The organism is Burkholderia aenigmatica, assembly GCF_048627025.1.
GTDB classification, from domain to species: Bacteria; Pseudomonadota; Gammaproteobacteria; order Burkholderiales; family Burkholderiaceae; genus Burkholderia; species Burkholderia aenigmatica.
Genome location: NZ_CP184472.1, coordinates 1 through 54,902, shown reverse-complemented (window position 1 = coordinate 54,902; position 54,902 = coordinate 1). Strand labels below are relative to the sequence as shown.

Below are 54,902 nucleotides of genomic sequence, written 5' to 3'. Positions count from 1 at the left end.
AGCCCCATCTCAACGACATAAATCCTCAGGTCCAAATGATGGAACTGATGATCAGGGACCGGCGCGCCGATCGGCGCTTCAGGATCCTGCGCCTTGTGATCGTCGTATTGATCCCGGTCCTCGTGTTCGTCAGCAAGATCGATCTGGCTGGGCTTTCGATCGCGTGGCCGTCCTCGACACCACAGCTTGGCGTGATCCGTATCACCGGCACGGTCGGCAAAGGAAACGATCGCGCTGACGTGATCGTGCCGCAGCTGACGCGGGCGTTCACCGACCCCAATGTGAAAACAATCGCGTTGATGATTGATTCGGGCGGCGGTTCGCCCATCGATGCCGAACGGATCAACACCACGATCGATACGCTCAAGCGAGCGCACCAGAAGCCCGTCATCGCCGTCATCAATTCACTCGGTGCGTCTGCCGCGTATCTGATTGCGATGCACGCAGACAAGGTGGTGGCCGGCCGATTCTCCCTTGTTGGCTCGATCGGCGCGGTGATTGAGTCATGGAACGTGTCGGGCGCACTCCGTCGCTTTGACGTCGAGCAGCATGCCTACTCCTCAGGGCCACTCAAATCGATGTTGAATCCGTTCATTCCTTCCACACCGGTTGCCGATCAGAAAGCCCAGGCGCTCGTGAACGTTCTCGCAAAGGAGTTCGTCGACGAATTGATCCAACGACGTGGGCCCAAGCTGTCCGCCGACGTACGGTACGACACGGGGGAAGTATGGAACGGGGAGGCAGCGAAGCGCATTGGCCTCATCGACTCGATTGGCACGATCGAAGACATCGTTACCGAGCTGAAAGTCCAATACCCGAACCTTCGCACGCACGATTATGCGATTGACGGACCCGCGATCCGCTTTGGCCTCACCGACGCGATCGACGGTCTGCTGTCGATCACCGCAGGGCTGACGGTTCGTTAAACCCGACAAAAAGGAGGGGACTTATGCCAATGAATGAGGTGGATAGAAAACTAGATCTTATTGTCAGGAGAGGCGCTTTCTCGCTTGGATTCCTTTTGATGATCGCGGCTTTGCTGGTTGTAACTTATGACGCATGGCTTATTGTGCATTGGTCGCTGGATCGTGCAACGGCCGCGGGCTTTCTGATGGCCGGCAGCGTACTTGCGGCGGTCGCCATCAAGCTGGTCAAATGGTCGAGGCCGTAGACGAGAGCCGAGGTGTTGCGTAGCTCGATGTCTCGCGCCTGTTGCGCAAAATCCTGCCATGAGCCTTGATCTACCGTCGATCAGATGCCAGAAAACGCAACACCTCGAAACCTACCACTCAGGTTGATGTCGATGAGACGCCGGAAAACGCAACACCTGGAAACATACCGGCCTTGGAACTATCAGGAAAACCATGAACACGATCACGCTCGTTGGCTGTGTTGTCGTAGCCGTTCCCTCCAGTATTCACATGCTGCGTCCGGCCAGCCGAGCCGAAAAGGCGATTCTAGTTCGCCTTGCCGAAGGCGACGCGCAGTCCGAGGCTATGGTTGGCCGAATTGTCGCGAAATCGTGGTTGACGTTGACCGCCTACGATGCCGCGAAGCAATCAATAATTCGGCGACAGCGACGCCGGACGGTGGATGCTGCGCTCGCCGAATCTGCTGCGCGAAGCGCAGTGAACCACACCAAGCGCTAGGCGTAACGGAAAACGTACTGATGTCAAAGCCATGGACATTACAACTTAGCCGCTACAACTGACTTCTTCGTTAATTGTATTTATGTCAAATATAGGGGCCTGAATGAATAAACGATACACGCCGAACCATCTCTTCGTCTCGCTCATAGTCACCGCTGTGCTGTCGGCCAGCGCCGGCTTCTGGTTCTGCCTGCGCACGGAAGTGAACGACTGGCGCTTTATCGCAGGCCATTGGGAGCACGTTGCGGGCGTGTGGAAGCAAAGAGCCGTCGAACGGAGTCCTCACCAATGAATCACAAATGGAGTACCAAATAATGATGAGTTTCCTTGAACGACTTCGATTTCTCATGTGTGGAGGATCAGCGCCCGCTTGGGTCAAAGAGATGGAATTTCGTCACGCCCCAACCTTTCCGAACACGGGCATTTCGATCGAAGACGCCCATTCAATTTTGGCACGGGCAATTGCTGACGGTCACGGACGACGGCCGCTTAATATCGAGGTTGAATTCATCGATGGCTTGTTGTGTGGCCCACTCAGAGTTCCCGTCGATGTAATTCGACCCAACAGCGAACCGTTGTCGCGCGGAGATGCGTACTTGTCCATCCGCCCTGCTTCGTCTTTGGTTTGTCTCGGCGAAGATTCCTTCAGTGTTTGGGCCGCGACCAATGACGCGAAGGGTGGGGTCGACTAACCCACCGCTTATGCGAGCTTTGGCGTGGTGACTTCCTCGTTTTTCCCGCATGCGGAGACGCCACCGAAACATTTTCCGTCGAACACCTCGACGATGGCGTCTCCACCTTCGTCCAGCAACACACGCAAGCGTCCGTTCGGACTCGTCTCGTTAAGTCGAGCCGTGTGCCGTGAACTCGGCCAGCAGATCTCATGCATGGCTTTTCCCTTTCCGCTTTTGGCTACCACTTAGGGTCGTCCCATTCGACGCCGTCAAATGCGTCCAAGGTCTCGGGCGAAACGAGGTTTGCCACACCGTCGCGAACCCAGATTGGATAGAACGCTGGGTACATCGGATCAAGGCTCGCGAGCAAACCCGAAAGACCGCTTTTGCGTTGCGCCCTTGTCCACGCACAGAACTGCGCGCTGCGACTGGAGATCTTCTCCTCGGCCCATTCGTGGCGGGGATCGATACGGCGCCACTGCTCTATGATTGCTTGAGCTCGAGGGCCAAAGTCCGCGCGCAAGGCGGCCTCCATGAGGTCCTCGAGCAAAAACGTCATTCCCTGTTGCCGTTTGGTACTGTCGAAGAACGCCAACGACACGCGAAGTATCGAACACTGAAGTAGCGCAACGGGCCAAAGAATCTCTACTCCGAACGTGGTTCCGACCTCTGGATAACCTTCCGGTGGAGGCAGAATGCGACGTTGCCCTTCGTACGCCCTCCTAACGTCATATGCCAGGGACAAGAACTCCCCCTCCTTATCCTTTACCAGCACTGAGTTCTCGTTTACCTCATGCACGACCTCATGCAACTCGCGCAGAGAACTATAGTCGCCACACAGCAGCAGTCCGGCGTGATTCTTCAGCAGAGCGTACTGGAGCATGGTCTTCTCCGGTTCTTTTCCCGTGGAATTTTCATCGCGAGCTCGGCGTTCTCTGATTCCGTTAGTACGCGTTGAGCGCGCCGTTCCACAACTTCATCATGCGCGCAGCGTCCGCGCGCGACTCGGGGCTGTCCGGTCCCATCATCGCGACCGTCAGCTCGCTACCATCTTCGGCTTCCAACATTACCCATGGTATCGTCGGGTCGGCCACCGCAACCTTCGGCAGGCGTGTCGTGATCATCACTCGCTTTCGTGTGAACCTGGTTTCGTCAATCTGCATGATCTGCATCGCGAGATTTTCCTAAGCGTTGCGGATCACTTCGCCAAGACGCCGCAGTTCGTCGTGCGACCTTAGACGCAGGTGCTTTCCCGACAGTACAACCCCGTCGAACTCGACTTGGCTCACTGCCTTTGCCGCGATCTGTCCATGCGCGACGATCCACTGCGGACGGATCCGCGAGACAAGAAAAGCGAGCAAGCTATCGCGAGTATCGCTCCCCTTCAAATCTGATTGCCTCTTGGTCGGCTTCGCATACACGTTGGCCTCAAGGCACTTCAACGGCGCACAGCTCTCAGCTAGAACAGTTATCGCTCGACGCGTGTTACTCACCTCCCTCTGACCACGGGACGATCTTGCTGACCGGTAGTCGATCTCCCAAGTGGCACGATCGAAACCGAATCCATCACGCCAATATCGCCAAAAGGGTGTCCCGGTGTCTGTGGCGGGATTGCAGCCCACAATGAACACTCGACAGTCCAGCGGAGAGCCATCGCAAACGAAAGGGCGGAAGCCCTCAATCTCGGGCATTCGCTCACGCAGCGCCGTCGCGAAAAGATCAACTTCAGACATCGACCTCCCCGTCCCTAGCTAGGTTTCCGAAATGACGTCGGCGTCGAGTTTCCTATGCCCCGTGAGCAGCGCAGTAGCCACCAGCCGCGCACTGCGCCTTCCATTCATCCGGCTGTAACCAGGTCGCGCCTACGATGGTATTTCGACACTGCTTGCCCTGCTTCGTGCGGGCGGAGCAATAAACTGAACCTTGTGATTCGAGCCATTCGACGTACTCGGGCTTCGTGAGCCCCATCACGTCCGCGAACAATGCTTGCTTGTCCGTGGTGAGCAGCCATACTTGGCCTGGCGTCAAGGCCACCGTCGAGCTGCCGCCAAGTGAAGGCACGCCGACGACTAACTGGCACCCGGCAGCCTGTGCAACTTGCAGCGCCGCAATGAGATCAGACTTGTCCATTGTTCCTTGAATTCCGTTCGACTATTCTGGAAGTAGCCGTGCAATTGTCTCAGCGTCAAATCCGCTGTACAGCAAAGCTCGACGCGCGCGTTCGCGGTCGACACACTGCCCCTTATAGGATCGCAGGAATCCAACCACGGCGCTCCACCACAAGTGTTCTTCCTGCAGCCGTAAAATCGAAAGCGCAGCGGCGACCTCGCAGTTCGCATCCCCCGCATCACGCCATTCGCTGCCTAACAACAAACGGCTATAGCTCTCGAACCGCTTGTTCAGATCGTTGAACCCAGGAAGTAGTCGCAAATCCTCCTGCGGGCCTTCCGGAGCGCCCATCGCGATCCAATACCGACGGCCAGTGTGCCAATATCCTACTCCGTCGATGCTGCATAGCAGGCCGTCCCTATACTTCTGCGGCATAGCTGGCTCGTCATTACGAGAGAAAAATTCGAGCTGAGAGCCTCGATTTCTTTGAAGGCTGGAATCAGTCGCTCGACAAAGACTGGTCGTAGCGGTGATTCCAGCACGGCTTCGCGAGCTTCCCGCAGCGAGGCTTTGGATCGTTCCAAGGCCAACTCGACTCGCTCGAACTCCCAAAGCATTTCTTGTTCGAAGTCATCCACCCCTGATGGATCGTCAGTCATCGTGCTGTCCTCTTTTCCGCGCTCAGAGGTCGATGAGCGCATTGCCGTTAACAGCGCAGACGATGAATCGCGCAATCAAGAGCGCATCCGTCATATCCGGCACTCCGAAATCTAAGGGCAACTCGATGTTCTCAGGACCAGGCATCTGGAAGGACTCACCTATGTGAAAATGGATGCAGAGGTGGTTACCTCCGCCATCCGCCCAATGCAGCCCAAGTGCTTCCGCACCGCAATGACGGTGCGGCATCAACGAAGCTTGTCGCGGCTCGACCGGCAGGCGGGCTACTATGTCTCTGCCAAGTAGATCGACCAGTTGCTGAACCGAAGCGCTCGCCACCGGTGACTTGTCCGGGCCAGCGTCGACTAAGGCGAAAATTTCAGTGTCCATACCGCTTTTCCTTTTCAACGTGCCGCGACGTGCGTCGGCATCTTGTTCACCCTGCGGCGCTAGGCGAGTTCGCCGATGCCGCACAACCCGCCCACTGTGCGTCCGTGTTTCAGAATCCACGCCTTCATAAGGTCTCTTCCGTTTTCCGGCTCAGTCATCCAGGCGTTTGTCACCGACTTTCAAGTGCGGGTCCGTGACACAGCGATTCATCAGCCGCTTCGAGCGCAACATCATTCGCTGGCACGAGGCGCGGCCACGCGTGGAACTGCACGAACGAACAGCACCACACCCCCGGGGTACCCTTTAGTTGCGGTGCATTGCTACATGAGCTCGAACGGAGAGAGAACGCCGGCGAGCCCTCCATGCCCATCGTCGACGAGCCATAGTGTTGCGCCGTCAGAGTTCACGCCTTGAAGGAGTTCCGCAACGTCATCGTCCGGCCCGACAAGCTGCGCATCGACGAGAAGAAGCTGACCGTCGCCCCGCTTGGCGGCATCTTCAATGGAGCATGCGAGAGCCTCCCTCCTCGGATGCCCGCCCCGTGGCAAAAACTTCGCCATGGACACTTCCGGGAGCAGTTTCCAGCGGCCATCGATGTTGACCGGAAGGTTCGTGAACGAATGCGTAAGCATCATTTGCCGCGCGTAAGCCACGGGTTGCCATGGCTTTACCGTGACCGCGTCGCGGACCATGAAATCTTGCACTCTCGTGCGCGCGTGTTCCTGCTCCCGCATCACCCCCTCCTCCAACCCAATGCTTAATTCGATTGCCGCGGCTGTTACATGACGCGCATAGACACCTGTATGCATCGCATCGTTTCTCGCCGCCTGCACGGCCCTGTACAGCGCATCAAAGCGCGAGAAAAGCGCCGGGAAGAGCTCGGGCATGTCGATTAGGATGATCGAGTCGTTGGCGATATCTCGGATCCTGTCGAAGTACTTCCCCATGTTCTCTTCCTTGTCGGAAAGGCGCAAGCCGATCGCCTCGACGACAAAGCAAATCTCGCTGAACGCTTCCGCGTCCGCTAGTGCGGCATACCGAGCCGCACGCAGGCGATCCCGATAGTGAAGTCGCTCGTCCCACGTAAGGGTCGGTCGCATCTCTTTTCCTCGATCACAACGGCTTCGCCAGAACAGCCTTCCGATACTGCGAACGCAGCAGCAGGTCGGGCACTGGCGCGAACACCTCTGCCATGAACTGCAACTCAACGCAGGATGCAATCCCGTGCTTCGGCGCAGCGCGATCAAACGCTGCACGCGCCGCTTCAAGCTGCGTCTTGTCCTGGGCCGCTACGGCGCGAATCGATGCCCGTTCGGCGCGGGTGAGAATCTCGTTCATGTTTTCGAATCGTTACGCTTCCGCTTCCACACGAGCCAAGATTGCCTTCGCTTTCGCGCGGGCCTCGTCAACTTCGTCGCCGTCCAGCATCTCTTCCAGAAGCTCGTTGACCGTGATTTCGTCTTCTAGCGACAACGCTGTGATGCGGCCGCCGTGGAAGTTCCCCGACACCGGAAGCGCAGCCGTTACCGCCCCGCGCTGCTCCGGATCATCCGGCAACTGAATCACGACCGTCAGGTAGTCTTTCGGCATCTCGTTTCTCCCGTTTTCTTACCCTTCGTATTCGTTGCTGTGTCGCCTGGTAACGCCGTTCGCATCCGTCAATGTCAGCTCGAACTTATTCATGTCGGGGCGAACCGAAAATGCCTTGCTCTGATCGTACGAGTGAAAGCTCAGCGCAACCGTGGCACCCGTGGCGTCGACGAGCTCGAAGTCGTAATCTAAGCTCCAACGATTGTTGCCTTGCCCGCCGACCATTCCATGCGCCTCGGCACCTCGGATCGCGATGCCGAACGAGCACTCACGGCATGCCTGGTCGATAAGCGCGCGTAGCTTGTTGAACGTCTCGCTCGCATTCATATCACTTTTTCCGGTGGTTTATTGTCTGCCCAGATGTTGAACGCGAAGCTCGTGGTATTCAGCACATCGCTGGTCCATTGCTTGCCACGCGGCCTCGATGCGCTCACGATGATCGTTCGAGACGCGGTCGAACGCAGCCTCGGCATCTTCCCAGCTATGTCCGTGCTTCATCAGCGAGTTAATCAGCGATTCATGGCTGCCGATTACATCCGCCCAAGCAAGCTGCTCAGCCGCGGCCCTTTCACGCGCCTCCTTCCAACGAGCGAGCGCTGCATCTAGATCAGCCTTTGTCACTGTCGTCATAACGTGCTCCGTAGATGATCGTTTTCCTAATCCTCAGCCCGCGATGAATTGCGCGCCCTTGTGATCGCCCGATCTGCTAACTCTTGATGCAAGTTGAGTTCAAGATCAGGGTTCGTGTCGATCGCTCGCGCGACCCACAATTCATAGCGGGCTGTCGCGTCACTCTCCGTCCATCCGTGCCTGACATGCTGGCGAATGAAGTCCGCTTTCGCGCGCTCGTCGGTTCGAGGTAACGAGCCGCCCGATGAAGAATAAACCGCTGGAATGAAGCGCATCGCCATGACTGCTTTCCTATCGAACAGTGCCGTTCTTGCAGTGACCGCACCACATCCCCTTGCTTGGGCTGCAGAACGCAGGGCAGCCGCAGTGCGGGCAACGGATCGAGAGTGCTCCAAGGTACATAGCGTTTTCCTAAAGTTCGTGATTCGCGAGCCACATCAAGGCGCCATCGCGCTCGCTGCCCGCGATAGTCGTCCACGTTCGGCCTCGTTCATCGACCGCTATGCAGCCGGGTCGCCAATGCTCAGGGTTGCGCAATTGGTTCACCCAGCCCTGAACCTCACCTTGGAAAAGCACTACGACGCCACCCTTACCAACAAGCGCTTCCTGCTCGCGATAGCGACGCGCATCATCGATCATTGTCTTCGCATCCATCGTCGTGTTTCCTATCGCATTTCTCGGTACACTGCGGGCCCGCGGATCAGGCCGACCGCCAGCGTTGTCGAGCGACCATAGTTACGTGGCTCGCGCCGCACCTCATAGCCGTCCTGATCGTATGGCACTTTCGCAATGTGCTCTGCTACCGTTGCTTCCTGGTCGCGTACCGCTGCTAGGTCACGCATCACCAGCTCGGCCGGCAGTTCACGAAGGCATTCAAGCAGAGTCGCCATGGCTTTTTCCGATTCAACGGCCTGCAGCGTTCCACGCATGCATCGCAGCCTCGACAACCTCGGCTTCTGGCGTATCTTGTCTGCCCATCACTCCTGGCCCATTGTGTCCGCAAGCATTGCACTGCATATGCACGACGCTACCTGCCTTCACCAGAGCGATTTTCTCTTTTCCTTCACGGCAATTAGGGCATGGAACACATGCCAGCATTTCTCTTGGCATCTCGTTCTCCCGTCTCAAATTCCGTATTTCTCGCACAACGCCGCGATGCGTGCCGTATGTGCCTGATGCGCAGACAACGCCTCCGGCGACACCTCTTCGAGCTTCACTTTGCCGTGCGAGATTGCTGCATCCCACTCGGTTGTGCGGCGGACCAACATCACCAACTCGCTCATCTCTCGACGGATCTGCTCGAACATCGTTTTCTCCTTTCAGTGGCCGTGCTTTTTAAGGAGTGCCTCAGCTTTATCGAAATCGCCGGTGCTCGGCTGGTACGAACCGATGCGATCTTCCAATGCTCCTGCGAGCGTCCAATCGGTTCCACTGTCGCCACGATCTTCGAGCTCGCGACGCAGGTTCATCAGTCGGTTCGCGAGTTCGTCGGCGAGTGCATTAGGGTTGTCGTTTTCCGTCATTTCGTTTTTCCTGCCCACAGTTATAGTCGACGCATTCACCACAAGAAAAAGAGGATTACACTCTTTGCTGCGCACTCTCTCGGTCATTCGGTACTGCGTGCGCTTCGGGAAGTTCGTTTTTCAGCGCCCCCTCTTTCTTGTGGCGGCTGGTTACGCCAGCCATGCGTTCGATGTTTTCCTAGATGAGCGGCAGTTGCGCCCGTGCGCTATCCGCCCGCTTGCCAAACTCACTTTGCCTCAAAAATCGGGCGTGATGTGCACTTGCAGCCCAATGAAACACCGGGCAATACGAATCTCCCATCAATCAACGCACCCTTCTGAGGATTAAACGTCTTGCCGTCAAGGTCCGCGTGGCACGGTGATCCGTCAATCTTCGTTGAACGCAACCACTCAGCCTTCGCGAACTTGAGGTTCCGTGCATTAACCTGATGTTCACGCGCGATTGCCACGCCAGCAAAGAAGAGCGTTAGAGCACCAGCAACCCTGTCCGGTGCATCATAGCGGCCAGCACACAGCTGAGCGATTGCCGGGCCATTTCTCGGGTCGGTCCTCAACTGGGCGCCGAAACCGATCGCCTTATCGAAGGCGATGACTTCGAGGTAATCCATTTCAATTTGCATCCCGGCAGCCTCTGATACCCCCCAATACTGTTGGAAGTCTGTCGCCGTGTACCGGATGAATCCAACCGGCGCAGAAGCCGGCGCCTCGCAGTGCTCTCCGGCACCCGTTGCCCTCGAGGTTGCAGAGACCGCTGGGTCACCAGCACTGGTGCCTTTTGGTGCCTTGAACAGCCGATTTAGAATGCCCATTTTTCCTCGTGGCTACTTTCGTGGCTACTTCAATCCGAGATCGATCATCGCTTCTGGCATGTTCCGCAATGCCGCTTCCATAGCGAGATCCGCCTTGGGCTCGCTATAAATAATTCGCCCACCTTCAGCCTGGATTTGGTGCATTTCGGCCATTCGCTCCGACCAGATAGGGTCGGTCGAAGTTACTTTGAAGAGCGCAGCGCTCATACCAACAAAGTCGGATGGATGCCAACTGCCGTCATCCATTCGCGACCAGTACTTCGGTCGGAAAGAAAGCCCGTTCGTGAGAGATTGATTGGTCTTGTCCATGTTTTCCGATGCCGTTACCGGCCGACGAACAGATCCGCGATAAGGTGAAGCATCAGCGCGGCCCCCCCGATGATAAGAAAGATCTTCACGCCTTTCGGCCCAAGAATTTGAGCCCAGACGCCCGTTGGCCCGTCCGCGAGAAGCGCTTCCATCCGTGCTTTTTTGCGCCATCGTTCCTGCGGCCCCCAATCCGCCTCTACCAACTGAGTCAAGCTATAGGCTGTTGCGAGGAACGCGAGTCCCAAAAGCGTGACAAGTACGACGCGGTGGTGCGTGAGAAAAAGCACAGCCCCAAGTGCGGAGCACAGTATTGTGGTGATTACGATAGGTCGCTTAGACCAAAGCTTATACATCGTTTTTCCTAGGCCTTCGATGTGAGAACGCGTCGACCAACGAAATAGCCCTCAAACCCCAGAACCAATATAGCCGCACCCAAGCGCACGAGCACGATTCCGTTCGAACCTGCAGGAAGTCCGTACACGTGACCGGCAAGTTCGCCCATCGCGTACCCAATCGCGGCAGGAACGCCGGCCATCAGGGCTACGAATACGCCATCAACGAATCGGGTTCGATTGTTGCGTTCTTTGAGAGTTACGCGCAGCGCGCCTACGACATTTTTCAAGATCATTTCAGAAGTCCTCTCGATTGTTTTCCTATCCGTTTAGCGTGCAACCCATCGCTTCAATGGTTGTGCGCTCCGCTTCGTTGATGTCTTCCTCCGCCCCCACGTTCCGCAGCAAGGTCAACGTGATTCGATCGCCTTTCAGAACGGCCATAGCCAGCGCCCGATGGACCTTTCGGAAAGCATCCGGGTTGCCCTTTCGATACGGTAGGCTGGCCAGCAGCCGTCGAACATTACGCGCGTAGTGATTGCGCGGCCTCCGGCTTCCGCGCAAGGCCTTACCGACGTATCTGCCCCGCAGCTCACCCGTTTGTGCATCGTGTATCTCCCACATGTAGAGCAGCGGCCGTGTCCCGTCCGTACCGTTCGCGTCCAAGTGGAATTCCATCTCGCGCCCTGTTTCCGTTGCTTACGACAGCGCGGCGCGGCCGATAAGCCTTACGCGAACAAAGCAAGCGAAGCCGACGATCCATAACAGCAGTCCAGCCGACAGCCACGACTTCGCTCCGTCGCTCAGCATGACCGAGAAAGACCAATACATAGCAAGGCTGAGAAAAGTCATCGTGAGCAGTATCATTCCGCCCGCGCGCTTCCAGCAAAACGTCACGGCCAATAACGCCGCGACGACGAGAATCGATAGTCCGATCGAATGCATGTGCTTTCCTATCGAACACTGCCGTTCTTGCAGTGACCGCACCACATCCCCTTGCTTGGGCTGCACAACGCAGGGCGGCCGCAGTGCGGGCAACGGATCGAGAGTGCTCCAAGGTACATAGCGTTTTCCTAGGCCGCCTGAATCACGAAATTGGTTGCTGCGTAGCGGATGTTGCAGCTCCATACTTCCTCGTCGTTTCGATAAAAGTAAGCCCAACCGCTCTTGACTGTCATCCTCGCTTGCGGAAACACGGCACTATGACCATTGAGCGCAGCTGAAATCTCATTTCGTTCGCGGCACGTTGCCCAGTAGTCACCATCGGGCAACAAGTCCGGATCTGGCCGCCTTGATTTCGTCACGATCTTTCCTATTCGGCGTAGTCGGCGACTGGAAACAGGCTATTGAGCGCATCGAGGAGTTCCAGATGTTGTCGGCCACACCAAGACTTCTCTGCCAGCTGATTGCGCCACGGCCAGGTTGCATGGTTCTCATGCAGGCGATCGAGCGTGAACCAGTAGTACCCCTCGAGCGTCACATGCATTGAGCCGTGCTCCTCCGCGACGTAGGCGTTCGACATGGCGTGGCCGTCAAGCGTGAATATGACGCGCCTGGTGCTGTGCGCGTCGTCACACTCGGACGGCGCGACCTCCACCTTCCATCGCTCAATCTGATGACACGCCTCTATACGAGCCAAAAACTGCGAGGCTTTGGTGGGAAATTGCTTCATTTTTTCCAATCACTGTGCGGGTTCTCGAAAAGTCTGCCTTTCAGTGCCCGAAAACTTTCTACAATGCCCCCCTTTTCCGCCTTTCTATAGTTCGTGGTTTGCGAGCCACATCAGCGCACCATCGCGCTCGCTGCCTGCGATAGTCGTCCACGTGCGGCCCTGTTCATCGACCGCTATGCAGCCGGGTCGCCAATGCTCAGGGTTGCGCAATTGGTTCACCCAGCCCTGGACCTCACCTTGGAAAAGCACAACGACGCCACCCTTACCAACAAGCGCTTCCTGCTCGCGATAGCGACGCGCATCATCAATCATTGTCTTCGCATCCATCGTCGTGCTTTCCTAGGATTGATCTTCGACCGGAATGCGCATCAACATCGCGCTCAAATCTTCCTTAGTCAGCACCAGTTCGCAGAGCTTTCGAGGCTCGTCGTTCGTATCGAGCGTCATTACATCGACGATCATGAAGGCTTCGCCCGCGACGTTCGCAGCGCGTTCTGGAAACTGCAGCCAACGATTTGAAACTTGACAGACGACCTTGCCCGCGTTCAAGTCACGGCGTTTGCGTCTCTCTTTTGATCCCGGAAACCGTTTTACATTGCTCATCGCCTCTAGCCCCTGTCTTTTTCTGTTTTCCTCGTGAATCAGCGTGCCGCCCGAACTGCGTTGCGCAGGTCGTACAGCCAACCTTTAACGTCGAACTCGGCGCGGTACTGCGAGTGTGCCAGCAGGATCGTGTCTGCCGCGATGCTGATGCGCCCAGCGTCTCCGGCATCCAGCGCGTCCTTCGCTTGACGAAGCCATCCCTCGGGCACCTCCGGCACTTCCCGAGGTTGTTCCTGTGCAGTCTGCACTGCACAGCGCAAGGCATCTTCTACAGATACGATCTGGACCACGTTGTTTTCCTTCAGTTCTTGTGGTGCTCAATACAGGCTACCTTGCTTCCAAAGACTTGCTCATGTCCCGAGAGGTCGAGAGCGATGTCTAGCATTGAAGCCAACCGGACAAACGCGTTGTCATTGCCATTGATGAGCATGTGCCCGGCGCATTGCATGTCAGCGCTCTTGTGACATATAAACGAGTCGGCGGCCAGTATCTCAGCGGTTCGCTTTTCGCCCAGCCAGCCCTTCAAAGTGTCCGTCCTAAACGGACAGTCTTGGCAGGGAGTTTTGATGTGCGGCAGCTTCACGTAGTCCTTCCGGCTCTGTCACTTCGATTGATCGAGGCGCTCGCGCAGCGCCAGTCCGGACGATGTAGCTTTCCAGAAGCCGCGATCGTCACGGGCGGCAAAACCCGACCGGTACAACGCACGCATCGTATCTACGTTACAGACTCGCGCGCCGTTGACGATGACAGCCGAACCGGCACCGGGCTCGGCCGTCCAGCCGTGCGAGAGCCAACGCATCACACGGATCTGCGCTGGGGTCAGTTTCGGCGAAATCGAGTCCATGATTTTTCCGATCAGGCTGCGCGAGCTGCAAAATGAATGTTGTAGACCTGGGCGCCAAGTTCAGTGAACGTCATCGCCACCCTTCCGTCGTCGCTGTCCAGTGTCACCAGGCCCTTACGAGCCATACCCTTCGCGGCACGAAGTTCAGCTCGATCGACGGGGAGCGTGCTACCGACCGTCGGGTCCGGGTAGATGTGCGCAATAATCGAGTCCACGAGATCTCTCTCGCCAAGCGAGAGCTTGATCGTTTCCGCTTTGACCATTATTCGTCTTTCCTCGATCAGCCGATCACAGACCAGCCGAAATGATGCGCTCGGCCAATTGGCGTGCGCGGATCTGGTATTGGACTCGGTGGCCGAATAATTCGGCGTCACTGCGCGAAAGCGCGCGGTTCACCAGCATCAAGCAGTAGGCGTCGTCGCTCATGAATGTTTACTCTCATTCCTCCGCGCAGATACGCGGGTCACACGGTAGATATCGGCACATCATCTTCGACCCTGAGACGATGCTAGGCTATTTTGACGTTGCGCGCAACCTTTTATTCATCTCGAGCAGTGCGGCCTCGATGGCCGCTCGATCTGAGCCATGTTCCCCGGACAGACGTTCCAATGCCTGGGTTGCGTCCGACGACAGCCGCAATCGATTCAGGATGCGCCCTCCCGAGGCCACCAGGGCCTTATCCAGCGCGCTCACGCGCTGCGTTGCCGTCTTGGCGCCGGGCGACGGCCCGGTTGCCGGGCGCCCCCGGCGCTTTGCTTCTGCTGTCACTCTTGAAGTCCTTTGAGGTAACCTGCCGCACTCGTGAAAATGCGGGCGCCGCACGGTAGAGATTGTGGCGCCGGCGACTGAATCCGGTCCATTCTAGGTCGTGGCGAGCGTTGCGCGCAACGTCTGATAGGACGCGTCGATCTCGCCCCGCCCAGCGACGCGCTTCTCGGTCAACCTCCCGGGCACCGCCGTTCGTAGAGCGGTCGAGTCGTGTGACAGCAGGTTGGCCTTCCCAAGTGGCCGCCGCACGCGATTGTTGGCATCTTGAAGCACTACGAGACGCCGGCCGGGCCGGTGGTCGGCTTTCCTAGATCCATGTCTGGCGACCGCGTGCAGGCCAATCCTGTGGCCCGAAGAGCATGCAATTTTCTGTACGCTACTGAAAACTGTACGGTCCGGAGCGACCACGACCGTATGGAGAACCATACGATATGGAAAGACATATGGTCCAGCCCACTCGCGGCCGGTCAGACGACTCGAGAGACCAAGTCACCGAGCGAGACCGTGTCGCTGTCGATCAGCTTCTTAGTCGAGTTCAGCGAGGCATTGCCAACGAGCTCGGCGATGTGCCGCAGGTCGAAGCCCTTTCGGTGGAGCCGGACTGCAAACGTCCGGCGGGCCGATCCTGCATGGCCACCCTTTACGCCGGCCTGTGTGTGCAACCGCCGTATGACCTGACTCATGGAGTCGCATGAATATGAAACCGCCCCTGCGGGCGTTTTACGGGCCGTCAGGCGGTACGACTCCCCGTCTGACGACAGGAAGATCGGCTGCGATGGGACGAGGCCGCGGAAGGCGTTTTTGCGCGTCGTCACGCCGTGCCCGAGGCTCGCTCGCAACGCGAGATAGGCGTCGATCGCGCTGACCACTCGAGGGTTGGTCCAGAACGCCGGCCGGGCCCGGCTGTTGTACGCGATCGCGGCCGGAATCTCGCTCTCGGCAAGGACGGTTCCGTCTGCACGGAGGTAACTGCTCAACGGCAGAGTAGTGAGCTCGGTCAACATGAGCCCAAGGCCGTACAGCGTGTACAGCAGCGCGACGTCGCGCACGCGCGTTTCGCCTGTCACGCCAGCCACTTTGATCACATGCCGAAGATCAGCTTCTTCAATGACCGGGGCCTTCGCCATTCGTTACTCCAACTGTTTCGCGCCTATACATAGCGTACCCGGCAGCAGCTGACGGGACAATCCCCCTCGAGGCCTTATGAACATTGGGTTCCTCGGAAAAATCCCCAAACCGAAAACTTGCGGAATGTGCCAACTTGCACCGAATCGCAAACTGGCCGCACCAAAGAAAAAACCCGCCGGCGCACACCCCTGGGAAGGGGCATGCACACGGCGGGCGGGTTCCAGCTTGATAGATTGTCACGGGGCGGCGCTATGGAGCCAATGCGGGGTCGGCATAAGGGCGCCACTTGAGGGGCGGCACATAGGCGCCAGTCCAAGGGCGGCGTAATGGCGCCACGTTAGGGGCGGCGCATAGGCGCCAGCAGCATCAGGGCGAGAACGCGGTTCGAACTTTCCGAGTCGGTACGCTCCGTTCTTTTTGAACGGAGCGTCCATGGCCAACAGGAGGTTCGAATTGTTTGAATACCGCCAAGTCCTTGTCCGCATGCGGCAAGGCGATTCTGACCGCGACATCGCGCGCGGCGGTTTGATGGGGCGCAAGAAGCTGACGACCGTGCGCCGCGAGGCTGAAGCGCGTAGTTGGCTGGATCCGGTGCAGCCGCTGCCGGACGACGCTACGATCGCGGGTGTCTTCGGGCGCACGCCGCACCTGCCGCACACCTGTGTGTCGACGGTTGAGCCATATCGCGAACAGGTCCGCGAATGGCTTGCCGCCGGCGTTCAGGGCACCACGATCCATGCCGCCCTTCAACGCAATCATGGCTACGCCGGCAGCTATTGTGCCGTGAAGCGCATGCTGCGCCATCTGGCTGCCGAGCGCAGCGTGGCCACCACAACGATCCTCGACTTCGCACCGGCCGACGCCGCGCAGGTCGACTTCGGCGCGGGACCCGTGCTGACGGTCGAGGGCATTGCGGTCCGGACGTGGATCTTCGTGATGACGTTGTGCTGGTCGCGCCACCAGTATGCCGAGATCGTGCTGGACCAGACCGTCGAGACGTGGCTCGCCAGCCACCGGCGCGCCTTCGAATGGTTCGGCGGCTGTCCCGACCGGGTCATCATCGATAACGCGAAGTGCGCGATCATCCGGGCGTGTCGATACGAGCCGGCGGTGCAACGCTCGTACGCCGCGCTTGCCGAGGGATATGGATTCCGGATCGACGCCTGTCCGCCGCACGATCCCCAGAAGAAGGGCGTCGTCGAATCGGGCGTCAAATACGTCAAGAAGTCCTTCGTGCCGCTGCGCGAGTTCCGGGATCTGGCCGACGCCAACCGGCAACTGCGCGAATGGGTGATGCAGCAGGCCGGCACTCGTATCCACGGCACCGTCCACGAACGGCCGCTGACGCGCTTCGGCGTCGAGCGCCCGTTGCTCGCTGCATTGCCGGACGTGCCGCCGGTACTGTCGGTCTGGAAGGAGGTGGCGGTCCATCGCGACGGCCACGTCGTCTACAAGCACGCGCTGTACTCTGCACCGTTCACGCTCGTCGGCAAGTCGCTCTGGCTGAAGGCGACCGATACGGTCATCCAGCTGTTCCATCGGCATGAACTCGTCGCAACCCATCCGCGGCAGCGGGCCGGCGGTCGCCACACGGTGCGAGATCACCAGCCGCCCGAAGCGCAGGCCTGGCTCGAGCACGATCCGCAGTGGTGTCTGGCGCGCGCGAAGGAGATCGGGCCGTCGTGCCACGGCGTGATCCTCGCGCTGTTCAACGACAAGGTGCTCGTCAACCTGCGCGGCGCGCAGGGGATCATCCGGCTGCGACAGAAAGTCGGCGATCAGAGGCTGGAAGCAGCCTGCGAGCGTGCGCTCGCGTTCAGCAGCGCGAAGTACAGCACCATCAAGGGCATCCTCGACAAAGGCCTGGACAGCGAACCGGTGCCGCGTCCCGCGTCGGCCCCGACTGGCGCTTACCAGAACGGCGGCCGCTTCGGCCGTGATCTCCAATCCCTGCTGATCCACTGACACCATGAACCCGAGTCCCGAATTGAATTCCATCCTCAAACAGCTGCGCCTGTCCGGCATCCTCGACTCGCTTGAGCAGCGCAACCGTCAGGCGATCGACGGGCAGCTCGCCTATACCGAGTTCCTTGCCATGCTGCTGCACGACGAGGTTGCCCGTCGCGAACACAAGAAGCTCGGCACCCGTCTGCTGCGCGCCGGCTTCGCGATGGGCAAGACGCTCGAGACGTTCGACTTCGACCGGCTGCCTACGTTGAACCGCTCACACGTTCATGATCTCGCGACAGGCCGGTATCTCGACGAGAAGGTCGCGATCCTGATCGCCGGTCCAACCGGCACCGGCAAAAGCCACTTGGCCCAGGCGCTGGGCCACTGCGCCGCCCGCCAAGGCCGCGATGTGCTGTTCATCTCGCAGACCGAGCTGCTCAAGCGATTGAACGCCGCGCGCGCCACCGGCGCCTATGACCGCAAGTTCCAGCAGTACGCCCGGGTGCCGCTGCTGATCGTCGATGACTTCGCGCTCAAACCGCTACGTACCCCGCAGGACGAGGACTTCCACGATCTCGTCGCGGCCCGCTACGAGCACGCGGCGACCATCCTGACGTCGAATCTCGACTTCGGTGAATGGGGCGCCGCGTTCCCCGACAACCGCATCCTCGGCACCGCCACACTCGACCGACTACGCCACGGCGCCTACCGGCTCGTCCTCGAGGGCGACAGTTACCGCACCCCGAAACCGATGCCAGATCCCCCTCAAAATGCAGTTGCCAAAAACGGCAAAAAACCGCAACCTTGAAACCGTTCGAATCCGCGTTTTACCCCCGGTTCTGCTGGCGCCATTACGCCGCCCATCCCCGGCTCCTTTACGCCGCCCCGCGACATAGATCACATACCGGGCGAAGGTGCATCCGACAGGCTGTCTTCTTCCGGATCGATATCGAAGAACGAGGCATCCGATCCGATCTTGGCCGCTTCGGCATCAACCTGCTGACGCGTCAAGGCTTTGTTCGAAACGACGGCAAGACCACCACCGACATAGCCGCCTTCACCAGTCGCTTCCGGCAGTTTCCGGTCAGCAACAGCCTGACTCCTCGCCTCAGCTCTGGCCACATACTTGGCCAGTTCGAGGTTGATCTGAGCTCGAGCTTGCTTCAAAACATCAACCTCTTCCTGTGAAACAGGAGACAATTTTGACTGGTGGTCAATCCATGACTCCAGAAGAATCGTGGCCTCCTCCAACAGGTCGGGGGTCGAGCTTGAGCCGTTGAATGTCCCGTTCCGCAGACTCTCAACTTCACCCAGCAGTAACTCGACTGCGCAGGCAGGCGAGCCACCCTTCGACCAGCGCTTCTCCAGCAGGTTCATTACCTTGTACAGCAGGTCAGCGTTCGAGGTTTCCGGCAGTTTCCGACCCATTTTCTCGGCCTTCTTTATCGCTTCGGCAACGGTCAGGTGCGAAAAGTCGGGATACTCGAAGTCCGGTCCTGCCAAATCACGAATTGCATTGGCAAACTGCTCTTCGTCGTCGTACAGATCCGAGACACGCTCGTTTCCCACGTAGCGCGCCAAAACCTTCTTGGCGAACTCTTGGGTCTCGATCTTTCGAACCTCGGTTTCCGGCAATTTCCCATCTTGGGTCTGTTCCATTTTGCTACTCCTTGAATGCGCGAGCAGCGTCCCCGGTCGGGGAGCGCTTCCCCTGCTGGGTTGATTGACAGGCATTGCCCGGAGAGATGATCCCCGGGCGATGGAATGCCATGCCGTGATGATTTGCCCTTGTCGCGTGGGTGAATGTGAGGGCAGAGGTGTTCAAGACCGGGCGAAGAAAAACCCGCTAATTCTCCAGAGAGAAAAAGCGGGTTGGAGGTCCGAGTTGAAGGGTTACTAACTCATGCCCGGTCACGACCTCTTGCGAGCCCGGTCAATCGCAGCGTCGGCGTGCATGCTTGACAAGACGTCGATGGCAGCGTCCCGGCGTCGGGCGATCCACTCTCCGGTGGGCCGCTCATTCGATAAGCGCACCCCTTCGCAGTTGATGATCAGGCATTCGCCCGTTCTTCGATCCCAGACGCCGAAGACGCCATTCGAGTTCGTAACAATCTGCTTGCTCGACGACGACACGGCTTGGTATTCCCGCCCAGCATCGTCGAACAGCGGACGATCGGGATCGAGCGGCACAACTGGGCGCGGATCGACTTCCCCCACCAAAGGCATGCCCTTCTCCGGCGCTTTCCCGTCCGCAATATGAATCCCCACGGACTCGAAAGCGCGATCAAATGCATGAAGCTCGTGCTCCCAGTACGCCTTGTCATCCTTGTCATTCTCATACCAAAACCGATGCATGGCACGGTCCCGCGCGATGGTCAACGCCAAGCGCCAAGCCTCGTGGTTCGACCGGAAGCCATCCGGAATCGAAGCAGGGGCATAAGCCGCGAATGCCTGGTCGAACTCCCGGACCTGAATATCCCAGTCAAGGGGGCCATCGTCCACGTCCACTCCAACAAGGCAGCCGTCATCGAGCACAAGAAGCAACGCATCGCGCCAAGCTTCGCGATGAGTGACAAAATCATCCTCCTCCGGCAATTTCCCATCTTGTTTCTGTTCCATTTTGCTACTCCTTTATCGTGTTGCGAGTAGCGTCCCAAGTTTGGGAGGCACGTCCCCGCGGGGTTCAATTTGCATTGCAATGAGAGATGTACGCCGGGCAGTGGAATTCCCCGCCCCGACACAAGCAAATGCGCACCCGAACGCACACCGGCGGCACCAATAAAAAAGCCCGCCGGTGCAGCGCCCTGGAAAGGGGCTGGCACGCGGCGGGCGGGCAACTGCTGGATCGATCACGTACGCGGTGACGGAGCCGACGACTGCTTTTCGATTGCGTGATTCAACGCCAGAGCCTTTTGCTCTGCCTGGGCGTATTCCAACAAGGCCTTCGCAAGCGACGTGTGGACCACTTCGTCGCTGAAATGCCGAGCGGCAACGTCCCCCGTCGTCACACCCAGCGTATCCTGAACTGCCTTGCACCCAGCGTTGAGCGCGGCTTCCGCTGCCTGGTCCGCCAGGTCGTTCAGCTCCTGCCAGCCAGCCAGTTTCCGCCCCGGCACATCGCCGAGGTGATTCCAGATGGCCTCAACAGCAGTCTCCACGCCATCCAGATACACTGGAGACTTGACGTCGATGCCGGCGACCGCATGGGCCAGGATCATCGCCTCCACGCCGTCGAGTGCCGCCTTCCCCTCGGAACTTTCACCCTCATCGTGCAGGGAGGACCGAATTGCGCCGACACCCTGAGACGACAACGTGATCACGATGTCATATACGGGAAGGCGAATTTCGGTATGCGACAAATCCGGCAGTTTCCGAGCGCCATTTTCCAGTTGGTGGCGAACATCGCACGCCATTCCGAGCCGGATACGCTCCCACACCTCGTTGGCCGCATGAATCACCGAGTCTTCCGTTCTGAACTGAAACGGTCGCTCGCTTGATCCATCGGTAAAGCATACGTTGTTACCGTACGCTTCGCTCTGGAAGCTGTACCCCCATCCGCCTTGGGAAAACGCAACGAACGTGAAGCCGAGTCTTTCCAACTCTTCCCGAGAGAACGGCGGTGCCTCCGGCAGTTTCCGACCATCCAACGCCTTCAGTAGCTCCGACAGCTCTGCCGAATTCCCATTGTCGCGCGCTTCCACGATGGCCAACAGAGTTGCAGAATCGAACGCCGCGACAGCGCCGCCAAGAATGCCGGTACGAGCTTCCTCGCCTGCTTCGCGAGTACCGAACGGGCCCGCGACATTTTCCTGACGGTCGATATCGAACACGACGAAAGGAGCGTTGTTGCCGTCCCCTTCGAAGTTACCGGTTTCGTCTGTACCGTCCACTACCAGGTTGAGTTCCGGTAGTTTTCCAGCCTGGTCAGTACCATCAGCCTTCCAGATGGCCATCGTAGCAGCGTTAATCGACGTGATATCGGCATCGGTGCGCAGTTTGCGGTGATCCCCATACCGGCGGTAAAACGCATACAACGCATAGTCCTCGGCCAAGCTCATCCGCCCCATCGCGTCTTGAGCGGTCCACTGCATCCCGTAATGAGTTTCCACCGCGGACGCTGGGAATTCATGTGCGTTCGAAAAGCAACCATCCCCGCTTTCGTCGCCCTCGAAGCTGACTACGACTTTCAGCATTGGGGAAGTCGACTCCGGCAGTTTCCTTTCGTGGCCAGCAACAGCCGCCTTCCACGCTTCGAATGTCACCCCGACGCGAGCGACTTCATGCTCACGCAGGTTATGCAGCCCCCACTCTTCCAGAGACTCACCCGACGTGTAGGGCACGCCCTTTTTGCCGTCCCATTGCTGGACGTAGCCATTGGCGTCGAGGCCGATCACCTCATCGTCCTCATGCTGCGTTACCGGCAAGGTCCCGTCATAAGCTACTACCGGCAATTCGGTAGTAGGATCGATGCCGTGTTGGCAAACCGGTCCCGCCCCGCATTCCCCACCTCCACACACTTGCTGGCAGTAGCTTTCGGTCGTGGGTTCACCCTCCCCCAGTTCCCGAGCTGTCTCGCCCTTGAGCACGTCAGCAAGCTTCTGCATCATTGCTTCCTGCATCGGCGTTGTGAATTTTCCATTGAGCTGGATCGCAGCAACCCAGTCATTGCCGTCGAGCAGATGGTAGAAGTTCGCATCACCGTCAGCCCTGACTTTGATACTCGGTATCGGCTGGACGACGACCTGCAATTTCGTTGCTTCTTTCATGATGATTCTCCAGAAATTTGCGAGAGCCATCCCCAAGCGGGAATAGCTTCCCGCGAGGGTCTAAAAGGTTACTTTTTCAGGTGATCAAATCGCGTTTCCCGAATCATCTACATCCTCGCCGTCGACCTGAAACATCAATAGCGGAGCATTGTTGACGCTTGCCTCGAACGTGATCGGGTCCCCGTTCGGCCAGGCACCACCATTGCAGTCCGCCGCGCAGAAAGCTTCGCGGATACGCTCCTCCGCTTCTTGACGGCTCTTCGCTTTCACACGAATTGCGATGGCGACGGTGGAATCGAAAGCGAATTCGATCTCCGGCGTGCCCAGCTTCGATGCCCGCCTAACCACCGACAAGGCAACATCGATCTCGATCTCGTGCAGCTCGATCCCGAGCGCGCACATGGACGCGTCGATGGCCGCACGGACGCTTTGCGGGTCTTCGGTCGCTAGGTTGCGGTTTTCGACGACGTCGACCACGCGGCGAATTGCTGCATGGTCAATTCCACCGTCGAGATCGGAATAGCCCACCAACCGGTACCTATCCGACCACGACCCGCCACACGTCTCGCAACCGACACGCTGGTAGGCGGCGCCGGCGTCGATCGTGACCTCTTCGCCCCGGAGCCCCGCGCTCGTGCCGCACGACGGACAACGAGCGCCACGCGCGCCCACGTACTCGGCATCGCACATGGGGGACGTAGTAGAGGCACCCGACTCGATACGCTGGACCTGCTCTTCCTTCTCTTTCATCTTGCGACTCCGTGACGATGATGCGAGCAACGTCCCCTGGCGGGAACGCCTTCCGCGGGGTTGAATTGGCATTGCAAGATGAGATGCTGAACAGCAGGTGGAATGCGGGGAACAAGGAACACACTTCCCGCATGCGAGAAAAATCCCCAGGTCTCAACGAGACACCGGGGATTGAGTTCAACAGGTTTGCCGACTACTCGACACCGACCCGTACCTTCACGCGGACACCATCTCCGCTCGAGCGAACGTTGGGAACGCGATACTCCCTACTCGGCGGAATGCCTGCAGCGCCCGACCGATCGCATTGAAGACGGAGATGAACGGCGGAACGCTTACAGCCTGCCCGAGCAGCTCGTGCCCGAACGTCTGGGTCACGCCGTCGACCAGATCCTCCCAGACGCCCTTGCATCGCGCATGCTCGCGCACCGTGGGAATCCGCAGCAGGTCCGGATCAATCGGATGCCGAATGAATGTTCCCGTGCTCTGACGTTTCGCGAGGGTCTTGTTGAGCGTGTAGACCTTCTCGGACTCGGCGTCGACGACGTTCATCTTGAAGCCCTTGCCGGCCGCCGCGTCCCGCTCCTGCTTTTCTTTCAGGTACGTGAGCGGACTCCAAGACTTGTCGTCGAGTGCTACGGCCTCCATTACCTCGCCGACCTTGCGTGCTTGCCGCTCGGGCCGTTCGACGAGATCGAAGGAGAACTCGAGGCCGAGCGTCACTGCGACGATACACATCCGCTCGCGATGCTCGAGCATATTCCAGTCGGCCGCATGCAGCACGGTTTCGTGGACGATGTATCCCAGATCACGCAGCATGGACCGCGCTATTGCCGCGGAGGCGGTATTCAGCCAACCGGGCACACACTCAACCACCACGACGCTCGGTGACGTCTTCGCGACGGCCGCGAGGAACGGCACGACGAGATGACCGACATCCGGGTGCGCCTCGGGGCACGTGAGCTTGCGCTTCGTGCGACCGGCGTTCGACGCACCAGAACACGGGATCCCAATCGTGAAGACATCGAGCTTCGGCAGCTGCGCCATCGCCCAGTCGTCGAAAGCGACCTCCTGCATGGGTGCCGTCAGGAGGATCGTCTGTGCGTCGTAGACCGGGTTGCGCTGGACCGCGTGCTCCATGCAGTCGGGCCGGATCTCGTTCGCGACCGCGAGGCGGGCGCGTATCCCCGCTTGCGCGAAGCCGACGTGAGCGGCGCGATCGAGAACACCGACACCGGATGAAAACGACCCCATCACGAGCGGTTCCTCACGTTCCAGCTTTGCCTTTAGCCGGTCAAGCCGCTCCTTCGCACGCAACTCGGACGAGATGGGCATGACGAAGATCCGGCGCAGCTGGACCACGATACGTACGGCCGACAGACCCATCCGGACGAAGTTGCCGAGCAGGCCCTCGTTCTGGATGTCGATCACCGGAATTTCGCGTTCGCGCACAACCTTCTTAGACACGACACGACCGCCCTCCTCCGACGCCTCGATAATCACCATGCCCCGTTCCTGGTCGAGCTTCGCAGTGAATCTAACGCCCGGTACGAATCCGCCCCTCATTGCCTGTTCGCCGTCAATCCAAAGACGCGGTGTGCCCTTGTTACTGCCAATCCGACGAAGCTCCATACCTTTAAACGTGTTGACTTGCGACATCTTGTACCTCCTGAGATGAAAGTGAGATCGACGCCGACGTCGCGCTGGCCAGCGCGGTGTCGAACGATGTGCGTTGCCTCAGGAGATGCGTGGTGCGGGATGGAATGCGGATGGGGCGGATACTGACAAGGAGCGTGATGCCGGCCCCAGAAGTAAAAAAGCCCCGGAATCCGTGGATTCTGGGGCGATGGGTCAAAGCGAAACATGGGCGTCGTCGGCGAGAAGCCGCGTGAACGCTCCACGACCGTGGTTCTTGCCGCCGCAACGACATTCGCATGCACCGTTGAACTTGCCGTTCAGGCACTTCGCGTTGCATTCGTGACGGGACGGATACGACTTGTAGTCGATTCTTCGGGTCACCGGTAGCCACTGATGCAATCCAGAATCGTTGTCGGCCCAACCAACGTACTTCGAATACCCGTCGCTGCGAATGCCCTTCACGCCCGGGAATCGCTGCATGAACTCCGTATTGAGCATCGTGGTGATACCTTTCAACAACACGGTTTCGCCGTTCCAGTCACTGAAATACCGCATCCTGGCCATCGTCGATCCCCAAGAAACGTCGCTCAGAAAAAAAACACCCAGGAATCCGAAGATGCATGGGTGTCGAGGTCCTGTATGTCAATCCACCGATCATGCTGATGCGATCGGATCCGCATATTTGCCCCAGTCGCTGGCTTCTGTCAGCAGAGCCGTCTCGATCACTTTGTACGGCAACCCCTTCTCCTTCAAATGTTTGATTGCACCGATGCACGGCTTCGTCGGTTCGTCGTGGCACGCCCACGTTTTACCGTGATCGACACGCATCACGACGATCTCGTGCGGCGTCGGCAAACAGCCATAGTTCTGGACCTGTTCAGACATCTCAGTAAACGCGAACGGGCAGGTACATTCCGGCGATTGATGGTCGCAGGTCATAGCGTTGGTCTCCTGGTGGCGCGAAAAGAAAAAGACCCAAAAATCCGAGGATTAGTGGGTCTTTTAGATCACGAAATTACATCTTTCGATGCATCTAGATCAATACGGAAAATCGTCGTCCATCTGATCAAAACCACCTGCAGGTCCGCGAGGTTGTTCAACGCGGCGCCCGGCGGGTTCGTCGTGCGGCTCGTCGTCGATCTTGAACTTCGGCTCGATCACGTTTTGAAGAATGCCCTTGTAGAACTCGATCACTGCATTCGAGCGCACGGTGCCGAGCATCTTCCGATCCTTGAATCCAGCCGCCTTCGCTGCTTCGACCTTCGAGTTCACGGCGTCAACCCCAGCTTCGAAGATTCCGTCTGCCTGCTTGATTTCACCGTCTTCGCCCTTGAGCTGAACGGTGGAATCGAAGTAGACGCGCTCGGTAGCCTGATCTTCGCGACCTTGCCCCGGGAAAACCGAGAAGGCCTTGATGATCGTGTTACGGGTGACGGTATCGTTCGCGAGCTTGCGGATCAACATCTGAGCCGCACCACTGTAGAGCGGCAGCGTCACGAGATAGCCTTCCTTCGTGTCGGGATCGACGAGCTTGACGCGGATGTCCTGGTAGGACCCGTTTGCATGCTCGCGCTCGGAGTAGTACACCGAGGTGATCTCGCCGTCGAGCGTAGTGCTCGAAGGGATGCCGTTTTCCTCGAGGAACTTGCGGACCTCACGGGAAACCGTCTTGCCTGCGAGCCCGTCGAAGCCACGCTTCCACGATTCCTCACCGACCAGTTCGCGCGCTTTGGTGATGATCGCGCGATTTGCTTCGTTGGAGATCAGGAGGACGCCCGGCGTCGAGCTGTATTCCAGATAGATCGACTTGGAAGCACCTGCGTTTTGACGGATAGCCATGGTGATTCTCCTTCAGAGAGTTGCCCGGTTGAGGGCGTAAGAAAATGGTTCCCGAGTGGCTCGGGGAATTGACATAGCGAAGAGAGATGCAGGTGGAAAAGTAGAATGGCGTGGTTCAGAATCTTTTTTTTCGGGTGCTCGCGCCCGCTACCTAGGCCTTCGAATCAGTTGCTTCACCGGCGCGACGGAATTCACTCACGTCGAGTGACAGAAAGGCCGTGGATTCGTCGTTCGGGTCTTCGAACTTGATCCATGCGGCGAGCCGGAGCTTGTCGCCTGTCTCCTGGTCCACCAGCAGATCCCCGGTGTAATCCGGGTGGTTCCGACCATCGACCTTGCGATCGTTGTCGAACAGGTTTCCCCGGAAGTAGGTCTTGCCCGCGCCCTCTCCGGCAGCAAACGCGAGACGGATGTACAACGTGCCGCTCGCGGCGGCATCTCGAATCCCGGTGATCGCGATTTTCGTCCCCGATCCGGCTTCGGTTACGTCAGCTGCATAGTCGGCAGCGACGCTCTCGCCCTTCTTCTTCCAGAACAGTCGTTTCGGGTCGGTGTTGACCCGCAGTTCGGCACGAAACGCCCTCAGCATGGTTGTCCTCCTCGATGAATCTCAAGCCTGCGTGCATCAACGCGCTGCGTTTCTGCATGCGGGAGCCGTGTGATAGAACACGGGGGCATTATCGAAACCTCGGGGAGAATGCAGAAATGATTCCAAGCGATACGCTGGTCATCGCCGAAAAATTCAATCTCGCGATGGACATCGCCAACGCGGTCGCCAAACCCTTTCGGGGAAATCCTAGAGATGGGTACCTGATCGCCGATACGATGACGATCAGTTGGGCGTCCGGTCACCTGGCGGGTCTGGTCGACGCGGAAGTTTATGATCCCAAGTACAAGAAGTGGTCCCTCGACGATCTCCCGATTGCGCCGGCAGTGCTGCGGAAGGACGTCATCAAGGACCGTAAGACTGGGAAGCCCAACCCAAACGCCGCAAGGCAGCTCGCAGTGCTTGGCCGGCTGCTTAAAAGCGCGAAGTCCGTTATTCACGCCGGGGACCCGGAACGTGAGGGCCAACTGATTATCGACGAGATACTGGAGCGCTTCGGATTCCAAGGGGACGTCAAGCGCCTCTGGTTGCAGGCGCAGACAACCTCGGGGATCCGCGATGCATATCGCAAGATGCAGCCTAACAGCGCCCGCGCAAACCTGCTGGCTGCCGCGAAAGCTCGCGAGGATCTCGACTGGCTCGTGGGTATCAACTGCACCCGTGGTTATACCGTCCTCTGGCAAGGCAAAGGGCACGAAGGCATGCTTCAGGCCGGGCGCCTCAAGTCAGCGATCGTGGGCATCGTGGAGATGCGCGAGGCGGAGATCGAGGTATTCGTCCGGACCGCGTACTTTGCTATTTCCGGAACGGTCGAGTCGACGAAGGGCGCCTTCGGCGCCACGTGGCGGCGGCCTGCCGATGCCGCGCCTCCGCGATTCAACAACGACGGACTTCTGCTGGATCGCAGCTACGCCGATGCCGTTCGCACGCGGGCTGAAGGGAAGACGGGTGTGGTTACCGTTGCGGACACGAAATCGGGCGAGCGTACCCCGCCCCCCTTGCTCTTCTCATTGAGTGAGCTGCAGAAGGTCGCTGGCGCGGCGTTTGGACTTTCACCGGGCGCGACCCTGGAAGCGGCGCAGAACCTTTACAACAAGTACAAGCTCACCACCTACCCTCGCGTCGAATGTCAATATGCGCCGGTCGACCTCTGGAATGAAGCTGCTCAGGTGTTCGACGCCGTCCGAGAGAACTTCGGCACGGAATGGCGACTCGGGGACAAAGCCAACGCATCGCGCCGGTCCCGAGCTTTTGACGACAGTCGGCTCGGCGAGCACTTTGCAATCTTGCCGACGACGACCCGCGCGCGCGTAGCGGATTTGCCCGGACCGGAGCGACTCGTGTACGGCGAGATTGTGCGGCGCTACATGGCGCAGTTTCACGAGGACTACGTCTACGATTCAACCGCCATCGAGGTCATAGTCGAAGGCGAGCGCTTCACGACCCGAGGGATCGTGCCTGTATCGCTGGGGTGGCGCACTCTCTACCCGAACGACGCCGACGGCGATGGGGCATCCGCGCTTCCACCTCTTGTCGTAGGTGATGCGGTCCGCATGGACGAAGTAAACATCGAGAGCAAAGTCACGTCCCCTCCTCCTCGCTTCACGAGCTCGACGCTGCTCGACGCGATCAAGAACGTCCACCTGTTCGTTCAGGATCCGGCGATCAAGAAAGTTCTGAAGGAGCGCGGGCTCGGTACTTCTGCGACCCGCGGTCCAACGATCGACGAGCTGATCGATGCGCACTTCTTCGAAGAGGTGAAGGACGGACGGAACAAGGTCCTGATTCCCACGCCGAAAGCGCGTGCGTATGCGCGCGCGCTGCCCTCCGACCTCATCAAGCCGGACTTCACCGCGTGGCTCGAAGACAAGCTGGGTGAAGTCGCCGAGGGTACGCTGTCGAAGTCGGACTTCGACACGTACGGGCGCCGCTTCGTACAACGGCTTGTAGCCGGCATGAAGGACGGATCCGTGGCAAACGCAATGCCGATGCCGAAGGACCTTCCCGCGGCCGTCGTCGTGAAGCGCAGCCGTGGCGGCACCAAGGCGGCGGCACCGCGCAAACCGCGTGCGAAGCCCGCATCCGGGACACCAGCGGCGCCCGCCGGAAAATCGTCGTCGGATCCCAGCACTCGAACCGGACGGCCCGCCGCTCGCCCGTCCGCCGCACCTGCACCAGGCGGAAGCGCATTCGCTCTTGCGGCCCCGAAGAGCACGACGCCGGCTGCGCAACCAAGCGCGGCGCCGGCGGCACGGCCGGCAAAACCGGCCGGCAATCCCTTCAGTCTGAAGAAATGACGCCATTCGTCGCCGCGCCCTTCATTTCCTAGTGCTCTGCCATTCCATCTAGGAGATCAAGATGAACTCAAATGTTCAGCGGTACCGGAATCAATTGTTGGTCGCGCGAATTCTTGCCGGTCGCTACTCGCTCGAGCTGATCGTCAAGGAAGCCGCCGCAACCGCTGCAACCGACGGTCAGCGCATCATTTTCCCGGCTGGCTGGATGCTCGTCGACAATGACGATGTTGCTACGGTTATGGATGGCATCATCGATCACGAAGCGGCAGGACATGGGCGTCACACCGACTTTCGCGCCCGGCGCTCGCGTCGCCCGATCGTCAACCGGATGGAGAACATCCTGGAGGATATTCGGATTGAGCTTGCGGCCGGCGTCGACTGGCCGGGCATTCCACGCAACCTCGAGCGCGCGATCGGTGTCCTCGTTCGTTGGGGTGTATTCGGCGACGTCGACTCTCTATCCTCGCCGGATGTCGCTCCGGGCGCGCTGTTGTGCAACGCGATGCTTCTCAATTGCCGCGCCCGCTTTTTGCCGAAGCAGTCCGAGCATCTGGGTTCTCTCGCAGAAGTATCCGCGAAGGCTGCCCGGATACGGTTTGGCACGGCGTGGGATTCCGCATGGAAACTCGCACAAAAGGCACCGACGCTGACCTCGACGAAAGAAGCCTGCAAACTGGCCGCTCAAATCGTCGAGAGCTTCTCTCTGCCCGCCGAGAAGAACGAGCCACCGGCGGCCGTACTGCACGTACCGGGTGCCGCTGGTGAGCCTGGTGTCGCCACGGATGCAGTTGGGCACGATCCGAGCGAGGTAAGCGATCAGCACGGCAGCGACCCAACGCCGGCACAACGGGCGGCTGTCGCCGCAACGCTCGACGCTACCAGTGCCGAATTGCCGAAGACGGACCTCGGAGATCTCGCCGGCGCCGCCGTCAATGACCACTCGGCGGACGTACGTCGTCGGGTCCCGCTTCAAATCCCGAAGGAAGCCTCCGGTACGGAACCTGTTCCGTACAGTTGGCGCATTCTTGCCACGCGTCTCCGTAATAGCCTGGCCGGGGACCTCGCGGCCGAACTGGACACTCTCGTGTCGCGACGCAGGTTGTTCGGGTACACGGGACGGGATCTGGCGTCCGGCAAGCTGTATCGACTCCGACTCGGGGACGGCCGGGTATTCAAGAAGCGCCAGGAAGTCTACGAGCTGAACACCGCAATTACGTTGCTCGCTGACGTCTCGTCGAGCATGGGTACCGCCCTGGGACTTGTTGAACGTGTAACGATCCAACCTGCTTCTTCGTCTCAAACCTCCTACTCGGACGGCTCTCGTGTCGTTGCAACGCAACGATACAGCGTGACCCGAATGGACGTCGCGGGTGGGGCAGCAATCGCAATCGGCGAGGTACTCGAGCATTTCGAGGTCCCCAACGAAGTGATCGGATTCGGGCGTGCCTACCAGGTCATCAAGTCATTCGAGGACGCCTGGTCATCCGTGGATGGCAGTAGCAACGCGGTAACACTTCGCGCAAGTGTCACGGCAACTGGTATGGCGATGACGATTGCGTTGTCTCGTCTCGAGCTCCGCGACGAAGCGCGCAAACTCCTCATCGTACTCACGGACGGCGAGGCAGCTGATCTGGAGATGCTCGCAAGCGCATATGCATACGCGAGGTATGCGGACATTGAGGTCGTGACGATTTTTATCGGTGGCAGTGTACGGGGGCTTCAACAAACCCGGCACGCCATGCAAAAAGGAGGCTATGCCGGCCAGATGTCCGTGGTGAATAGTCACACAGAACTTCCTGAAAAGGTCGTCGAAGCTGTTCGTCGATCGATTTGATATCCCCCCCTCCCAGCCGCTTTCGACTGGGAGGTTTTTTACTTCCGAGCTTTCGATTAATCCGACAAGCCGCATTTCTGGAATTTTGAGACGGCTGGCAACATGTCAACGTCACTGATCAACCACGAGGAGAAAATAGCATGACGGGGTATCTGGATCTGCTGAACCAGCGCAAGCAACTCGATCAAGAAATTGCCGCGGTTCGAGAGCGGGAGCGCGCGACCCAAATCGAGTCCATTCGCGAAACCATGCGCCTCTACGACATTTCGATCGACGAGATCAAAGCGAAAAGTGGTGGACGAAAGGGTGCGCCTGCTGTCGCGAAGTATCGCCATCCCGATACCGGCGCGACCTGGAGCGGCCGCGGAAAGCGCCCGCGCTGGCTCGGCGACAATCCGGCGCAGTTTCTGATTCAGCCCGCTCCTCAAGCAGCGCTATAACCCGTCGCGGTGCTTACCACCGCGACGACTGATAGGCAAAGGCCGTTGCCCCTACGCAGGAGCTGACATATGTCGACCACCGAGAAATATCTACCAAACGCGATCGCTCTTTCAAACGGCGTCGTTGCGAAGATCGAGCTGGTTCCCATGCCGGAGCTTAACGCGAAGGGGCAATACCCCCTCAATCCACCGAACACCGACATCCAAGTCTCGCTGTTCCGTGACGACAAGCTGATAGAGCGTCGACGTTGGGACAGTTTGATTGGTGATGTAAGCGAAGTGACGCTCGCAGACGGCACTATTCTGGATGAGGACGACCTCTTCAAACTAGACAGCGCCGGATGGCAAGAAATGGGCAATTTCGGTATGGTTCCGACCGTCTGGGCGGGCAGATAGCAGGGCATGCAGTGGCCGCGAAGATTCGCGGCCGTCGCGGCCAATTCCATCACAGCGTGCGTGACGACGCGAAATTCTCGAAGCGGGTATACGGCCCCAGGAACGTCAACCGAACCGTCCCGATTGGCCCGTTGCGTTGCTTCCCGATGATGATCTCGGCCATGCCACGATCGGCACTGTCCGGATCGTAGACCTCATCGCGGTAGACAAAGAGAATTACGTCCGCATCCTGTTCGATCGCACCTGATTCGCGCAAGTCCGCCATGATGGGGCGCTTATTTGCGCGCTGCTCGAGCCCGCGGTTCAACTGCGAGAGCGCGACAACGGGCACATCAAGTTCCTTCGCCAGACTCTTTAACGCACGGGTAATCTCAGACACCTCCTCCGCGCGATTCTGTGTCTGCGTTGCGCCCGACATCAACTGCAGATAGTCGACGATGACCAATCCGAGCCGGCCATGCTGCCGCACGAGCCGGCGCGCGCGCGCGCGAAGTTCGAGAGGGTTCATCGCGCCCGTCTCGTCGATGAAGAGAGGCGCATTGCTCAGCTTCGTGACCGTGTCTGTGAAGCGCGGCCAATCGCCGTCCTCGAGGCGCCCCGTACGCAGGCGCTGCTGATCGATGTGGCCCACCGATCCAAGCATCCGGGTCACCAGCTGCGCCGCGGGCATTTCCAGCGAAAACACGGCCACCGGCAGGCCAAGATTGATCGCCACGTGTTCACCGATATTCATGGCGAAGGACGTCTTCCCCATCGCGGGCCGGCCCGCGACAATCACTAGCTCTCCGCCATGAAGACCCGAGGTCATTCGGTCAAGGTCGATGAAGCCCGACTCCGTGCCCGTTACGTCGGACGCGCCGGGGCTGTTGTAGCGCGCGTCAATCCGCCCAACAACCTCGAGCAGCACGGGACGCATCTCCAGGAAGCCGGCCTGGCTCGACGCCGTGCTTTCCGCGATTGCGAACACCTTTGCTTCGGCCTGGTCGAGCAGCTGACGCACTTCCCTACCCTGCGGATTGAACCCGTCGGCCGCGATCTCGTCGCCCACCGCGATCAGGTTGCGCAACAGTGCTCGGTCGCGGACGATCTCGGCGTACCGGCGGATGTTCGCCGCGCTTGGTGTACCTTGTGCAACGGCGTTGAGGTAAGCCAGCCCGCCGATCTTCTCGGCCTCGCCGCGCGATTGCATCGCCTCGAACACCGTTACGACGTCTGCCGGCCGCCCGGCGCCGATCAGCTCGCTGATGCGCCGAAAAATGAGACGATGGTCATGCCGGTAGAAGTCGGTAGCTGAGACCAGGTCACCGATCGTGTCCCACGCGGCGTTGTCGAGCAGCAGGCCACCGAGCACCGATTGCTCGGATTCGATCGAGTGCGGCGGGATCTTCAGGTCTGACGTGTAGGGATCGTAGAGTACGTCCATGTCCATCTCCGCGCGCGAATCAGCGAATGATCGAAAACCAACGCTTCATCACGCGCGCTACGCTGCCTATTGGCGACGGTCGGCCGGCTCGCCAGGTGCACCATTTCCCGTCGCCGTCCGGACCGCTTACTCGCATGTCATCGTGCAACCGGTAGAGAAAGCGGGTACCCAACTCGCAGGACACACATACTCCGACGGCTTCGACCACTGCGACGCTCGCCAGCGGCCGAGTCACCGAACCTCGAACTGCGTCAGCAGGTAGCTCCCGACTGCATCCGCCGCATTCGCACGTCACGTGGATCCACTGGCATCCATTGGCGAACATGATCGGAAACAGTGACGCGATCGACGGCATCGCGGCTAGCTCTCGATCACGAGCTGAAGTCGGAACGGTCGGCGTGGCCTTCAAGTCGCTACCGCCAGCCTTTCTCGAAGTCTGGATCCAGGATGTACGCCCCTCGTGGACCACAAACAGCGATGGGGTGTTCACGCAAGGCCCGCCGGAACGTGCGCCAGCTGATCTTCCTTTCTTTGAGCAGCAGAAGCGCATTGAGTCCATACCTGATCGCGTACCACATGGCGTACCACATGGCGCCGCCTCCCAACGTCACGCGGTAGTGGCCACGGCCTTGCCCAACTGACGCCGCCCCTCTGACGCGTACCAAACCATCATCGCGAAGTTTCCGACGTGAACGGCATGCCGATGATCGTTCGGGCACTGGATCCCGTGCGCGAGCAGGTTGTCGATAATGTCGGGCAGCAACGCAGGGTCATCCCAGCCCACCCTGTTCTCCGCGACCTTGCGCGCCATGGTGGCTTTCATCTGTGCGGCAAATGCATCGATCGCAGCGTTGATCGAATCGAGCTCGGCAGCCATCTTGGCCTCACTCAGCGTTACGTTGTCGGGCAGTTTTCGCATCAGGCTCCTCCTCGAACCGATCGACGTAAACATAGCGTCGTTCCCGTAGTATCACGACCGGCTACGAAATGCAGAAACAGTCGCCAGAAGAAGAAAAACCCTCGATCACCAAAAGGCGATGCGAGGGTTTGAGGTCAACGTAATTTCTTGCCCGGGGGCAATCCGATGACCTGTCTGTTTTCACTTTGAGCCCAGAAATCTACATCTTGGGCAACAGACGCAGCCATGATTTCTTCGAAACGGACAAAGTCCTGATAGAGGCGCTGACGTTTGAAGTCGCCCTGCCGATCCTTCTCACGGACGTAATCCAGGCGAGCCTGGAAGTCCATGTAGAACCACTTGCTGTTGTACGGCACGAACGCGATGTGATCCCCGATGAAATGCGTCACGGGCCCCGGCATTTCCCCACGAATGAAGCTCGAGGGAACGCTAAGGATCATGCCAGCATGCTTACGGAGCAATGGTTCGTCCAGCCTCGATGTGCCGTAGCACACGGCGGCATACTGCGCACCCGACAACTCAAATTGAGTGACGGACAAGCAGTAGTGCGGTCGTGGACCAGGTTGGTTCGGGTGGGAATCGAAAGGAAAGCGGCACTTCAACACGGCGCCTCGCACAAATGGCGAGGAGCTCATGCTCAAGCCTTATCGAGCGGGCTTTGACGGATCTGGCAGTCGATCGAGCCCGTACTTCTTCCGGAACTCTGGAAGGGTCGTGCCGAGCTTGGCGATCATCTTGTCGCGCATTCCGATCAGCGCTTCAGCCGGAACAGACGCAGCGATGTACCCGGTCACTCCTGACGGAGTCACCACCTTGGTCACCTTCTCGCCGTTCGGTGCAATGAATCGTTCCATAACCCAATCGTACACCCTCATTGCTCGGGCGAACAACCTCCCTATCGGCACACTAGCGTTGAAATGCATGGTGAGTTTCCTCCAAAAGTATGGCCTGCGGCCAAAAGTCGTAGTGGAGAGAAATGTGGGCGCGATCGTGGAATGCCGGGCAAGGTGTCGCTGGCGATACCGAATCGCCCATGCGCATTTGCGTCTCGATCGCCCCCTCCTGCAAGCCAAGCGGTCGAACTGCCGGCGTCGATGCGCGCGCACCTGCGCGCCCGGATCGAGGCGCACGGGGACCCACGCCGCAGGCGTGGGGAGAGCGCCGACCGCCCGGAGGGCGGGCGATCCGGAACGAGCCCAGCAGACCTACATTGTTGTGGAGCGCCCAGGCGTCATCGGGCGGCTCGCTCCGGCAGGTGAAAAAAAGAAGCCTCGACCGGGGAGATCGAGGCTTTCAATGGGGGTAGCGCGAGATTCTTGGGCGAGGGCGCCCTTCCACTACTTCCCTTCACGCGGAGCCAACTTTATCCTTCAACGACCGGTTAGGAATGACACTCGCTATCCCCCATTGAGTACGCTGACTTATGAAACTTCGCGCCGCGTCACGGTCGCGTCCAGGACGTTTGCCCAGTTTGCCCCTTGTCGGTCGTTGCGATAACCCCCGCTGTACGCAGTGCCGCGAGCTGCTGCCCCGTGAACGTGATGAAGGCTGAAGACAGTGCCGTCTTCTCTCCATTGACGAGCCAGCTGATACCGACAACCTTCCCTTGGTTCACCGTGCAAGCCGCCCGCAGCACGATTTCCACGGTCGACCCCGACTGTGCGATCGAGCATACCGGGTTGTCGCCCGTCACGAGGGAGAAGCTCCGCGACGCGGTGAACGATGCCCCCGTCTTCGTCGTGATCGTTGCGCTGATCGTGTGCTCACCGGGCGTCGCGACGGGAATCACGGCTGCTGCAGTCGGGTTCGTGGCCGTCAGTGCCGGCGTACCATCAAGCGCATAGACGATCTGCGAGATCTGATCGCCCTTTGGCATCGAAGTCAGAGACAACACCGCTTGAACGTTCGACGGCGCTCGCGACCATCGGTCACTACCCTGCAATCCGAGTGTGGCGGAAAGCGTAGGCGCATTTCCTACGGTGAACACCTTCGAAAGGGTTTGGTGGTTGCCGCGAGCGTCACTCACCGTCACCTGTACCTGCTGTTCACCCGCCTGTGTGAACGTTGCACCCAGCGTGGCCCCACGTTGGGATGTTACGTTCGCACTCGATGGCAGCAACCAGTCGAAGTTGAACTTCTCCGTGCCAACGTTGCGAGCATCGGCCATATTCTCGTAGTTCGCGGTAAAGACACCGATCGCCGGCGCGCGCGTATCGGGCATCGACATTGCGAGGACCATCTTCGGGAACTGGTAGGTCCACGTCGAAAACGTGAAGCCGGATTTCGTCAATGAGGCATCTTTCAACCCGTCCACCCAGCTCACATACCCGATCGTCGTCTGACCCGGCTGAATCGATACCGTCACCGGATCGAAGCCGTCCTGAGTCGTGCCGTCAGGGAGAAGCCATTGGCCCTTGAGCGTTTGCGTCGTCACCTGATTTTTGTTGAAGGGGGAATTCTGCGTGACGGTGAACGTCGCGGGCTTCCCTGTCTCCAGAACGTGCTGGCCAGTAATGATCGGCTTTGGCAAGGAAAGCGCAGCAACCGAGTAAATCGCGGATGCAGTCCGGGTCCGGAGTGGATTCGCGATCGTGCCGGTACTCTCCTGGCCCGTCAGCGTCACCCAGAGTGTCCCTGCCGTCTGGGGGGTGTACGTCACGGTCTTGCCCGTGAAGGTCTTCGGGTTCTGGTCGTTATAGGCCGTCTTGACGGACCACGTGAACGACGTATCCGCAACGTCCGACACTGCCGTCCACGTCACCGGGCTGCCAGCGTATCCTGCGGTCGCGCCAGAGATCGACAAAGTGGGCCGCTGAAATGCTTCGACCGTCACGGTGTTCGTGTCGCTCGTCAGGCCTGAATACTTGTTCGTCACGACCGCTTTGTACTGGTAGGTGCCCGAGCTGCTGATACGTGGCCGCAGGCCCGGAGACGTCGTGTCACCCGCCGATTGCCACGTCGCGCCGCTGTCCGCCGAGACTGACCAATGGATCGTCCCGATGTCCTGCAGGCGCTTCGAGTCATAGATCACGTTGAGAGCGGGCACAAACGCCGCCGAGCTACTCACAACGCCGCTCGTTGCTTGCGCGACCACCAGCGAAGCAGGAATCGGAGATCCGTTCGAGACCGCAAGCAGAAGGTCGGTGGTACTGACCGACCTTGTCGTAGGACCGTTGCTGTCGAACAGAATCGCCTTCACGACAATGTTTGCGGTTCCGGATGGCAACTGACCGACGGGCAGCGTGAACGATCCGTCGGGGCGCACCGCCGTCGGTGCATCGGACAGCGGCTCGAGCTTCGTCGAGGTGATGACACCAGAAGGCGAGCGCGTGACGGTTTTCACATACGCCTGCACACGCCACTCGCCCATCGTCGCCACGCTGTACGTAAACGCACCACCCTGAAGCATCCCAACCGTTCCTGTCAGTGTTGCGTCCGTAGTAGACACGAGCGAGCCGACCTGCCGATTCAGGTTGATCGTCACGTTCGGCGGCTGCACGCTGAGATTCAAATCGGCGTGCCAGACCTTGTCCGGCCGACGCGTGTAGGAGACGTCGAAGCCATACCGGAGCTTGTCCCACAACGTGTTGTTGGTGGTGTAGATCTGGCCTCCTATGGAATTCGACTGCGTGGCCAGCTTCGTCGCCTTGTTTGACGGGTCGGTCATAACCATCGTAAGGCCCGGGTTCACCGCCGTTGCCTTCATCTGCCCCGCGTACTGGTTCACGCCCAGCATTGCGACCGGATTGGTCATGGACGATCCAGCTGCTTGGGGCCCATTCCCGGCCAGGTACGACCACACTGGCGCCGCGTCATCGAGCGACGTCCCGACCAGATTGATCGTCTGCTTGCCAGCAGTGTAGAAGCCGATCTTGTTCGTCGTCGGGTCACGATACAGCACCCCCGATTCGTATACCGCGCGGTTCTGCCCAACGGTGTGGAGGTACCCGACGATCCCCTGCGGGCTGGTCGTATAGTCGATGAGATCGCCATCGTCCGTGTCGACCTGAAGTGCACATTGATAGCCACCGGGATTCAACGTGCCACCTCGCGAGCTGATGGTCGATTGCAGCGCGTATTCGATACTCCCCGTGCAATCCGTCCCCACACCGGTTTGCGTCGCCACCAGCGTCACGGGCGCAACGTCGACGGTAAAGCTGGTGGCCTTGCCGGCTGGAGCCAACGCGATTTGCTGAGACGGACTCCAGGTGTCCACCTCGGCGACGAGTACGGGAGCATTCGGCGCCACGGTCGAGAGCAAGAGGTACGCCCTGCCGACCAGGTCAGCCGTTGCGGGACTCACGGGTACGTTTAACGCGCTTCCCGCACGCGTGAAATCGTAGGACGATGCCACCGCCTGCGTCGCGCCCGGCGCAACGGTGACACCATTCACCACCAGCGGGATTGTCGAATCAGCGCGCAGCGTCGCCATCACCGGGTACTGACCTGTCACCGCACCACCATTACTGAGCGTGAGCGGCGAAGATCGGATGTTCGTCACGACCTGAGGGACAGCTGGCAAACGAGCAACGCCGTTGGCAAGCCCAAGCGCCGACACTTGCGGTGGAGAATAGAGAAAGTTCAAGGTCGCCGTGTTCTGGCGGCCAAACTTGTTCATTGTCGAAACCGTCAACGTGTAACCCGAATTTGCGTCGGAGGACGGGAACATCATCGGGTACGTCAGACCGTACTGGTTCGGTGTATCCGTCGCCCTCGTTGCAACCTGCACGTCGGTTTTCGTTGGACCGCCGGTGAGAGAAGCCGACTGAATCATCGGTGCCGGGTCATTCGGATCGGTGATAGAAATCAAGATCGAATCGAGCGACTTCACTGCCGCTCCATTCTGCACAGAGAACCCTATCGACGAAGGCGTCTTAGCAATGAGGTACGTCCCGACATCTTGCGAAGTTACATTCCCGGCAGAATCGGTAACTGTCACGACGAAATCGTAATTTCCATCGGGCAAACTACTTCCGTCCCCCACACCGGTAAAGAGTGTGTTCGCGAAGGTCGGATTGACCGGGATCGAGACCGCCTTGCCACCCGTTGCGGGGGTGGCGGAAATGGCAATTGACTGCACGCGAAGGTCGGCCCACGTATTTGGGGCGCCCACCGTTGCTTTCGTCCCAACGACCGTAATGCTGAGCGCCTTCGGATCGTACGTTACCGATGTGATTTGAGGCACCCCTTTGTCAATGACGAACACGGGAACTGTCAGCGTCCCACTTTGAAGTGCGCCATCCGCGCTCCGTATGTATGTGTAATGCATGTACGTGGTAGTCGCACCGCCACTTGCGTCCATCACGAAAGGTCCCGTCAGCACACACGACGTTGCGCCAGCCGGGATTGTGCACCTAAAGGTTTGAGTACCGGCATTCGTCGTGCCAAATAACGTAACAATATTGTCTTCAACGACCTGGTCGAAATCCCGAACCTCGGCATTAGCCGTTATCTGACTGATGGTCGTCCTCTTTGAATACATGTAATGGGGTGTGAATACGGGAACGGAAAGCTGACCTGAGTCCAACGAGTACAAAAATCCCGTAATTGAGGGGGTTGTACGAACACCATCACCAAGCTTCAACTGGTAGTTGAGACTATCGCCCTGACCAACCGTCTTCGAAGCCCAGTACAGGGATTGATCAACGTTCCCACTCTGAGAGAAACCAACAGTAACGAGCTTGTAACCGTACTGACTATCTTGATAGTCAGGCGCCATACTCCCGGGATACGCCGTACCGGCAATGAACCAACCCGTCGCGGCATTAGTTATCCATTCGTCTCGAGGCGCACGAATAACGTACTTGACCGGATTTGCGTACGTGGTCATTCCCGGCGTATACGGCTCATACCCTACAAACGGTGAACCCGGAAGAAAATTTGCAGTCGAATTGGGATTGTAGATCGCTGCAATCGACCACCCCTTGGGACCATGTACTTCACCATTCCAAATGAGGTTGCGCCTTACAACTGAAACATTACCGGCGTTGTCAAAGATATCGAATTCCGCCACAACCGGCCCGATGAAATCTTCCGGAGTAAATGCCATCGCTATCCACGTGCTCCCATCACCTATGAGCACAAGCTGATTGCCGGCATCATACTGAGCCTGCTGCTGGGTATATGTTGTAAGACCATCAGGCGACTTGAGTGAAAATTTTGCGCCCGCAACTCCTGCACCGTTGTCCGTCACTCCATTCACACCAATCCGCATCGTCGTCCAAGGGCCGACCAGGGCACCATCCGCAGGCTGACAGAGATTCGCGAAGTTGTCGTCATAGCATATTCCGTGGCCAGATCCCACGAAGGCCCCTACCTTCGGGCCGCTCGTCGCTTCGATCATCTGGTGTTTGTCAGTGGAGATGACCTTGCCCGTCCCGTCGAGGATATCGGCCTGGAGCACATAGGCGCCGGGGATTGGCGCCGGCAGTTGAAGCTGGGCGCCGTAGTAGGTCTTACCGCCAATCGTGAACGTACTATTGACGCCCACAACGTCGCTCGTGGCCGTCGAAACGATTTGCTGGTTCGTCGTCAGGATAGAGATGCGCACGCGGTTCGCGAGACCCGAGCTGATGCTGAAAGTCATCTGCCCTGCAGCGTTCGCATAGCCTGCGTCCGGACCTGAAGTCTTCTGTACGCCGTCGACTGACGTGAAGTTATATTGGACAAGCGCGGCATGTGCGAACGACGCGGCGGACAGCGCGATTGCACACCCAATCTTCCGAATCCAGGACCCTAGAAATCTAGAGCGCTTGTCGTGGGGAGTACGCCTTATCAGCGCGTCACCACCATTGGTCATTGTCTGCATTTCAACCCCCGAAGTCATCGTATCGGTCCCAGAATCTGGTAACCCACGTTGGAACATAGGGGTGTCACTTCGAGTTAGGAAATCGGACGGATAACCCCGGATGACCACGCGGGGTTTCAGCCGGACTCGCGGGGGCCACGATTATCCTCCCCGTTCCATCGCCCGCTCATTTCTGCATTTGCGACCGTCGGGTCACACTGTCCGTGTCGATTTCAATTCACTTATAGGACCAGCGAAATGCGCAAGACTTGGATCGTTGTATCTGCGGTATGCCTGGGAACCGCCGGCTGCGCCGGCACGGCTGATCAGGCCCGCCTCGGCCGCCTCGAGGACGGTGCCGGCATCCTCACTTTCCGCGTCGGTGAGCCATCGTCGACTGTGGCATACGAAGGCGATGCGCCGCAATCGGCCGGGGTCAGCGCGACCCAAGTGTTATCCGAGGCACGGACCGGGCGGTTGGCTACGTCCCGGGCCCCGCGAAACGTCATCCGGGACGCAGATCGCGCAGCCGCCCAATCGTTGATGCGAGCCTCTATCGGAAGGGTTACGGCGGCGACTGAACCGATCACCGAACCCGGAACACCGATTGCGCGCGTGGAGCTCCTTCCGCAGTTTGACGGAGACCACCGTGGCAACTGACCGGACGCAGCTTCCTGCCACTCAGTCGCTGTCTTCCGCGGTCGTCACAAGCGCGACTGGTACTTCGCTCGTCATAGGTGCAGCAGTCGCGCTCATCCATCGTGATCATGAATCGTCTAGCGCGGTCTCACTGTTGGCATTCGCGCTGATCGGCTGCGCCGGAATTTTCCTTGTCCGACGCAGCGCCCTCAGCTTGGCGGCGCATCGTTTCAGGCGACGATCCGCGCGGGCAATTTCGCGGAGCCTGGACAAGAGCTGGATCCTAGAGTGCCCGGACGGACAACCGGTCCCGATCGCCGTGCTGACGTCGCCGACTGGCGAACGGTGGGTAGTGTCGATTCACCGGCTTCAACACGCGAAAGTCCGCCGCGCGTTCGGAGGCCTCGGTGGACAACGTCTCTTCCTCGGCCGCCAGGAAGCCGACCTTTCCGGTCTCGCGCATGCGGCAGGCGCCGCCTTCGATGGGCACCCGATTGCATGGCTACCTGGTGTGCCCGGAAAGGCCGGCGTATTCGAGTCTGCCAACGGCCTGCCGATCGCGACGGGCAACGTGCGGGCGCTATTGGAGTCGATCGGCGCGCGCAAAGCGTGGAGCCTGTTCTGATGCGTACCGCCGTGCAGCGCTCAGCGCCGATGCAGAGCGGCCCTTCGGGTCGCTTCCACCTGATGCTCCCACCTGCCCCCGGCACCAGCGCGGATACGTTGGCACGCGTGTTTATCGGTTGCCCCCGAATCCGTCGTATTGTCTTCAGCGTTGCCGACAGACGTGGCGTTCACCAAGAATTCGAGTCAATCCTGAACGACACGTTCATGGCATGCATTCCGATCTTCGGCCAGATCGATGTCCCGGTGAACATCTACAGCTACGTCTATCGCACTGCAGACAACCTTGCCCTAGCAGCCTTCCGGCAGGCCGTACAGTACGAGTCCGAAGAGCTGGTCACCGACATGGAAGAGGAAGAGGCTCGCCAATCGATCGAACCTGACATGTTGGAGCGATCGCCTCTGTCCTTGCTGGAGTCACGCGAGGAGGAGACGTCGACCGCGCGGCACCGTGCGCGATTTAGAGAGAAGCTCGAAAGGAGCGCATTCCCGAAGCACATTTCACGTGATCTGGAGCAAAACCTGCGCGGCACGAAGGTACGCCAGCGCGGGCAGGTTGTTCAACGGGATAAGCCAGAGCATCCTCTGGCTTCGGACCTTCGCGCCATCCGATCGACGCTAGGTCTCACCATCTCCGAGTTCGCCGAACGATGCAGCGTGCCGAAAGCGCGAATGTGGTCCTATTTGCGTGGACTTGTGCAGTCCGATAGCGTAATGAATGACGTGCTATCTACGGCCCGCTTGCTTCTGCCGGTCACGACGAAGGATTGATGACCAGCCGAGTAGGCATTCAAGCTGTCGATTGGGCCGCGCCATCGCAGGCGCGCAGCCTGCTGCCGAACATCGGCCGCGCCTCGTTCGTAGGCGGCCGCAAGCGCGGCGTTGCGCGAGAATCGCCGCAGTTCCCGGGAGCCACGAAAGTCTCGGCGCCCGAGGCCGTACGCTTGCGCAATAGCCCAATCGTGGTAGTCGCCCCTTGTCTTCTCACTCAGGAGGCCGGCCACGGTTCCCATGAACCATGCAGCTCGAATCTCCCATCCGTACCAGATCGAAAAACGTCGAACCGACTTCGCTCGCGGCGTACCAACTACCGAAAGTCTCACCATGCTTCCTCCACGGCTCGCCCTACTCCGGCCGGAAGCGTGATGCGCAAGATCTTCACGCCATCGACGTTCAAGATATCGGTCCCATGGATCCGCCCCGTCTCGACGTCGGCGAGAAACGCTTCAGCGTCGGCGTATCCGAATGTATCCAGATGGAGGACTTCGACCAGGTGCTCACTGTCGCCACGGACCATCAATACCCCCGAGGCTTCGTTCACTCGGCCCTGAATAGTCCCGCTCGCCAGCCCGCGCTTCGCGTGCTCAACAAGTACCGCTGACGCGATTGGCTTGGTCGACACCGAGGTGACTACTTTGGCCGCCACCACCGGCTGGGAAGTTGTCGGTTGTGCAGCGGACGTCGCACCACTCGGCGCGTCCGATTGCTCGACGGGTGTGGGTGAGTCAAATGGCGCCGGTGGCAAGCTGCCCGCGGTGTCACTCGCGCCGGGTGCACTCTCGGCAACACGGTCTGACACGTCGGGAATGACCCAACCGCCCGTATCCGGCCCGGCCGATGCATTAGGCTTCCGCCCCCGTCGGCCAGCGCTGCCGGTCCGGAAGTGCCGGATCTCGGGAACCAGGTTGTTGTCCTGCAGTGCCAGCAACTCCGGGAAGACTTCCTTCGACAGCTCGAGCACCAGAACCGAGCCGAGTTTGAGGACCTCCTTGCCGCGCTGATGGACCGGTTTGATCGCGGTCTTCGTCTTCACATTCTCGAAATACTGCGTTGGCTTGTACATACGTGCGACGTACGTCAGCATCTCGGGCGATCGCGTACGCGCATCCTCGAAGTCGAGATACAGCGCGCCCTGTTCAAAGCATGCGGAGAGGATCTTCCTCGTTAGAGGATCGACGCCGGCCCCGGAAAAGTTGCCCTCCATCTCATCCTCCAACTCGCCGCGAGCCGCAACCAGCTGCACAAACTGGTCCTCAACGAGAAAGAGCAGAGTCTTGCCCAAGTGCGGAAAGTGGTATTTCCAGCCGAGGTTCCGACGACGATCCTGACCGTTGACACGCCCTGGCTCGAGGACAAGCTCCCTCACCAGATTCCACAGTAAAAGCTGCCGACCTGCCTCTGATTTCGCCTCGAACAGCTTCGTTGCCGGCACCTCTTCCGGTCCGGTCGCCGTTTCATCGGTCAGCCGCGCGCCTTCACGATTCTCCAGGGCCGAGCCCTCGCCGTCCCACTTGATCAATAGCTCCGTGATCGCATGAAGGCGATCCGAGCGGACCGTTTTCGGCGAGCTCATCGGCATGCTCTGCGGCGTGTGATAGTACGCACAGCACAGCAGCAGTACATCTCGATCCTCGTCCGGAAGCGCCCAGAATTCCGGCATGCGAGCGAGACAGCGGGCCCCGACTTTGTCGTGATCGTGCCGGCTGCCGACAGGCGCTCCGACCTTCTTCGGATCGTCCGGCGCGAACTCGTAGCACTCGATCTTTCCGATGTCGTGCGCAATGCCCGCGAGCAGGATGAGCGGGTCTGACGAGTTGAAGGTGTACTGCGGGTCGAGCAGGGGCAAATGCGGTTTTGCGGGGTTGACGGGATAGGAAAACTGCGGCGCGTTCCACTCCATCAGGAAGGCGATCAACAGCGAATGCTCGATCAGTGACCGCCCCCCATGATTTCGGGGGCCGTCCTGTACATGTGTGGCGGGAAGGTGCCGGTAGCGCATCAACACCCGCTCGAGCTTGTCCAACAGCGCCGCGTGCGCGGGGTAGCTCTTCGCATAGTGCTTGCGCCACACCTCGAGCATGTCAGTCGGCGGTCGATCTCGCTTCATGATCACGTTCGCAAGCGATGATACGGACCGCAGTATTTCGTCAGAGACGCGGTGTTCGGCGGCTTCGAGCTCCTCCACGATGATGGGAACCCGCCCGAGGCCTGTGATGACCCCGGCGCCCGCGTGACCGGCCACACCGTCGAGGGTGAACCGACGGTAAAGGTAGATCGAGAGCACCGCGACGGATGCCCCTGCGGCCACACCGGCGAGCGGCCAACGCAACGTGTCGATGTAGAGCTGAAGGTCGAGCAGGGAAGCAAGATCGACCCGGTTCAGGTAGACCGAATAGCCTGTCACCGCGAACAGCCAAAACCCCAGCACGGTGACGACCGACGAAACAAGTGGTTCGCGATGCATCACAGATATCCAGAAGGGTAATGGCGGCCTCGCCTACTCTCAACGCGGCCGCGCATGTGCGATCAGCGGGAGAGGCCGAGCGAGCTCAGATCTTCATCGGAGAGGCCCGCGCCGTCCATCGCAGGCGCCAAGGTCGGGCTCGCTTGCCGCTCGACCGCTTCGGCATTCGGTTCGACCTTCTGGATCGTCGCCGTCGCCACCTGCTGATCACCCACGACGGCCCGTCGCGGCGCAGCCGGCGATGGTGCCACCTGAAAGATCCATTCCGGCGTGCGCTCCTTCCAGAGCAACCTGCCGCCACGAATCCCATCGATGTAAAGAATATCGCGCTCGACCGGCTGTGTCGGCACATCGATCTGGATGATCGGTGTGCCCGTCACATACGGCTTTCCGGTCGATTGGTTGATTTCGTCGGTCACTTTGATCCCGGTCACACGGTACCGACCGGTCGCATAAATCGGCGCCCCGACACGGATATCCTCCGACAACTTCTCGGCAAGCTTCCCATAGAAGATCACCGGGATATCCTGGCGTTCGTTGGCCGTCTGGCGAATGAGCATAATGAGGGCGGCGCTCTTCTCGCCGGTCGGGTGGCGAAAACGCTTTGCCGAAACGATGCCTGCGACCTCGACCTTGTTCGACGCCCCGTTACTACGATAGCCAGACCCGAATGGCTTGAACTCGGTGTTGTTCGGTGCGCTCGCAGGCACCGCTTTCTCGAATGCGGTGAGCGGAGGCATTTCGAGCGCGTTGATGCGCCCGAAGCCACGCGCTATCACGCTGACGCGCGGTTGCTCGTCACCTTCAGCGCGAAAGCCACGAAGCTGGCAAATGCACTTGAGCCCCTGGAACTCACGTGCATGCTTCGGCAAATCGATACCAGGCGGCAGGTCGACCGGCACCATCAGGTTCTCGTTATTGGTCAACTGCAACCAGAACCGCCGCGTTGCGCCGTCCGGGACAACGTGAGGGTTATCGCGGCGAATATAGCCAGCCAAATAGCAAACGTTTTTGAATCCGACGAAGTACTGGTGTTGATCGGGGTTGCGCTGTGCGTCGAGCGACAAGGGCTTCATCAAGGGCTCCTCTTCTGCGAATAATTCGGCAATGACGGTGACGAGAGGGTATCGGGCAAATCGAAAATGCAGAAATGCGGCGCCAGGGATAAAAAAATCCCCAATGTCGAAACCGACAATTGGGGATTGGGAGTTCACCAGGAGTTCATCCAGTCCGGTTGTTCCTCGATGACGTCAGGCTCTGCGACGGCTTTCGGTGCGGCGGCATCGGCGGCGCCCGCCGTACCCGCCGCGCGCCGCGGACTCCGCTTCCGCTTCACCGCCCTCGGCACGTCAGCTTCTGTTGCATTTGCCGTCGAAGCTACTTCCGGCTCGGGCACCGTGACCGCAGCTGACGTAGACGAGGAGGTCAGCGCCTCGCTCGTCGCTTCCTGCGGAGCCCCCTCGGTCGCAGGAGCAGCGGCAGATTCAGGCTCCACTGCCGATGCGTCCGCCGGGGGATTAGAGGGGGGCAAGCTTGGGGCCGGGCCAGCTTGCTGAGCTGCGCCAAAAACCTGTTCCTCGATCGCCTTGCTCAGCGAATAGGCCGTACCGCACACCTTCATGAAACGATTTCCCAGATCAGGCACAACGGGTAGGCGGTCCTCTATCACGTCCATCGCGCCCGTCCGACGCATGAATGCGATATCGGCCCCGAGGCGCTCGACCAGCTCAACCTCGTACGGCTCGAGCGGGTCGGACTGGGTCATTTCCTGCAGCCATTTCCGCAGCCGCGTTCCAGCCACCCGGCATTCGGACCACCGGGACAACAGGTTTGCAGGATCGCCCACTGAAGGCCCGGGATCGAAGCTGAACTCGACGCATTGTGCGACGTTGAAGAGCTGGACCGGCTGAATTACCCGGGAACCCGTCTGTGTTGGCGCCGCCGCGGTGCCACCTGTCGGGTCGTCTGGGCGCGGCGCACCCGTGTCGTCCGAGGTGCCGGCCGTCGCGACCTGTACCCGTGATCCCGACTGCCCCGCGTTCGTCTGCTTACGGCCGAAGAAGATCGCGTCGGTATGCACCGAGTCTCGCTTAACCGTAAACCCGTTCTCCTTCAACGCTTTAAAGCTGCCCCAAAGCGCGGACATGAACCGGCCACGATCCTGTTCCGCCAGCAATACGAACACGTTGGTACCGACATAGGGTGAACCGTCGGCGATCTTCTTCGGCAGGCCGATCAACCCTTTCCATGGATGACTCGTCAACAGCGAGCGTTCCGTGAGCCAACGGTTTGCGCGGTCAGCCGCATCCCGGCAACGCTCGACACGGCCGGTTCCCTGCCCGCCGATCGTACCTGACGCACGACGCCTACTCGTTGATTTTGTTGCGGTCCCGCGTGGACGCGGACTGGACGTCTTGATACCCATTGCTCTCTCCTTTTCGAGTTGGTGGAAGTGGGGTTTCTTCCATTGCCATTGCGGAGAGAGATGCGAGTGAAGATATGGAATGCGGGAATACTCGCCTGGATGCGGGAACCTTCGGGGTCGTCAGGGCAGGATTCGCTTTCAGCGGCATGCCAGGTGTGTGATCGCAGCCGTGGGCAGCCGCCTGCGCACGGCCGCCCTGGAAAGCCGCAAAAAAATACCCTCGCATGCTTAGCATGGAGGGCGTGAGGTCAGAATGGGAGCGGACGGACTCATCGGTCGGCACGGTCGACGTGTGATCGTCCAAAGTGAGCGATCCGACGGCGCAGCATTCGAATTGTGGATGCATTTGCCGCGAGTTCTGACCGGGTGTAGCCGATTTCTCCATTTGCGTCGGGACACATCATCGCTTCGATGCCTCGGTCGCTGACGCCGAGCAGCGCAAGACGCCGGCGATCGTCGATGCGCAGCAAAGCGTTGACATCATGCATGTAGCGGTGCCGAACCTTTGCGCTGGACAACTGCGACTTAAGTCGAGATACGTCGGGAAATGGTGCGTCCACTGGTCGCTGATTTACTACACCGAGGGGATTTTCCTGGGGGTGGCACATGTGAAGCTCCTGTTCAGATTACCGGGCGGCGCCGGAAGCGTTGCGAACAGAGATGTACTCGCACAGATGGAATGACGGAAAGCGAGATACCGTGACCATTAAATAAAGAGGCGGCGTCCACCAGAGTGAACTGCCGCCAGACGGTCAGGAATTGCTTGGGGCCTGTTTCAAAAGCTGCTTTCGCTGCAGGAGCTGCGTGACGGTGTTACTGATCATCGTGCGATCCTGATCGGGTACGCGGAACAGCATCGTCGTCTGCAAGGCAGAAAGGATGTTCTCGGCCTGCCTTTCGGGCGTCGTTTGGCGGTGTACCTGGCGCGCCCATCCGTTGAGTAGCACGCGCGTAGAGATAGCGACGCTCAGATCGTTGCTCCTCTGCGATTCGCGCGTGGCAGTGGTAACGTCCATCATCACCTCGATCACTTGGCTGTCGAGTCGTGGGTACATCCCCTGCAGCAGCGCACGTTCTTGCTCTGCGGGCATGTAGTCGAGTCGAATGCCGAGCAGGAATCGATCGAGTAGGGAGTCGTTCTGCCGGCGCGTGCCGCGATATTTCCCTGCGTCGGTGCCGTCGATCGCATTGCCCGTCGCCGCGATCCGGAAGTTCGGATGTGGCATGACTCGTTCCGAGGTCGCTGAAATGAGGAACGATCCGCCGTCGAGGATCGTGTTCAATCCGCCAACAACTTCAGGTCGCAGGAAGTTGATCTCGTCGAACAGCAGGATGCTGCCGTTGCGCATCGCGCGGGTGACAGGTCCATCCACCCACATCATGCCGCCGCTCTCGTTCAAGGTTCTCGTGCCGATGAGATCCTCGAACTCAAGCTCGCCATGACACGGGACCTTGATGCAGCCGAACCCGATCCGTGCAGCAAGCTGCTCGATGAGTGAGGTCTTGCCTGAGCCGGTCGGTCCGGTCAGCATGAGGTTTGTCTTCTGTCCGTCCTTGCCCTCGTCGTTGATCCAGAACTGCAGGATCAGCATCTGGTCCTTCGTGAACACATAATGCGGGTTTGACGGAGGTGTGTCTGCACCAGGTGCCACGGTCCGGATTTGCGCACGATTGCGAACCTCGGGAGGCACCTCGATATCGAACAATTTGTCGATGAAGTTCAAGCCCGGTGCAGGCATTGCGTCTTGTTGATTCTGAACGGCGTTCAGCATTCGGATCTCCATGTTCAAAAGTGCCCTGTTCGGGCAAGTAGATAAGGCGTTGCCCAAGGAGATGTCCGAAAGGCCGTGGAACTGAAGCGCTGCAGCATCATTTCGGTTGTGGCGGAGCGATGCAGTTGGTCGGAGCTTGATTCGGCGGGTCGTTGTACTCGACCTCGATGACCGCGAACCCTTCGCCCTTCCCACCAACAGAAAGTTGCGTCTGCGTCGATACAATGCCACCGCGCTTGAATATCGCCGTCAGATCAAGAAAGCCGGGTGTTGTCGTGCCGGGGGGATTCCAGACGACCTGAGACGGCAGTGGTGAACCGAAGGCGATCCAAGAAGTCCCGTGTTCACATGTGCCCCCCGGTTTGAAGAGTGCACTGGTATAGAAATACGCAGATGTAAACACGTCCTGCGAATTTATCTTCACGTTGATGTCGTCGTCCCACTCAACGTCTGTCATGCGGGCCGAAACAATCAGATCGGGTCGCAGTACCTTGAAGTTGTAAACCTGATTCCACAGGCGAGTGCAGGTATCCGTAATGTAGTCGTTGTCCTGCCTGCCAAGATTCAGTTGAATGCAGTGTGCGCCAGTCTTCGGCGTGCAATTCGTGATCTGGTCGAACCCGTAGTCGGACTGGACGGCACCATAGGGGACGATGACGTCCGGAGGAGCGACAGCAGGACCCTGGTATGTCGGGATGCCCTTCGGATCGGTGTAGCAGGTCGCCTGCGTCAGGGTCGCATTTTCACGCGACGCCTCGAGGCGGCCGCCGGCAGTCAACTGGTCAGCCCGGGTCTTGATGTTGTCAGCCTGATTGATCGCTGGCCCATTACCGCCGAGGTAGTAGGACACCATACTTGTTGGGGTGTTGCCTGAAGCGTTGACGCGGTCCGCTACGTCCTGCGAGTTTTGCGGCAATCCGAACCCGGTCTGCTGCAGCGTCTGCAGCCACTCACTGAGGTCGACCTTTGTCCAGTCGACCGACGCAAGTTGTGCCGGCGAGAATCCGCTGCAGTCCGGATTGTCCGACGCTCCGTAGCCACCGTTTCCAGCCCCGGGCGAAATCTGCTGCTTGATCTGCTGCGCGAGCACTCGGGATACCATCGAGCTGTAGCAGCAGGCTTTCGTCGTTTCCACCAGGCAAAAAAGACCGCCGTTCGCAGAGCAATATGATGGCATCGTTACACACAGCTTGTTCTTCTGCTTCACCCCCAGCTGCAACTCATCTGGAGAGCAGGCAGTTGCGAACTTGCCGATCGTCGAGGCGACCGTGTAGATCATCATGGCCGTATTGAACGCTTGGTACGCCTGCATAACATTCTGGGCGACCTGAGGTCCAACCAACTCAGTGAGTTGCGTCTGTACGAAGTCACTGATACCGCTGGAGATCGAGCTGCCGCTCCCATCGACGCTCAGTTCGGCGCCCGCCTGAATCTCCGTACCCGCGCCAGCGCCCAATGCCTCGGTTCCGAGACCTGCCCCGACCGAGCCAGACGACAGCATATTACTGAGCCCCCCTTGCAACTGCCCCGCTAAATCGGAGATGCTCGAGCCGACACTTCGGACCGCGTTTGTCAGCGGGCTCAATGCGTCCTGCACCTGCGTCGCGAGCTGTGCCTTGAGCTGCTTGACCTGAGGAATCATGTCGGAAAGCGAGATCAGTGACAGAAGGCTCAAAGAGCTGGCCGCCTGTGCCCCCATCGCGCAACAATTGTTCGTCAAGCCGACACCGGATCCCACGTAGTTATTGCATGAGTTCACGGTGCCCTGAAACACAGTCGGCGTGCACTTCGCCGGAAATGCACCGACCGGCTCGGGGGCACCGTACAGCTGGCAGCTTGCCGGAATGTCGTTCGCAATCGTTCCGTCCAGGTCTTGCGGACCGCCGCCACAAGTAATCTGTACCGGCTTGCCCGATTCCTGACAGATGTCTTGCTTCTTTGGAACAGTGATCGTGCAGCTGGCGCATTGTGGCTGGCTCGGATCAGGAACAGTAACCAGCTTGGTGATCTGCTGTGGGGTGCAACTGTTGGTCTGGCTTGGCGGCTTGCCTGTCTCCTGACAGACCATCCCGCTGTGGATCCCGTTGATGATCTGCGCCGCGGCCGCGAAGCTCCCGAAGTCGGCGTTCGCCTCGCTTCCCGGGTTGTAGCAACTGTTCCCCAGGCATTGCACGACGCCCGAACAATTCTGGGCGACGCCGCCAGACGACATCGATGTCGACGTGCACCCGGAAAATAGGCTCGACATCAATCCCGCCTGGCCGGCAGGATCACCACCCTTGTTGATCTGCGTAAGGTTGTCCGCTGCCGACGATCCGATCCAGGTTCCAAGGTTGCGATTGCCCGCTCCTTGATTGGCCGAGTAGTACAGCCATTGGGCCGGCGTAGAGCCATTGCCACCGGCGCCGGCCGCCTTATCGTTCAGCTGCTGCTGATATGCCGCCCCTTGCAGATTCTGTGCGTTCCCCGTGCCACCGTACTGTCCGGTGAATTGCTGCAGCGTGCCCTGGTTGTATTGCGAGGGCAAAATATCGTTCGCGCAGACGGTCCCTTTCGTCGAGTCGCAACCGCCTTGTCCGCCCTGCCCGTAGTTGACGTTGCCAGTTGCGATGCCGTTACCCATCTGGACGAAGTTCGTGCTTCCAGGCGAACCCAGGAGCATGTTCTGCCCATCGACAAATGGATCCGCCAATGCAAGACCGATCGACGCGTACAGCAATGCCGTTGACGCGACGACGCGCGGCGCAATCCTGCTCCAGATAGCGTGCATCAAAACACCCCTACACAGCAGTCGACCCAACGCCAAATGAGGTACACCTGGTCCTCCCCGGTCCCTGGCCGCGTCCTCCACATACCCCATCGGAAGGGCGTCTCCCCGATCCGATGTGCGCAACGGCCATTCGTGACCGAGCCGAAATCCACGACCTGGCCTGCCGAGCTCGGAGAAGTCGGGGCGGTGCCGGGCCCCGTGTTGGCGCCTTGGGTCATCCCGGGAGAAATTGATGCTGGCTGCCCGTTCGCGCCGAAACCACCCGAGAACGGAATTCCACTACCGGCCTCCGCAACCGGGAACAGCATCGAAACCTTGAATGCCGATTTCTGCAGCGGGGGCGAGAACACCGGCTGGCACATACCGGACACGACGTCGTCACCCAACGTCCGGTTGGCGAGCGACGAAACTGGCATCTGGCTGAACAGCAGCATCGCCCGCGCCATGACAAGCGACGAGTTCTGCACCTGACTCGACATCCCGCCGAAGCCGTCGAGCGGAAATGCGTTGCCCCAGCATCCCATCGCCCAGAACATCAGATCGTCGGTTTGAGGGGTGAGTCCGGAGCTGGCAAGCGCGCAGCTCACCGGCAATGCAAGCATCGCCGCGGGGTTCGCGAAGATCGCGGTCTCGGGGTTCATGTACCCCGCGAGCTCAGGCTTGTCCCAACCGGGAATCTCTTCCGATGATGCAGCGAAATCGAGTCCCAAAGCGCCGTCCGGATTGCAGGGGACGTTCAGCAGCTGAAGCATCTGCATCAGCGGAAACTCAAACATGTTGAACTGCCGCAGACCCGACTCACTCGGGCTGGAATCGTCGTCTTCGCCGCCCAGCGCTGGCCGGCCGAAGTTGCTGATTCCGTTTGGCAAGCCTCCACTGCTGCCGAGGCCGTCTGGTGGCGCACTGGTGAGCGAGATCCCACCGAGCGTCGGCGAGCAGTACGGATACCGAGTGGTCTCAATAAGCTTGTCCGGCATCCAGAACCCGATCGTAAAGCCGACCGTCGGCAACTTGCCCGGTCCGCCAGCACACTCGCAGAAAAGGTGTCGCGATGCGTTGTACGGCGCACCGATTCCGTCGGCTGGCGAGAATAGGTCGAACCCGGCGATCCGGAGCGGAAAGATCGACGACCAGCACACGCCATTGAACAGATTCGAAAAAATGTGTGCATCTGGGCACGACAGGTTCGACATTCCCATAGCGCTGCTTTGTGCGTAGGCTCCGCTCCCTGGCGCGATGGTTGGACCGGAGATCAGGCACGCGGCGAAGAGCAACGAAAAAAGGAGTTTTCGCATGGTCATTTCCCCGCAACGAGCGACGCGGGCGTATAGGTCGTTACACGCATCGCCCGCCCTTCCTGCTCGACCCGCGTTGGAACAGTACGGATATCGAATCGACTGACAGCCTGCTCGTTCAGGGGGAACGTGCGGGTACCGAGCACGTTCCATGTCGGCCGCCCGTCGGAGTGCATCGCGTTTCGCGTGACGTAGACGAGAGTCTTGGGATTCGTTTTAACGATCGCCGACGCCCAGCGCAGTTGCCGAGCGTCATACGGATCGATAGCGACGACCGTGTAGGGGAAGCGCTGCAGGTCAAGCGGATTGATACGTGTACCGCGTGCCGCGAGCAGCTGCCCGTTTGCTGGATTCGTCACGTCGCGCGACAGCGTAATACTGGGGTCGAACAGATGGCTCTCGGTCTTCGATGCGACTGGGATCTCGACACCGTTGAACGGCGCTTGCACCGCCGACTGTCGCGCGTGCGCGATCTGTTTGCTCCAGTCAATCCGCGCCATCCGCTCGCGAATGACATCGAGAATATTCGGCTCGGCGATAGCGTACGTATTCCCGACCACGCGCCCGGCGCGACCGCGCTCGATCTCGTCGATCGCCCCGTCGACGGAAATCTCGCCCGTCAGCTGATACCAGTGCTTGTCCGAGGTACGTTTGTGCAGCGTGACAGGCACGACGGATACACCGTATTTTTCGAACGCTTGCGGATCGATGAAGACCGTGGCCTCGGGCTTCCCTTGGGGCATCGCCTTCTTGATTTTCCCGATCAGCTCTCTGAAATATGGGGGCTTCCAGCCGCGCAGCAA

At 59.4% G+C, this 54,902-nt stretch carries 65 protein-coding genes (1 of these 65 running past the window's edge); 12 read left to right on the top strand and 53 right to left on the bottom strand.

From position 1 onward, the window contains the following. From ACN8ZM_RS40005 to ACN8ZM_RS39990, 4 genes are all read left to right on the top strand, one after another. Nucleotides 1-926, top strand: partial view of a S49 family peptidase gene (locus ACN8ZM_RS40005; protein WP_420213407.1) — the 3' portion only. The gene continues 10 nt to the left of window position 1, outside the view; only the last 926 of its 936 coding nucleotides appear in the window; the start codon falls outside the window, past its left edge; its stop codon occupies nt 924-926. Nucleotides 927-949: 23 nt separating this feature from the next. Next, the gene (locus ACN8ZM_RS40000; RefSeq protein WP_420213406.1) at nt 950-1,171 is read left to right on the top strand and encodes a hypothetical protein; all 222 of its coding nucleotides are present in this window, start codon (nt 950-952) and stop codon (nt 1,169-1,171) included. A gap of 193 nt (nt 1,172-1,364) precedes the next feature. Beyond that, nucleotides 1,365-1,649 (top strand): hypothetical protein, encoded by a 285-nt coding sequence (locus ACN8ZM_RS39995; protein ID WP_420213405.1) that lies wholly within the window; start codon nt 1,365-1,367, stop codon nt 1,647-1,649. 103 nt (nt 1,650-1,752) lie between these two features. Further along, nucleotides 1,753-1,941 carry a hypothetical protein gene (locus ACN8ZM_RS39990; RefSeq protein ID WP_420213404.1) on the top strand — a complete coding sequence of 63 codons (189 nt, stop codon included), beginning with the start codon at nt 1,753-1,755 and terminating at the stop codon, nt 1,939-1,941. 620 nt (nt 1,942-2,561) lie between these two features. Here ACN8ZM_RS39990 and ACN8ZM_RS39985 read toward each other — a convergent pair. The 31 genes from ACN8ZM_RS39985 to ACN8ZM_RS39835 all read right to left on the bottom strand — a co-directional run bounded on the left by ACN8ZM_RS39985 (nt 2,562) and on the right by ACN8ZM_RS39835 (nt 15,686). After that, the gene (locus ACN8ZM_RS39985; RefSeq protein ID WP_420213403.1) at nt 2,562-3,206 is read right to left on the bottom strand and encodes a DUF6904 family protein; all 645 of its coding nucleotides are present in this window, start codon (nt 3,204-3,206) and stop codon (nt 2,562-2,564) included. A gap of 61 nt (nt 3,207-3,267) precedes the next feature. Next, nucleotides 3,268-3,495, bottom strand: coding sequence for a hypothetical protein (locus ACN8ZM_RS39980; RefSeq protein WP_420213402.1), 228 nt, complete (start codon nt 3,493-3,495; stop codon nt 3,268-3,270). A 613-nt stretch (nt 3,496-4,108) separates the two neighbouring features. After that, a complete protein-coding gene (locus ACN8ZM_RS39975; RefSeq protein WP_420213401.1) occupies nt 4,109-4,453 on the bottom strand; it encodes a hypothetical protein in 345 nt (114 codons plus the stop codon). Nucleotides 4,454-4,474: 21 nt separating this feature from the next. Beyond that, nucleotides 4,475-4,783, bottom strand: coding sequence for a hypothetical protein (locus ACN8ZM_RS39970; RefSeq protein ID WP_420213400.1), 309 nt, complete (start codon nt 4,781-4,783; stop codon nt 4,475-4,477). A gap of 35 nt (nt 4,784-4,818) precedes the next feature. Then, nucleotides 4,819-5,091, bottom strand: a complete 273-nt coding sequence (locus ACN8ZM_RS39965; protein WP_420213399.1) for a hypothetical protein — start codon at nt 5,089-5,091, stop codon at nt 4,819-4,821. Nucleotides 5,092-5,113: 22 nt separating this feature from the next. After that, nucleotides 5,114-5,479, bottom strand: a complete 366-nt coding sequence (locus ACN8ZM_RS39960) for a hypothetical protein (protein WP_420213398.1) — start codon at nt 5,477-5,479, stop codon at nt 5,114-5,116. 320 nt (nt 5,480-5,799) lie between these two features. Then, the gene (locus ACN8ZM_RS39955) at nt 5,800-6,579 is read right to left on the bottom strand and encodes a hypothetical protein (protein ID WP_420213397.1); all 780 of its coding nucleotides are present in this window, start codon (nt 6,577-6,579) and stop codon (nt 5,800-5,802) included. Nucleotides 6,580-6,592: 13 nt separating this feature from the next. Beyond that, on the bottom strand, nt 6,593-6,817 hold the full coding sequence (locus ACN8ZM_RS39950) for a hypothetical protein (RefSeq protein ID WP_420213396.1): 225 nt from the start codon (nt 6,815-6,817) through the stop codon (nt 6,593-6,595). 12 nt (nt 6,818-6,829) lie between these two features. Further along, entirely contained in the window at nt 6,830-7,069 is a 240-nt protein-coding gene (locus ACN8ZM_RS39945) for a hypothetical protein (RefSeq protein WP_420213395.1), read from the bottom strand. 18 nt (nt 7,070-7,087) lie between these two features. Further along, on the bottom strand, nt 7,088-7,396 hold the full coding sequence (locus ACN8ZM_RS39940; RefSeq protein WP_420213394.1) for a hypothetical protein: 309 nt from the start codon (nt 7,394-7,396) through the stop codon (nt 7,088-7,090). Between the two features lie 18 nt (nt 7,397-7,414). Continuing rightward, nucleotides 7,415-7,699 (bottom strand): hypothetical protein, encoded by a 285-nt coding sequence (locus tag ACN8ZM_RS39935; protein WP_420213393.1) that lies wholly within the window; start codon nt 7,697-7,699, stop codon nt 7,415-7,417. Nucleotides 7,700-7,725: 26 nt separating this feature from the next. Then, the gene (locus ACN8ZM_RS39930; RefSeq protein ID WP_420213392.1) at nt 7,726-7,980 is read right to left on the bottom strand and encodes a hypothetical protein; all 255 of its coding nucleotides are present in this window, start codon (nt 7,978-7,980) and stop codon (nt 7,726-7,728) included. A gap of 130 nt (nt 7,981-8,110) precedes the next feature. Next, the gene (locus ACN8ZM_RS39925; RefSeq protein ID WP_420213391.1) at nt 8,111-8,353 is read right to left on the bottom strand and encodes a hypothetical protein; all 243 of its coding nucleotides are present in this window, start codon (nt 8,351-8,353) and stop codon (nt 8,111-8,113) included. Nucleotides 8,354-8,364: 11 nt separating this feature from the next. Next, on the bottom strand, nt 8,365-8,589 hold the full coding sequence (locus tag ACN8ZM_RS39920) for a hypothetical protein (protein WP_420213390.1): 225 nt from the start codon (nt 8,587-8,589) through the stop codon (nt 8,365-8,367). A 234-nt stretch (nt 8,590-8,823) separates the two neighbouring features. After that, entirely contained in the window at nt 8,824-9,006 is a 183-nt protein-coding gene (locus tag ACN8ZM_RS39915; protein WP_420213389.1) for a hypothetical protein, read from the bottom strand. Between the two features lie 12 nt (nt 9,007-9,018). After that, nucleotides 9,019-9,222, bottom strand: coding sequence for a hypothetical protein (locus ACN8ZM_RS39910; RefSeq protein WP_420213388.1), 204 nt, complete (start codon nt 9,220-9,222; stop codon nt 9,019-9,021). A 227-nt stretch (nt 9,223-9,449) separates the two neighbouring features. Beyond that, a complete protein-coding gene (locus ACN8ZM_RS39905; RefSeq protein WP_420213387.1) occupies nt 9,450-9,842 on the bottom strand; it encodes a hypothetical protein in 393 nt (130 codons plus the stop codon). A gap of 213 nt (nt 9,843-10,055) precedes the next feature. Next, a complete protein-coding gene (locus ACN8ZM_RS39900; RefSeq protein WP_420213386.1) occupies nt 10,056-10,340 on the bottom strand; it encodes a hypothetical protein in 285 nt (94 codons plus the stop codon). A 14-nt stretch (nt 10,341-10,354) separates the two neighbouring features. Next, complete coding sequence (locus ACN8ZM_RS39895) at nt 10,355-10,693, bottom strand: hypothetical protein (RefSeq protein ID WP_420213385.1); 339 nt, start codon at nt 10,691-10,693, stop codon at nt 10,355-10,357. An 8-nt stretch (nt 10,694-10,701) separates the two neighbouring features. Beyond that, nucleotides 10,702-10,968, bottom strand: coding sequence for a hypothetical protein (locus ACN8ZM_RS39890; RefSeq protein WP_420213384.1), 267 nt, complete (start codon nt 10,966-10,968; stop codon nt 10,702-10,704). Between the two features lie 403 nt (nt 10,969-11,371). Continuing rightward, nucleotides 11,372-11,800 (bottom strand): hypothetical protein, encoded by a 429-nt coding sequence (locus ACN8ZM_RS39885; RefSeq protein WP_420213383.1) that lies wholly within the window; start codon nt 11,798-11,800, stop codon nt 11,372-11,374. A 184-nt stretch (nt 11,801-11,984) separates the two neighbouring features. Further along, nucleotides 11,985-12,344, bottom strand: coding sequence for a hypothetical protein (locus ACN8ZM_RS39880; RefSeq protein WP_420213382.1), 360 nt, complete (start codon nt 12,342-12,344; stop codon nt 11,985-11,987). An 84-nt stretch (nt 12,345-12,428) separates the two neighbouring features. Then, nucleotides 12,429-12,671 (bottom strand): hypothetical protein, encoded by a 243-nt coding sequence (locus ACN8ZM_RS39875; RefSeq protein ID WP_420213381.1) that lies wholly within the window; start codon nt 12,669-12,671, stop codon nt 12,429-12,431. A gap of 12 nt (nt 12,672-12,683) precedes the next feature. After that, a complete protein-coding gene (locus ACN8ZM_RS39870) occupies nt 12,684-12,947 on the bottom strand; it encodes a hypothetical protein (protein ID WP_420213380.1) in 264 nt (87 codons plus the stop codon). Between the two features lie 38 nt (nt 12,948-12,985). After that, nucleotides 12,986-13,237 carry a hypothetical protein gene (locus ACN8ZM_RS39865; protein ID WP_420213379.1) on the bottom strand — a complete coding sequence of 84 codons (252 nt, stop codon included), beginning with the start codon at nt 13,235-13,237 and terminating at the stop codon, nt 12,986-12,988. An 11-nt stretch (nt 13,238-13,248) separates the two neighbouring features. Beyond that, nucleotides 13,249-13,530, bottom strand: a complete 282-nt coding sequence (locus ACN8ZM_RS39860) for a DUF6283 family protein (protein ID WP_420213378.1) — start codon at nt 13,528-13,530, stop codon at nt 13,249-13,251. Between the two features lie 18 nt (nt 13,531-13,548). After that, a complete protein-coding gene (locus ACN8ZM_RS39855) occupies nt 13,549-13,791 on the bottom strand; it encodes a hypothetical protein (RefSeq protein ID WP_420213377.1) in 243 nt (80 codons plus the stop codon). A gap of 11 nt (nt 13,792-13,802) precedes the next feature. Further along, nucleotides 13,803-14,054, bottom strand: coding sequence for a hypothetical protein (locus ACN8ZM_RS39850; protein WP_420213376.1), 252 nt, complete (start codon nt 14,052-14,054; stop codon nt 13,803-13,805). A 25-nt stretch (nt 14,055-14,079) separates the two neighbouring features. Further along, nucleotides 14,080-14,217: a hypothetical protein gene (locus tag ACN8ZM_RS39845; RefSeq protein WP_420213375.1), complete on the bottom strand. Its 138-nt coding sequence runs from the start codon at nt 14,215-14,217 to the stop codon at nt 14,080-14,082. Nucleotides 14,218-14,304: 87 nt separating this feature from the next. Then, on the bottom strand, nt 14,305-14,559 hold the full coding sequence (locus ACN8ZM_RS39840) for a hypothetical protein (protein ID WP_420213374.1): 255 nt from the start codon (nt 14,557-14,559) through the stop codon (nt 14,305-14,307). Nucleotides 14,560-15,026: 467 nt separating this feature from the next. Beyond that, complete coding sequence (locus ACN8ZM_RS39835) at nt 15,027-15,686, bottom strand: site-specific integrase (RefSeq protein ID WP_420213373.1); 660 nt, start codon at nt 15,684-15,686, stop codon at nt 15,027-15,029. 454 nt (nt 15,687-16,140) lie between these two features. Here ACN8ZM_RS39835 and istA point away from each other — a divergent pair, with 454 nt between their 5' ends. Both istA and istB read left to right on the top strand, forming a co-directional pair. Next, nucleotides 16,141-17,652 carry an IS21 family transposase gene (gene istA / locus ACN8ZM_RS39830; RefSeq protein WP_027809980.1) on the top strand — a complete coding sequence of 504 codons (1,512 nt, stop codon included), beginning with the start codon at nt 16,141-16,143 and terminating at the stop codon, nt 17,650-17,652. A gap of 4 nt (nt 17,653-17,656) precedes the next feature. Beyond that, nucleotides 17,657-18,445, top strand: coding sequence for an IS21-like element ISBmu1 family helper ATPase IstB (gene istB / locus ACN8ZM_RS39825; protein ID WP_012213993.1), 789 nt, complete (start codon nt 17,657-17,659; stop codon nt 18,443-18,445). An 89-nt stretch (nt 18,446-18,534) separates the two neighbouring features. On the opposite strand, the gene ACN8ZM_RS39820 is transcribed toward istB, so the two are convergent. The 9 genes from ACN8ZM_RS39820 to ACN8ZM_RS39780 form a co-directional block, all read right to left on the bottom strand. Next, nucleotides 18,535-19,296 carry a hypothetical protein gene (locus ACN8ZM_RS39820; RefSeq protein ID WP_420213372.1) on the bottom strand — a complete coding sequence of 254 codons (762 nt, stop codon included), beginning with the start codon at nt 19,294-19,296 and terminating at the stop codon, nt 18,535-18,537. Nucleotides 19,297-19,548: 252 nt separating this feature from the next. After that, nucleotides 19,549-20,256 carry a hypothetical protein gene (locus ACN8ZM_RS39815; protein WP_420213371.1) on the bottom strand — a complete coding sequence of 236 codons (708 nt, stop codon included), beginning with the start codon at nt 20,254-20,256 and terminating at the stop codon, nt 19,549-19,551. Nucleotides 20,257-20,486: 230 nt separating this feature from the next. Then, nucleotides 20,487-22,403 (bottom strand): hypothetical protein, encoded by a 1,917-nt coding sequence (locus ACN8ZM_RS39810; RefSeq protein WP_420213370.1) that lies wholly within the window; start codon nt 22,401-22,403, stop codon nt 20,487-20,489. Between the two features lie 84 nt (nt 22,404-22,487). Next, complete coding sequence (locus tag ACN8ZM_RS39805; RefSeq protein WP_420213369.1) at nt 22,488-23,153, bottom strand: hypothetical protein; 666 nt, start codon at nt 23,151-23,153, stop codon at nt 22,488-22,490. A 216-nt stretch (nt 23,154-23,369) separates the two neighbouring features. Further along, nucleotides 23,370-24,809 carry a DNA cytosine methyltransferase gene (locus tag ACN8ZM_RS39800; protein WP_420213368.1) on the bottom strand — a complete coding sequence of 480 codons (1,440 nt, stop codon included), beginning with the start codon at nt 24,807-24,809 and terminating at the stop codon, nt 23,370-23,372. Between the two features lie 192 nt (nt 24,810-25,001). Continuing rightward, nucleotides 25,002-25,343, bottom strand: coding sequence for a hypothetical protein (locus ACN8ZM_RS39795; RefSeq protein ID WP_420213367.1), 342 nt, complete (start codon nt 25,341-25,343; stop codon nt 25,002-25,004). Nucleotides 25,344-25,442: 99 nt separating this feature from the next. Next, complete coding sequence (locus ACN8ZM_RS39790; protein ID WP_420213366.1) at nt 25,443-25,727, bottom strand: hypothetical protein; 285 nt, start codon at nt 25,725-25,727, stop codon at nt 25,443-25,445. A 99-nt stretch (nt 25,728-25,826) separates the two neighbouring features. After that, the gene (locus ACN8ZM_RS39785; protein WP_420213365.1) at nt 25,827-26,627 is read right to left on the bottom strand and encodes a hypothetical protein; all 801 of its coding nucleotides are present in this window, start codon (nt 26,625-26,627) and stop codon (nt 25,827-25,829) included. Between the two features lie 151 nt (nt 26,628-26,778). After that, a complete protein-coding gene (locus tag ACN8ZM_RS39780; protein WP_420213364.1) occupies nt 26,779-27,216 on the bottom strand; it encodes a hypothetical protein in 438 nt (145 codons plus the stop codon). A gap of 116 nt (nt 27,217-27,332) precedes the next feature. On the opposite strand from ACN8ZM_RS39780, the gene ACN8ZM_RS39775 reads away from it, so the two are divergent. The 4 genes from ACN8ZM_RS39775 to ACN8ZM_RS39760 all read left to right on the top strand — a co-directional run bounded on the left by ACN8ZM_RS39775 (nt 27,333) and on the right by ACN8ZM_RS39760 (nt 32,201). Next, the gene (locus ACN8ZM_RS39775; protein WP_420213363.1) at nt 27,333-29,531 is read left to right on the top strand and encodes a DNA topoisomerase; all 2,199 of its coding nucleotides are present in this window, start codon (nt 27,333-27,335) and stop codon (nt 29,529-29,531) included. Between the two features lie 61 nt (nt 29,532-29,592). Further along, on the top strand, nt 29,593-31,365 hold the full coding sequence (locus ACN8ZM_RS39770) for a hypothetical protein (RefSeq protein WP_420213362.1): 1,773 nt from the start codon (nt 29,593-29,595) through the stop codon (nt 31,363-31,365). 140 nt (nt 31,366-31,505) lie between these two features. Further along, nucleotides 31,506-31,805 (top strand): H-NS family nucleoid-associated regulatory protein, encoded by a 300-nt coding sequence (locus ACN8ZM_RS39765; RefSeq protein WP_420213361.1) that lies wholly within the window; start codon nt 31,506-31,508, stop codon nt 31,803-31,805. 69 nt (nt 31,806-31,874) lie between these two features. After that, the gene (locus ACN8ZM_RS39760) at nt 31,875-32,201 is read left to right on the top strand and encodes a hypothetical protein (protein ID WP_420213360.1); all 327 of its coding nucleotides are present in this window, start codon (nt 31,875-31,877) and stop codon (nt 32,199-32,201) included. Between the two features lie 49 nt (nt 32,202-32,250). Here the strand turns inward: ACN8ZM_RS39760 and dnaB are convergent, their stop codons facing one another. The 5 genes from dnaB to ACN8ZM_RS39735 all read right to left on the bottom strand — a co-directional run bounded on the left by dnaB (nt 32,251) and on the right by ACN8ZM_RS39735 (nt 41,342). Beyond that, on the bottom strand, nt 32,251-33,624 hold the full coding sequence (gene dnaB / locus ACN8ZM_RS39755) for a replicative DNA helicase (RefSeq protein ID WP_420213359.1): 1,374 nt from the start codon (nt 33,622-33,624) through the stop codon (nt 32,251-32,253). A 607-nt stretch (nt 33,625-34,231) separates the two neighbouring features. After that, nucleotides 34,232-34,543, bottom strand: coding sequence for a hypothetical protein (locus ACN8ZM_RS39750; RefSeq protein WP_420213358.1), 312 nt, complete (start codon nt 34,541-34,543; stop codon nt 34,232-34,234). A gap of 134 nt (nt 34,544-34,677) precedes the next feature. Then, nucleotides 34,678-35,082: a hypothetical protein gene (locus ACN8ZM_RS39745; RefSeq protein ID WP_420213357.1), complete on the bottom strand. Its 405-nt coding sequence runs from the start codon at nt 35,080-35,082 to the stop codon at nt 34,678-34,680. A gap of 105 nt (nt 35,083-35,187) precedes the next feature. Beyond that, entirely contained in the window at nt 35,188-35,397 is a 210-nt protein-coding gene (locus ACN8ZM_RS39740) for a hypothetical protein (RefSeq protein ID WP_420213356.1), read from the bottom strand. 587 nt (nt 35,398-35,984) lie between these two features. Next, complete coding sequence (locus ACN8ZM_RS39735) at nt 35,985-41,342, bottom strand: Ig-like domain-containing protein (RefSeq protein ID WP_420213509.1); 5,358 nt, start codon at nt 41,340-41,342, stop codon at nt 35,985-35,987. A 637-nt stretch (nt 41,343-41,979) separates the two neighbouring features. Here ACN8ZM_RS39735 and ACN8ZM_RS39730 point away from each other — a divergent pair. Then, nucleotides 41,980-42,594 carry a hypothetical protein gene (locus ACN8ZM_RS39730; RefSeq protein WP_420213355.1) on the top strand — a complete coding sequence of 205 codons (615 nt, stop codon included), beginning with the start codon at nt 41,980-41,982 and terminating at the stop codon, nt 42,592-42,594. Next, entirely contained in the window at nt 42,594-43,364 is a 771-nt protein-coding gene (locus tag ACN8ZM_RS39725) for a hypothetical protein (RefSeq protein WP_420213354.1), read from the top strand. The genes ACN8ZM_RS39730 and ACN8ZM_RS39725 overlap by 1 nt, the downstream gene beginning before the upstream one ends. Nucleotides 43,365-43,692: 328 nt before the next feature. Here ACN8ZM_RS39725 and ACN8ZM_RS39720 read toward each other — a convergent pair whose 3' ends face one another. The 8 genes from ACN8ZM_RS39720 to ACN8ZM_RS39685 all read right to left on the bottom strand — a co-directional run. Beyond that, nucleotides 43,693-45,837: a hypothetical protein gene (locus ACN8ZM_RS39720; RefSeq protein WP_420213353.1), complete on the bottom strand. Its 2,145-nt coding sequence runs from the start codon at nt 45,835-45,837 to the stop codon at nt 43,693-43,695. Between the two features lie 62 nt (nt 45,838-45,899). After that, on the bottom strand, nt 45,900-47,051 hold the full coding sequence (locus tag ACN8ZM_RS39715; RefSeq protein ID WP_420213352.1) for a hypothetical protein: 1,152 nt from the start codon (nt 47,049-47,051) through the stop codon (nt 45,900-45,902). Next, entirely contained in the window at nt 47,048-48,262 is a 1,215-nt protein-coding gene (locus ACN8ZM_RS39710) for an ArdC-like ssDNA-binding domain-containing protein (protein ID WP_420213351.1), read from the bottom strand. Before ACN8ZM_RS39710 ends, ACN8ZM_RS39715 begins: the two co-directional genes overlap by 4 nt. Before the next feature lie 269 nt (nt 48,263-48,531). Then, complete coding sequence (locus tag ACN8ZM_RS39705; RefSeq protein WP_420213350.1) at nt 48,532-48,750, bottom strand: hypothetical protein; 219 nt, start codon at nt 48,748-48,750, stop codon at nt 48,532-48,534. A 264-nt stretch (nt 48,751-49,014) separates the two neighbouring features. Then, on the bottom strand, nt 49,015-50,034 hold the full coding sequence (locus tag ACN8ZM_RS39700; RefSeq protein WP_420213349.1) for an AAA family ATPase: 1,020 nt from the start codon (nt 50,032-50,034) through the stop codon (nt 49,015-49,017). Between the two features lie 97 nt (nt 50,035-50,131). Then, nucleotides 50,132-52,804 carry a conjugal transfer protein TraN gene (gene traN, locus ACN8ZM_RS39695; RefSeq protein ID WP_420213348.1) on the bottom strand — a complete coding sequence of 891 codons (2,673 nt, stop codon included), beginning with the start codon at nt 52,802-52,804 and terminating at the stop codon, nt 50,132-50,134. Then, the gene (locus ACN8ZM_RS39690; protein WP_420213347.1) at nt 52,804-54,099 is read right to left on the bottom strand and encodes a TraU family protein; all 1,296 of its coding nucleotides are present in this window, start codon (nt 54,097-54,099) and stop codon (nt 52,804-52,806) included. Before ACN8ZM_RS39690 ends, traN begins: the two co-directional genes overlap by 1 nt. Before the next feature lie 2 nt (nt 54,100-54,101). Further along, a partial coding sequence (locus ACN8ZM_RS39685) for a TrbC family F-type conjugative pilus assembly protein (protein WP_420213346.1) occupies nt 54,102-54,902 on the bottom strand: 801 nt, incomplete at its 5' end.

Excerpts from the sequence above, each read along its gene's own strand:
- ACN8ZM_RS40000 (WP_420213406.1), top strand. The coding sequence starts at position 950 with ATGCCAATGAATGAGGTGGATAGAAAACTAGATCTTATTGTCAGGAGA.
- ACN8ZM_RS39995 (WP_420213405.1), top strand. The coding sequence starts at position 1,365 with ATGAACACGATCACGCTCGTTGGCTGTGTTGTCGTAGCCGTTCCCTCC.
- ACN8ZM_RS39990 (WP_420213404.1), top strand. The coding sequence starts at position 1,753 with ATGAATAAACGATACACGCCGAACCATCTCTTCGTCTCGCTCATAGTC.
- ACN8ZM_RS39985 (WP_420213403.1), bottom strand. The coding sequence starts at position 3,206 with ATGCTCCAGTACGCTCTGCTGAAGAATCACGCCGGACTGCTGCTGTGT.
- ACN8ZM_RS39980 (WP_420213402.1), bottom strand. The coding sequence starts at position 3,495 with ATGCAGATCATGCAGATTGACGAAACCAGGTTCACACGAAAGCGAGTG.
- ACN8ZM_RS39975 (WP_420213401.1), bottom strand. The coding sequence starts at position 4,453 with ATGGACAAGTCTGATCTCATTGCGGCGCTGCAAGTTGCACAGGCTGCC.
- ACN8ZM_RS39970 (WP_420213400.1), bottom strand. The coding sequence starts at position 4,783 with ATGGGCGCTCCGGAAGGCCCGCAGGAGGATTTGCGACTACTTCCTGGG.
- ACN8ZM_RS39965 (WP_420213399.1), bottom strand. The coding sequence starts at position 5,091 with ATGACTGACGATCCATCAGGGGTGGATGACTTCGAACAAGAAATGCTT.
- ACN8ZM_RS39960 (WP_420213398.1), bottom strand. The coding sequence starts at position 5,479 with ATGGACACTGAAATTTTCGCCTTAGTCGACGCTGGCCCGGACAAGTCA.
- ACN8ZM_RS39955 (WP_420213397.1), bottom strand. The coding sequence starts at position 6,579 with ATGCGACCGACCCTTACGTGGGACGAGCGACTTCACTATCGGGATCGC.
- ACN8ZM_RS39950 (WP_420213396.1), bottom strand. The coding sequence starts at position 6,817 with ATGAACGAGATTCTCACCCGCGCCGAACGGGCATCGATTCGCGCCGTA.
- ACN8ZM_RS39945 (WP_420213395.1), bottom strand. The coding sequence starts at position 7,069 with ATGCCGAAAGACTACCTGACGGTCGTGATTCAGTTGCCGGATGATCCG.
- ACN8ZM_RS39940 (WP_420213394.1), bottom strand. The coding sequence starts at position 7,396 with ATGAATGCGAGCGAGACGTTCAACAAGCTACGCGCGCTTATCGACCAG.
- ACN8ZM_RS39935 (WP_420213393.1), bottom strand. The coding sequence starts at position 7,699 with ATGACGACAGTGACAAAGGCTGATCTAGATGCAGCGCTCGCTCGTTGG.
- ACN8ZM_RS39930 (WP_420213392.1), bottom strand. The coding sequence starts at position 7,980 with ATGGCGATGCGCTTCATTCCAGCGGTTTATTCTTCATCGGGCGGCTCG.
- ACN8ZM_RS39925 (WP_420213391.1), bottom strand. The coding sequence starts at position 8,353 with ATGGATGCGAAGACAATGATCGATGATGCGCGTCGCTATCGCGAGCAG.
- ACN8ZM_RS39920 (WP_420213390.1), bottom strand. The coding sequence starts at position 8,589 with ATGGCGACTCTGCTTGAATGCCTTCGTGAACTGCCGGCCGAGCTGGTG.
- ACN8ZM_RS39915 (WP_420213389.1), bottom strand. The coding sequence starts at position 9,006 with ATGTTCGAGCAGATCCGTCGAGAGATGAGCGAGTTGGTGATGTTGGTC.
- ACN8ZM_RS39910 (WP_420213388.1), bottom strand. The coding sequence starts at position 9,222 with ATGACGGAAAACGACAACCCTAATGCACTCGCCGACGAACTCGCGAAC.
- ACN8ZM_RS39905 (WP_420213387.1), bottom strand. The coding sequence starts at position 9,842 with ATGCAAATTGAAATGGATTACCTCGAAGTCATCGCCTTCGATAAGGCG.
- ACN8ZM_RS39900 (WP_420213386.1), bottom strand. The coding sequence starts at position 10,340 with ATGGACAAGACCAATCAATCTCTCACGAACGGGCTTTCTTTCCGACCG.
- ACN8ZM_RS39895 (WP_420213385.1), bottom strand. The coding sequence starts at position 10,693 with ATGTATAAGCTTTGGTCTAAGCGACCTATCGTAATCACCACAATACTG.
- ACN8ZM_RS39890 (WP_420213384.1), bottom strand. The coding sequence starts at position 10,968 with ATGATCTTGAAAAATGTCGTAGGCGCGCTGCGCGTAACTCTCAAAGAA.
- ACN8ZM_RS39885 (WP_420213383.1), bottom strand. The coding sequence starts at position 11,800 with ATGGAGCTGCAACATCCGCTACGCAGCAACCAATTTCGTGATTCAGGC.
- ACN8ZM_RS39880 (WP_420213382.1), bottom strand. The coding sequence starts at position 12,344 with ATGAAGCAATTTCCCACCAAAGCCTCGCAGTTTTTGGCTCGTATAGAG.
- ACN8ZM_RS39875 (WP_420213381.1), bottom strand. The coding sequence starts at position 12,671 with ATGGATGCGAAGACAATGATTGATGATGCGCGTCGCTATCGCGAGCAG.
- ACN8ZM_RS39870 (WP_420213380.1), bottom strand. The coding sequence starts at position 12,947 with ATGAGCAATGTAAAACGGTTTCCGGGATCAAAAGAGAGACGCAAACGC.
- ACN8ZM_RS39855 (WP_420213377.1), bottom strand. The coding sequence starts at position 13,791 with ATGGACTCGATTTCGCCGAAACTGACCCCAGCGCAGATCCGTGTGATG.
- ACN8ZM_RS39850 (WP_420213376.1), bottom strand. The coding sequence starts at position 14,054 with ATGGTCAAAGCGGAAACGATCAAGCTCTCGCTTGGCGAGAGAGATCTC.
- ACN8ZM_RS39845 (WP_420213375.1), bottom strand. The coding sequence starts at position 14,217 with ATGAGCGACGACGCCTACTGCTTGATGCTGGTGAACCGCGCGCTTTCG.
- ACN8ZM_RS39835 (WP_420213373.1), bottom strand. The coding sequence starts at position 15,686 with ATGGCGAAGGCCCCGGTCATTGAAGAAGCTGATCTTCGGCATGTGATC.
- istB (WP_012213993.1), top strand. The coding sequence starts at position 17,657 with ATGAACCCGAGTCCCGAATTGAATTCCATCCTCAAACAGCTGCGCCTG.
- ACN8ZM_RS39820 (WP_420213372.1), bottom strand. The coding sequence starts at position 19,296 with ATGGAACAGACCCAAGATGGGAAATTGCCGGAAACCGAGGTTCGAAAG.
- ACN8ZM_RS39815 (WP_420213371.1), bottom strand. The coding sequence starts at position 20,256 with ATGGAACAGAAACAAGATGGGAAATTGCCGGAGGAGGATGATTTTGTC.
- ACN8ZM_RS39810 (WP_420213370.1), bottom strand. The coding sequence starts at position 22,403 with ATGAAAGAAGCAACGAAATTGCAGGTCGTCGTCCAGCCGATACCGAGT.
- ACN8ZM_RS39805 (WP_420213369.1), bottom strand. The coding sequence starts at position 23,153 with ATGAAAGAGAAGGAAGAGCAGGTCCAGCGTATCGAGTCGGGTGCCTCT.
- ACN8ZM_RS39800 (WP_420213368.1), bottom strand. The coding sequence starts at position 24,809 with ATGTCGCAAGTCAACACGTTTAAAGGTATGGAGCTTCGTCGGATTGGC.
- ACN8ZM_RS39795 (WP_420213367.1), bottom strand. The coding sequence starts at position 25,343 with ATGCGGTATTTCAGTGACTGGAACGGCGAAACCGTGTTGTTGAAAGGT.
- ACN8ZM_RS39790 (WP_420213366.1), bottom strand. The coding sequence starts at position 25,727 with ATGACCTGCGACCATCAATCGCCGGAATGTACCTGCCCGTTCGCGTTT.
- ACN8ZM_RS39785 (WP_420213365.1), bottom strand. The coding sequence starts at position 26,627 with ATGGCTATCCGTCAAAACGCAGGTGCTTCCAAGTCGATCTATCTGGAA.
- ACN8ZM_RS39780 (WP_420213364.1), bottom strand. The coding sequence starts at position 27,216 with ATGCTGAGGGCGTTTCGTGCCGAACTGCGGGTCAACACCGACCCGAAA.
- ACN8ZM_RS39775 (WP_420213363.1), top strand. The coding sequence starts at position 27,333 with ATGATTCCAAGCGATACGCTGGTCATCGCCGAAAAATTCAATCTCGCG.
- ACN8ZM_RS39770 (WP_420213362.1), top strand. The coding sequence starts at position 29,593 with ATGAACTCAAATGTTCAGCGGTACCGGAATCAATTGTTGGTCGCGCGA.
- ACN8ZM_RS39765 (WP_420213361.1), top strand. The coding sequence starts at position 31,506 with ATGACGGGGTATCTGGATCTGCTGAACCAGCGCAAGCAACTCGATCAA.
- ACN8ZM_RS39760 (WP_420213360.1), top strand. The coding sequence starts at position 31,875 with ATGTCGACCACCGAGAAATATCTACCAAACGCGATCGCTCTTTCAAAC.
- dnaB (WP_420213359.1), bottom strand. The coding sequence starts at position 33,624 with ATGGACGTACTCTACGATCCCTACACGTCAGACCTGAAGATCCCGCCG.
- ACN8ZM_RS39750 (WP_420213358.1), bottom strand. The coding sequence starts at position 34,543 with ATGCGAAAACTGCCCGACAACGTAACGCTGAGTGAGGCCAAGATGGCT.
- ACN8ZM_RS39740 (WP_420213356.1), bottom strand. The coding sequence starts at position 35,397 with ATGGAACGATTCATTGCACCGAACGGCGAGAAGGTGACCAAGGTGGTG.
- ACN8ZM_RS39735 (WP_420213509.1), bottom strand. The coding sequence starts at position 41,342 with ATGACCAATGGTGGTGACGCGCTGATAAGGCGTACTCCCCACGACAAG.
- ACN8ZM_RS39725 (WP_420213354.1), top strand. The coding sequence starts at position 42,594 with ATGCGTACCGCCGTGCAGCGCTCAGCGCCGATGCAGAGCGGCCCTTCG.
- ACN8ZM_RS39720 (WP_420213353.1), bottom strand. The coding sequence starts at position 45,837 with ATGCATCGCGAACCACTTGTTTCGTCGGTCGTCACCGTGCTGGGGTTT.
- ACN8ZM_RS39710 (WP_420213351.1), bottom strand. The coding sequence starts at position 48,262 with ATGGGTATCAAGACGTCCAGTCCGCGTCCACGCGGGACCGCAACAAAA.
- ACN8ZM_RS39705 (WP_420213350.1), bottom strand. The coding sequence starts at position 48,750 with ATGCATGATGTCAACGCTTTGCTGCGCATCGACGATCGCCGGCGTCTT.
- ACN8ZM_RS39700 (WP_420213349.1), bottom strand. The coding sequence starts at position 50,034 with ATGCTGAACGCCGTTCAGAATCAACAAGACGCAATGCCTGCACCGGGC.
- traN (WP_420213348.1), bottom strand. The coding sequence starts at position 52,804 with ATGCACGCTATCTGGAGCAGGATTGCGCCGCGCGTCGTCGCGTCAACG.
- ACN8ZM_RS39690 (WP_420213347.1), bottom strand. The coding sequence starts at position 54,099 with ATGCGAAAACTCCTTTTTTCGTTGCTCTTCGCCGCGTGCCTGATCTCC.